The sequence below is a fragment of the Streptomyces sp. NPDC101490 genome (assembly GCF_044767145.1).
In the GTDB taxonomy this organism is placed as follows: Bacteria; Actinomycetota; Actinomycetes; order Streptomycetales; family Streptomycetaceae; genus Streptomyces.
Map to the genome: position 1 here is coordinate 56,888 of NZ_JBIWNI010000007.1, position 41,080 is coordinate 97,967.

The window sequence follows — 41,080 nt, forward strand, 5'->3', positions numbered from 1 at the left end:
CTGGAGAGGACCGGCCCGCTGCGCCGGATCGAGCTCACCACCGGTCTGAAGTCGGGGGCCACCACCCTGGTGTCCTCGGGGACCTCGGTGACGGCCCGTTCGTGGACGGTCAACGAGTACGACGCCGGGCGTCCCACCGACGGCACCGCCAAGGTGAAGGACCAGGTCACCAAGGTGACCACGGGCGCGCAGGTGCGTGAGCACCCCACCGTCCTCGGCGAGGCCCGGGTGACGCAGACGGTGTACGACTGGGCCAAGGGCCTGGCCGCGAAGACGGTCAAGGACCCGGGCGGCCTCGCGATCACCGAGAGCACCGAGTACGACGACCAGGGCCGGGTCACCAAGCAGCTGCCGCCCGGGGCGACCGGCGCCGACGCCGCGACCCGGGTCACCACCTACTGGTCCGCGACCGGCACCGGCGTCTGCCAGGGCCGCCCGGAATGGGCCGACCTGGTCTGCTCCACCGGACCGGCCGGTGCGATCACCGGCGGCGGCACCCAGCCGTCGCACCTGCCCACGACCACCACCGAGTACAACTGGTGGGGCGGCCCGGCGAAGGTCACGGAGACCGCGAACGGCGTCACCCGCACCACGACCACCGGCTACGACGACGCGGGCCGTCCCACCGGGACCGCCGTCACCGGCGGCGTCGGCCAGGCGGTCCCGGCGACGACGACCGAGTACGACCCGGCCACGGGACGCGCGGTCAGGACGGTCTCGCCGACCGGCGGCACGATCACCAAGGCGTTCGACCGGCTGGGCCGCCAGACGTCCTACACGGACGCCGACGGCGGTGTCACCACCACCGAGTTCGACCTGCTCGACCGGCAGGTCAAGGTGGGGGACAACGCGCCCTCCACCGTCACGTACGCCTACGACACGGCCGTCGAGCCGCGCGGTCTGGCCACGGGGACCACGGACTCCGTCGCGGGCGTCTTCCGGACCACGTACGACGCCGACGGCTCCGTCGCCACGGAGAAGCTGCCCGGCGGCTACACCCTCACCGTCTCCGAGGACACCACGGGCGCCACGCTGAACCGCACGTACGCGCGGGACGCCGACGGCACGGTCGTCTACGCGGACACCGTGACCGAGTCCGTCCACGGGCAGGTCACCGCTCACGCGGGCTGGTCCGGCCAGGGCTACCGCTACGACGCGGCCGGACGTCTCGTCACGGTCGAGGACACCGTGGACACGGTCTGCACGCGCCGCTCCTACGCGTTCGACGCGCGCACCAACCGCACGTCCCTCACCACCAGCGCGGCGGGACCGGGTCTGGACTGCGCCCCCACGGGCGGAACCACCACCGGTCACACCTACGACAGCGCCGACCGTCTGGTCGACACCGGCTACGTCTACGACGCCTTCGGCCGCACCACCGCCCTGCCCGGCAGCCGGTTCGGCCACTACGCCAACGACCTGGTGCACCAGCAGACCGCGAACGGCAGCCGCCAGACCTGGCAGCTGGACGCCGCCCACCGGTTCCGCTCCTGGACGACGGAGAGCGGCAGCGGCGACACCTGGACGCGGACCGGCTCGAAGCTGAACCACTACGACGGCGAGGGCGACAACCCGCGCTGGATCGTGGAGGACACCGCGACCGGCGCGCTGACCCGCAACGTCGAGTCCGCGAGCGGCGACCTCGCCGCCACCACCGGCAGGACGGGTGACACCGTCCTGCAGTTCACCACCGTCCACGGTGACGTGGCGCTCCAGCTCCCGCTGGACGCGGGCAGGGCCCCCGTGGCGCTGGACAGCGACGAGTACGGCACCCCGCGCGCCGGTCAGGCGGCCACCCGCTACAACTGGCTCGGTGCCAAGCAGCGTTCCTCCGAGACCCTCACCGGCCTCACCCTGATGGGCGTCCGCCTCTACAACCCGGCCACCGGCCGCTTCCTCTCCCCCGACCCCGTGTACGGCGGCGGCGCCAACGCCTACGGCTACCCCGGGGACCCGGTCAACGAGTACGACCTCGACGGCAGGTGGTGGAGCTGGAAGAAGACCAAGAGCTGGGTCAAGCGGCACCGCGTGGGCATCGCGGCGACGGCGGCGGGAGTCGGCTGCGGCCTGTTCACCGCCGGTCTCGCCTCGGCGGGCTGCGCGATCGTGGCGGGGGCGGCGGCCGGAGCCGGAGCCAAGTGGTACGGGAACCGCAAGGCGTCCTTCGGTTCCATCGCCCGCGCGGGTGTGGCGGGTGCCACCGGCATCGGTCCCTTCGGCGGGGCCATGGGCAGCATCGGACGCTGGGGGGTGAAGAAGGCCGTCACCCGCTGGGCGGTCAAGCGTTACCCGTCGAGCGGCGGTCACCGCGCGGTCCACACCAGCCACCGCAAGAAGACCTCGTGGTGGTCGTCGTGGCGGCGCTGAGGAATGCCGTGGTGACCCCGGGGAACGCGGCGGCGGCCCCGGGAGACGATGAGGAGTCAAAAGGAGTCATATGAACGAATCGCGTAGGAACTCGACGGCGTTCTTCTTCCTGGGCGTGCTCGGTCTCCTGACCGGGATCGTCTTCTGGGCCACGTCGGGAAGGGCCTCGGCGACGGTCACCTTCGCCTGCTCGGCCGTGGTGTTCGCCACGGCGTGGTTCTTCGAACGGACCTCACGGCACGACGACGGGGACCGGAACGGATAGGACGGACAGGACGAACTGAACGGACCGAACGGACCGGGCCGAACCTCCTGACGCGGGAACCCGGTGCGTGGGCCCGGCACTTCATGTGCCGGGCCCACACACCGTTCCTATAGCACAACAATTGGCGCTTACACAGCAGATCCGCCGGACCTCCCCCTCTTCGACGCGGCGACTGCGACAATCCCGCCCATGGACGAGAACACCGGCGGAAACATGAAGATCTCGGAGCACATCGAGGCACTGGAGACGGCCGGCCGGGCCCTGGCGGACGCCGCCGCCGAGGCCGGGCCGGACGCGAACGTACCGACCTGTCCGGAGTGGCGGGTCCGTGACCTGCTCCGGCACGTGGCGATGGTGCACCGCTGGGCCACGGACCTCGTGGTCGAGCGGCGCACCGCGTACCACCCCGGCGCGGGTGAACCGGAACTGGACGGCGACGAACTGCTCACGTACTACCGGGAGGGGCACGCGGCCCTGGTGGCGGCCCTCCGGAGGGCGCCGGAGTCACTGGACTGCTGGACCTTCCTGCCCGCCCCCTCGCCGCTCGCCTTCTGGGCGCGGCGCCAGGCCCACGAGACGGCCGTGCACCGCGCGGACGCCGAGTCGGCCCTCCCGGGCGGGCCGGGTCCGGTGGCCCCGGACCTGGCCGCCGACGGCGTCGACGAACTGCTGCGGGCGTTCCACGGCGGGGACGGCGGCAGCAGGCTGCGGACGCCCGAGCCGAGAATCCTGCGGCTGCGGACGACCGACACGGGTGACGTCTGGACCGTGCACCTGTCGGCGGCCGAGCCGCCGCACACGGACCGGGGGCACCGGGTGACCGGTGCGGGAACGGTCCTTCCCGTGCCGGACACGGAGCTGAGCGGTCCGGCGGACCGGCTGTACCTGACCCTCTGGAACAGGCTGCCGGTCTCCGCCGTCACCCTGACCGGCGACGGGGAACTGGCCCGGCTCTGGCGGGAGGGGTCCGCCATCACCTGGTCCTGACGGGCCGGTGGAGGCGCGGGGCCGGTGGAGGCGCGGGGCCGTCGGCGTCCGGGCGCGGCTCAGGCCGCCCCGGACCCGCTCGGGTGCGTCGGGGGGCGCCGGAAACGGCCGGGTGGGTCCCCGCGCCGGGCCGTTCGGGCGACACCACGGGGTGCCGTGCCCGGCGCCGAGAGCCCGACGGGGTCCTCGGGCCGGGCGAGACGTGGGCCGGGCGAGACCGGGCGCATGGGCCGGGCGCACGGGCCGGTGGGAGTCCGGCCACGTCCCGGCGCCGTGCGCCGGGCCGTGTCTCAGGCGGGAGCCCCTCGGCCGTGCGTCGGCCGGGGTCCCGGGGGGCCGGGATGGTCCGGGTGGCTCGGGACGGCCCGCCCGCCCGTTCAGGCCCCGGGGGCGGCCCAGAGGCCGTCGAGGGTGCCGAGCACGAGACGGCAGACCGCCTCGGGGTCCGCGCTCGCCAGGGGTTCACGGGCCACGACCGTGCGCAGGATGCCGATCCCGAGCAGCCAGGCCATCGCCAGGTCGGCGCGGAGCGCGGCGTCCTCGGCGCCGGACAGCGACGCCAGGGCGCTCTGGTACTTCTCCCCCAGTTCGCGCAGCGCCCCGGCGGTCTCCTCGCCCCGGCCGAGGGAGCGGAGGTAGACCTCCAGGGAGCGGTCCTCGGTACCGTCCGGGTCGCGCGTCAGCATCGAGCGGAGGGCCGTCTCGAACAGTTCCTCGGGGGGCGTGTCCCGTACCTGTTCGAGGCCGCCCCTCGCGACGACCTCCGTCAGCAGCCCCTGCTTGGAGCCGAAGTAGCGGAACAGCAGCGCCTGGTTGACCCCGGCCCGCTCGGCTATGTCCCGTACCGTGGCGCCTTCGTAGCCGTGCTCGGCGAACAGGTCACGGGCCGCGTCGAGGAGCCTGCGGCGGGTGGCCGCCGCGTCCCTGCGCCGCTCGGCGCCCGCCGTCCCGGCCGGGGCGCGCGTCGGCCGTCCGCCCCCCGGGGCACCGCCGCCACCCGTATCGCCGGAAGCCCGGGCACTGGAAGTCAGGTCACCGGAAGCCGTCGGTCCGTCGTCGGCGCGGGCCTCCGCTACGGCGCGGATACGGGCGGATCGATCCATGACGGTCCTCTCAGACGGCCCGTCAGGATAACGGCCATAAACGGTCGTTGACCGCATCGATCTCCGGTCCTAGCGTTGTAAGCACGTGCTTACAACTGGGAGGCCCTCGTGACGACAGCCGACACCGCACCCCTCGCCTACCCCTTCAACACCGCCGACGGGCTGACGCTCGCCGAGGAGTACGAGCGGGTCCGCGAGCGGCCCGGCCTGTTACGCGTCCAGCTCCCCTTCGGTGAACCGGCCTGGCTCGCCACGCGGTACGCGGACGCCCGGCTCGTCCTCGGTGACCAGCGCTTCAGCCGGGCCATGGGGGTCGGCCGGGACGAGCCCCGTCAGTCGGAGGGCAGCAACGACAGCGGCATCCTGAGCATGGATCCGCCGGACCACACCCGGCTGCGGTCCCTGGTGGCCAAGGCGTTCACCGTCCGCCAGGTGGAGAGGCTCCGCCCCCGGGTGCGGGAGCTCGCGGCGGAACTCCTGGACGAGCTGGAGGCGGCGGGGCCCCCGGCCGACCTCGTGGACCTGTACGCGCTGCCGATCCCGGTCGCGGTGATCTGCCAGATGCTCGGCGTCCCCACCGAGGACCGCCCGCGCTTCCGGGTGTGGAGCGACGCGGCGCTCTCCACGAGTTCGCTGACGGCCGCCGAGTTCGACGCGAACCGCGAGGAGCTGCGCGCCTACATGGCCGGGCTGATCGCGGGGCACCGCGAGGACCCGCGGGACGACCTGATGACGGCCCTCATCGAGGCCCGCGACGGCCGGGACCGGCTGTCCGAGCTCGAACTGGTCGACCTCTGCGTCGGCATCCTGGTCGCCGGACACGAGACGACCGCGTCACAGATCCCCAACTTCACCCTCACCCTCCTCGACCATCCCGACCAGCTCGAACTGCTGCGGAGGAAGCCGGAGCTGATCGGCGCGGCCGTCGAGGAGCTGCTGCGGTTCGTCCCCCTGGGCAGCGGCGCGAGCCAGGCCCGGTACGCCACGGAGGACATCGAGGTCGGCGGCACGCTCGTACGGGCCGGGGAGCCCGTCCTCGTCGCGACGGGAGCCGCGAACCGTGACGCGCTGCGCTTCAGCGGCCCCGGGGTGCTGGACATCGCGCGCGAGGGCAACCAGCACCTCGGTTTCGGCCACGGCGTGCACCACTGCCTCGGCGCGCCGCTGGCCCGGCTCGAACTCCAGGAGGCCCTGGTCGCGCTGATCACCCGTTTCCCCCGGCTCCGGCTGGCGGGGGACATCACCTGGAAGTCCGAGATGCTGGTGCGCGGCCCGCGCGTCATGCCGATCGGCTGGTGACGGCGGTGCCCTGGAACGTACGCGTCGATCCCGGCCTCTGCATGGCGTCCGGCATGTGTGCCGCGATCGCGCCCGAGGTGTTCGCCCTGGACGGGGAGCACGCGCGGCCCCTCGCCGGGTCCTTCGCCCCTGACGACCGGGTCCTGGAGGCCGCCGACGTCTGCCCGGCCCAGGCCATCACGGTCCACGACGGCACCTCGGTGATCGCCCCGCGCCCCTGAGACGTGCCATGGACGGCCGCCTCACGGCGACCGGCGGACGGGCGGACGCGCCGGGGCGCGTCCGCCGGAGTCGCTCAGAGGTGGCCGTCCAGCAACTCCCGTACCTCGGCGGTGGTCATGGGTCCCGTCCCCTGGGCCACCGCCTCCCCGTCCTTCAACAGGACGCAGGACGGGGCGCCGGTGATCCCGTACCGCTCGGTCGCGGCCGGGCAGCGCGTGATGTCGGTGCGGACGGCCGTCAGACGGCCCGTGTACTCGTCGGCGATGCCGCCCATGACGAGGTCCGCCACCCGGCACGGCTCGATCGCCTTCGGCCACGTCCCGATGAAGTACGCGAGGACCGGGACTCCACTCGCCCTGAGGATGAAATCGAACTCCGCGTCCTCACGCGGCTGGTGAACCCGCTTCGCCATGGAAGCTCCTGACCTCGTGTTCCGTCGTTCCGCCCCCATCATCCCCCGCGCGGCACCGGCCGCCCCTACGGGGACCTCAACCCACCGGACACGGGTGTCCCGGGGTCCGGCGGAGGCGACGGCACCCGCCGCCCGAGACCACCCGGCCCGGCGGCACCACCCTGTGACCCGGATCACCTCCCGGGCAAAACCTGAGGTCCCCGCCGGGCGTCTAGCAGGTGTGAAGCGAGTGAGGGCGGCAGCGCCGCAGGAACTGGACGAGGAGCAGCTCCTCCGACGGGTGGCCCGGGGCGACCGGGCCGCCTTCGAGGAGCTGTACCGGCGCACGTCGCCGTGGCTGGCGGTGCGGCTGCGCCGCCGCTGCGCCGACCAGCAGATCGTCGCCGAGGTCATGCAGGAGACGTATCTGGCGGTGTGGCGGGCGGCGGGCTCCTTCGCCGGGAGCGGCACCGGGGGAACGGCCGTCGGCTGGCTGTGGACGATCGCGGCCCGCCGCCTCGTCGACGCGTTCCGGCGCAGGGCCCACCACGCGGAGCCGCCGCCGGCCGCCGCGCCGCATCCGGTGGCGCCCGCCGCCGAGGAGGAGGCGCTGCTGTCCACCGTCGGCGGTGACGTGGGCGACGCGCTGCGGCGCCTCGCCCCGGAGCTCCGGGAGGTACTGCAGGCCATGGTGCTGGACGGGCTGTCCGTCAGGGAGACCGCCGTACTGCTGGCACTGCCCGAGGGAACGGTCAAAACCCGCGCCCGCCGGGCCCGGATCGTGATGCGGGAGGCACTGGGATGAACGTGGAACACGCGTCGGCACGGCTCATCGACGGATACGCGCACGGCGGGGCGGACCTCGCCCCGGACGAGGTGTGGGCCCTGGAGTCCCATCTGGAGGGATGCGGGGTCTGCCGCGACCGGCTGTCGGCCGCCGTGACGGCCGGGGTGCCCGCCGTGGCGGCGCTGACCGCCGCCGTCTGGTCCGGCCTCGAACCGCTCCTGGCGACGACCGTCCCCGCTCCGCCGCGCCGGCTCCGCGCGCGCCTCTCGGCCTGGGCGACGCCCGTCATGACGCCCTGGCTGGCCATGGTCCTGGCCGTGACGGCACTGGCCCTGGTCATGGACCTGGCGGGACCCGGCTCCGGCCGGGTCCCCCTGCTCCTGCTGCTCGCCCCCGTCCTGCCCGTGGGCGGCGTCGCGGCCTCCTGGTCGCGTGGCCTGGACCCGGCGTACGAGCTGACGTCCGTCACGCCGAGGGCGGGGCTGCAACTGGTGCTGCGGCGCACGGCCTCCGTACTCGCCGTGGTCATTCCCGCGCTGCTGGCCGGAGGCTGGACGACCGGCGTGTCGGCTGTGCAGTGGCTGCTGCCCTGCCTGGCCTTCACCGCGCTGACCCTGGCCCTCGGCGGGCTCATCGGGATGGCCCGCGCCGCCGTCGCCCTGGTGGCCGTGTGGGTCGCCGTGATGGTGCCGGTGCTCGCCACCGACAGCGCGGGCTTCGTCCTGCGGACGGACACCCTGCCGGTGTGGGGGCTGGTCCTCGCGCTCGGCGTCGGCGTGGTGATCGCCCGCAGGGGCGCGTACACCCTGCCGGGGGCCCACCGCTGAACTCCCGGAGAAACCCGGAGAACCCAGAACCTCCGAGATCCCACGAACCGCTGAGACCACACCAATCCCTGAGATCACACGAATCTTCGGAATCCCCGGAGCTCCCAGAAATCCCTCCGATCCCCATGACCCCGAACAACCCCGAGACCACCCGGGACCCCGGGAGATCCTCCCGAGTCACCCGAGACCCCCGGGACCCCCGGGACCCCCGGGACCCCCGGGACCCCCGGGACCCCCGCAAGAAGAGGATGCGCATGATGCCCGCAGTGAGCAGGGCCGACATCGCCCCCACGGCCTACGCCTGGGAGATCCGGGCAACCGGGCTGAAGGTGAAGGTCGGCAGGAACCGGATGGCCGTCGACGGGCTCGACCTGTCCCTGGGGACCGGCGTCCACGGTCTCCTCGGCCCCAACGGGGCGGGCAAGACCACCCTCATCCGGGCGCTGGCCACCGTGCTGCGCCCCGCCGGAGGCACGCTGGAACTGCTCGGCGAGTCCGCGGGCGGCCTCGGCGAGTACCGGGCGCTGCGCCGCCGGATCGGCTATCTCCCGCAGGAGTTCGGCTACTACAAGCGGTTCACCGTGCGTGAGTTCGTCGAGTACATGGCCTGGCTGAAGGAGGTGCCGGGGCCGGACATCCCGGCGGCGGTGCAGCGCGCCGTGGAGCGGGTCGGCCTGGCCGACCGCGCCGACCAGCGGATGAAGTCCCTGTCGGGCGGGATGGTACGGCGGGCGGGCATCGCCCAGGCCATCGTCAACGACCCGTCGGTCCTGCTGCTGGACGAGCCGACGGTCGGTCTGGACCCGGCGCAGCGGCTGCGCTTCCGCGAACTGCTCCAGGAACTGGGCCGGGACGCCTGTGTGGTCGTCTCCACCCATCTGGTGGAGGACGTGGCCGCCGCCTGCACCGATGTGGTGCTCTTCGCCGAGGGGCGCCTTGTCTTCCAGGGCACCCCGGGCGAGCTGGCCGCCGCGGGCGGTCCGGAACACGTGGGCGACAGCCCTCTGGAGCGCGGCTACTCGGCCCTGCTGGCCGACCCCACGCAGACGAAGGGCGCCTGGTGAACCTCCGTATCCCGCTCATCGAGCTGAAGCGTTCCGTCGCCCCGTGGGCCGGGGCCGTCGTCCTGGTGGCCGCGCTCGCGTTCCTGCACCTGATCCCCGGAGCGTGGGCGCAGGACAGCACGCTCTGGACGGCCCAGTGGACCTCCATGGCCCTGTGGACCCGGTACCTGCTGGTCTTCCTGTGGCCGATCGCGGTCGGGCTCGGGGCGCTCCAGGGGCTGCGCGACCACCGCTCGGCCATGGCCGAACTGCTCACCAGCACCCCCCGGCCCACCCGGCATCGCGCGGTCCTCCTGGCGGGCACGACGGCGTTCGCGCTGGTCTCGGCGTTCGTGCTGCTCGTCCTCGTGGGCGCGGTGCGGATCCTGTCCGGAGGCGCCTCCTTCACCCATCTGGGCTGGCTGCCCATCTCCCTGGTGGCGGCGCTCGCGCTGGCCGCCGGTGCCGCGCTGGGCATGGGGGTCGCACGGACCCTGCCCTCCGTCCTCACACCGCCCGTGCTGGCCTTGAGCGCCTTCCTCTTCGTCAACTTCCTCCGTCAGGTGCAGAGTTCGGACCACGTGCTGCCGACGTCCGCCGCGCCGAACGCTCTCTCGCTGCTGTCGCCCCCGGTGGCGGACGTGCGCGACACCCTGCTGACGCTCTCCTTCCCCGTCCACCTCGGGCAGACCCTTTGGCTGCTCGGCATGGCCGCGACGGGCCTGGCACTGCTGACCGTCACCCGTCCGCGCGCCCGGCTGCTCGCCCTCACCCCCCTGCTGGCGGGCGGGGCCCTCGCCCTGCTCGTGCTGCCTGCCGACCCCCGCGACACCTATGTCGTCGACCGGGCCGCGGCGGCGCAGGTCTGCGACGGGCCGGTGTGCGTGACGGCCGCCCGGCAGGCGCGCCTCGACACTCTGGCGGGCCCCGGCAAGGAGGCGCTGCGGCTGCTGCGCGGCTCCCTGGGCGACCGGGCGCCCGTCGCCCTCCGCGAGACCACCGTGCCCCGGGCGATCAGCGGCACACCGGAGCGTCCGCGCGACTCCGTACTCCTCGACTTCAGCGACCGGATGATCGGCCAGACCGAGAGTGGCCGGCTGACCCGGGCCCTGGTCGGTCAGGGCCTGGTCCCGCTGTGCCACCCCCGCAGCACCATCGAGAGCGGCACCCATGAGGAGGCCGCCGCCCAGGCCGTCGCGACCGCCTGGGTGTTCGGGGAGGAGCCGCGCCCGATCGAGGGGACCATGCTCTCGACGACGGATCAGGAAAACCTGATCCGTCCGGTGTGGAAGCGGTTCGCCGCGCTGCCGCGGGACGAGCAGCGGGAGCGGATCGGTGCCGCGCACGCCGCCGCGGTCTCCTGCTCGGGCGACCCGCTCGCGCTGCTGAACGGCGGTGGAACCTGGTGAGAGCGCTGACGCTGTACGCGCGCTCGCGGCAGGCGCCCGCCTCGCTCGCCGCGGTGCTGATCGGCGCGGTGGCGGTGGCGGCGCTCGCCCAGCTCGGCGGCGGAGCGCTGGACGACCCACGGCTCGCCACGCTCGTCCTCGTCATGGGGATGACGGCGGTCTCGGTCGGACTCGGCGGGCAGGACCTGGCGTTGGACCGGACGGCCGCGATCGGCTGGATGCCCCGGAGGGCGGCGCACCTGCTGCTCTGCGGCGCGTTCGTCGGCGGGGTGCTGCTGGCGGCGCAGTCGCTGAGCGGGCAGCCGGTCTCCTTCTCCTTCGTGGCGCGCAACAGCGCGGGGCTGCTGGGGCTCGTCGCCGTCGGGGCGGCCTGGGGCGGGGTCGCGTACGCGTGGCTCCCGCCGTTCGCCTGGCTGTCGGTCTCCCTCGTCGCCCCGTCCTCGACGGACACGGCGTCGCAGGTCCTGGGCTGGATGCTGCGGGAGCCGGGCGCGCAGGCCGCCACCTGGACGGCCGTCGTCCTGGCCGTCGTCGGCACCACGGTGTACGTGGTCGGGGGCCCGAGGCGTTAGGGCGTGGCTCCGGTACGGGTCCGGGGGCGCACCTGAAGGGCGGCTGCCCCGGGCGTGGGACGCTGTCCTGATGGATACGTTCACGGCCCGGCTGGACGACGCGTGGGAGTGGTGGGCGGCCGCCGTCGAGGAAGCGCAGGAGGGGCGCTGGGTCCGTGATGCCGTGGAACGGCGGGTGATGGCGGACATCATGGCCGCGACCAACGCCCTGCACGGCGGCCGTCCGGCTCCGTTCACCGAGGACGCGTGGCACGTACGCATCGGGCGGATCGCCAACTGGGCCGGGGTGCTCCGGCTCGCCGCGCGGGCGGGAGGCTGGGAACTCCGGCCCGTCGTCGGACGCCGCCCCGAGGATCCCGCGGGCATGGCCGAGCTGCTGTCCGCCGTCTACGCGATCGGCGAGCAGGGCGAGAGATGGATGACCCTGCTCCTCCGGGAGGGCCGGGTGCCTCCGGAGAAGGAGATCGCCCGAGCGGAGGCCTTCCTGACCGGGCCGGGGTCCGTGGAGGATCTCGCGCTCTTCTTCTACGACGACTGAGAGACGTCCGGCCGCAAGCGCGTCTCCTCGTGGCCGCTGTCCGACGCGCCGACGGTCCCGCCGGGGCGGCCGGATCCCGCCCGTCCCGCGCGGCTCCCCGCACAGCGCCTCGCCGCACTGCCGGAGCAGCCGCACACCTCCACGTACCCCGGCTGTCCTCCGTCTCGCGGCCTGCCCCACCGCACGCCCGGCAACCCGTCGGCGCGGTCCGGAAGAGACGCCCCGAGGCGTGCCCGGAGTCCCCGAGGTCACCGTCCGCTTCATCCTCTCGCCGGTCAGGCAGTCGCCGTCCCGTTCGAACAGCTTCCGGCGGAGGCGCAACCCCCGACGGGTTCGGACGTCTACCGGTTACGAAAGGGCGCCCCTGGGATTCCCGGGGCGCCGCAGCATGACCGAGGACGAGGAGACACCATCGTGGGACAGGTCTCACGCGCGCTGGCCGCAGGCCTGGCGGTCGTGGCGCTGGCGGCGGGTGCGCCGGCGTACGCGCAGCCACCCGGAGCGTCCATACCCGGGGCGCCCCCGGGAGCCACCAGGGAGCGGTTGCCGGAGGGATGGCGTCTCGGGGACGGGGAGTTGGTGTGGAGCGCGCCCGGGCCCGTGGGCGCGGGCGGCGCCCTGATCGAGTTCCGCTCGGGGAAGCGGACCCTGGGCGTCCCGCAGGCCTCCCCCGACCAGCGCACCTTCCGGCTCCCCCTCGACGGGGTGGAGATCGGGCCGGTGGGCGAACTCCAGGTGGTCGCCGGTACGCGGCGGCTGGACGCGGCGGGGACCCATCGTGCTCCCGGCGAGCGGCGCCTGTCGGCCGCGACGGAGCCCCCGGCCCCGTACCCGGCGAACCCGGTCGATCCCGGTGCCGCCGGAAAGTACCGCACCACCAGCGGTGAGTACGCCCTGGAGCCGGTGCGCCTGCCGGGCTACGCCGAACCGGTGGAGATGCGCGCCACGGTCGTCGGCCCCACGGACGCGCCGGGCAGGCGACCGCTCGTGCTCTTCCTGCACGGGCGCAGCGCCACCTGCTACCAGCCCGGCAACGACGTCCCCACCCTGCACTGGCCGTGCAAGCCGGGGTACAAGGAGATACCGAGCCACCGGGGCCATCTGCACGACCAGCGGCTCCTGGCGTCCCAGGGCTATGTGACGGTCTCCCTCTCCGCGAACGGCATCAGCTCGCAGGACAACCGCGCGGCCGACTTCGGTGCGCAGGCCCGCTCCTCCCTGATACGGCAGCACCTCGCCCGCTGGGCGGAATGGGGCGCGGACCCGGCGAAGGCGCCCGGTTCCGTGCGGGCGACGAAGCCCGTCGACCTGTCGAAGGTCCTCCTGGTCGGCCACTCCCGGGGCGGCGAGGGAGTCAACCGGGCCGCCCTGGACAGCGTGTCCCCGCCGCCGCCCGCCGAGGACGGCCAGCGGGGACCGGTGAGCTGGCGGATTCGCGGAACCGTCATGATCGGCCCCACCAACTTCGGCCAGAACCCCACGCCCGACGTGCCGTCCATGACGATCCTGCCGGGCTGCGACGGAGACGTGAACGACCTCCAGGGCCAGATCTACCTCGACGGCACCCGGGGCGTCGGCCGGGGGACGGCGCTGCACAGCGCGGTCTACATGGTCGGCGCCAACCACAACTTCTTCAACAGCCAGTGGACGCCCGGCGAGGCCGAGGGACCGGCCTTCGACGACGCCGCCGACGAGACGGACCCCGTCTGCTCGCCCCGGTCCGCGACGCGGCTGACCGCCGGACAGCAGCGGGCGGCGGGCAGCACCTACATCGCCGCCGCCGCGCGGCTCTTCCTCGCGGGCGACGACCGGGTCCGTCCGCTGCTCGACGGCTCCGGTCTGCGCGCGCCCTCGGCGGACCCCGCCCGGGTGCTGACCCATGCCGTCGGCGGCAACCGGACCCCGGCGATCGGTGCCGACGCCCCGCTGACGGTCACGAACGGACGCGTGTGCGACCAGACCGCGACGAGCGGCGACCGGGCCTGTCTGCCGGTGGACTCGGGCCCCGGCAGGTCACCGCACTTCGCGTCGTGGCGGGGCGCCGAGAGCGAGCCGGGCCGCAACGCCGTCACGGCCCGCTGGACCGGTCCTGGCACCCCGGTCCGGCTGACGCCGGAGCGTGCCTTCTCGCTGGCGGGCTCCGACGCGCTCGCCCTGCGGGTGATCGTGCCGCCGAACACCCGGGGCACCCTGCTCGACGTCGCCGTCACCGACACCTCCGGCAGGCGGGTGACGCTCGGTCGGGTCGCCGTCGACGGCCTTCCCGGCTCCGGCATGACGGCCTCGCACTGGGCGCGTGAGGTCCGGGTCCCGCTGAAGGCGGCCGCCGCCGCGGGCGTCGACCTGGAGCGGACCCGCTCGCTGGAACTCGTCCCGCGCGGCGGCCCCGGCGAGCTGTGGCTGATGGACGCCTGGGGCTGGCGCCCCGGCACCCCGGCGGTGCGCCCCGTCCCGCTCCCGCGCATCGACATCGGGCGGCTGGCGGTCCAGGAGGGCGACTCCGGCACCCGTACCTACCAGGTGCCCGTCCACGTCACGGGCAAGGGCAGCGGCACGGTCAAGCTCGCCGTCCTCGACCCGCAGACGTATGTGTCCACGGTCCGCACGGTGACGGTGGAGGCGGGCCGCTCCACCGTGGACGTGTCCTTCGCGGTGGAGGGTGACTCCCGCTACGACATCGACCGCGACCACCAGGTCGCCGTCAAGGCCGTGCGGGGCGTGGCCGTCGGCAGCGCCTTCGGCGGGGTGCTCGCCGAGAACGACGATCCCATGCCCACGATCACCGTGACCCCGGTCGCCGACGCGGTCACCGAGGGCCAGAAGCTCGTCTGGAGGACGGAGCTCTCCCAGCCCGCCGAGGTCGCCATCGAGACGCGGTGGGACCTGCTGCCGGTGGACACGGGGGCGGAGCTGTCCACGAAGGACGTCGACGCGGAGTGGCTCTCCGGCGTCGGCGACGTCCCCGACCCGGAACGGCCGCTGTCCGCGAACGGCTCCTCCCTGTGGGTCCAGGTCCCCAAGGGGGAGACGAGCACCGAGGTGTCCGTGCCGACCGTCACCGACGCGCTGACGGAGCCGGAGGAGTCCCTGCGGATGCGGGTGAAGGTCTACCAGGAGGAGGGCGAGTGGCCGGACGGCCCGCTCCTCACGGGCCGGGTCACCGACGCGCCCCGGCGCTGACGCCCGCGTCCCCCACGGAAGGTGCCCGAGCGCACCGCCCGGCCGATGGCACCGGCCCCCGCCCCGGGGACCGGTGCCATCGGCACGCCCCGCCCGGAACTTCGTCCCCGAAGGTCCGTCCCGGGGCTCCGGCCCCCGGCGCGGGGGCCGCGTCCCGCGCCGGTCACGCGGGCTCCGACGAGAGGGGTGCCGCGATGTCCTCCAGGGAACGGCGTTCCGCGTCCACCGCGAGGAAGACCGCCACCAGGCCTCCGGCGCACATCAGGGCGGCCCCGATACGGAAGGCGAGCACGGTGTCGCCGACGTCGCCCGAGCCGGTGAGGTCGGCGAAGACCAGCGGCCCGCTGATGCCTCCGGCCGCCGTGCCGAGGGCGTAGAAGAAGGCGATGGCCATCGCCCTGGTCTCCATCGGGAAGATCTCCGACACCGTCAGATAGGCGCTGGAGGCGCCGGTCGAGGCGAAGAAGAGCACCACGCACCAGCAGACGGTGAGGGTGGTGGCGGTGAGGGAGCCCCGGCCGAAGAGCCAGGCCGTCACGAAGAGCAGCAGGCCGGAGAGGAGGTACGTCGAGGAGATCATGATCCGGCGGCCGACGGTGTCGAAGAGCTTGCCGAGCAGCAGCGGTCCGACGAAGTTCCCGGCGGCGATGACGGCGAAGTAGTAGCCGGTGCGGCCGGTGGGGACCCCGTAGAAGGTGGAGAGGATGACGCCGAAGCCGAAGGTGATCGCGTTGTACAGGAAGGCCTGGCCGATGAAGAGCGCCAGTCCGAGCACCGCGCGGCGCGGGTAACGGGCGAACACGGTCCTGGCGATGACGCCGAAGCCGATGCTCCGGCGCTGGTGGACGGTGATCCGTCCGGCGGGTTCCGGGAGGCTCCGGCCCTTCTCCTTCTCGATCTCCTCCTCGACGGAACCGACGAGTCTCTCCGCCTCCTCGCCGCACCCGTGGATGAGCTGCCAGCGCGGACTCTCCGGTACGTGCCGCCGGACGAGGAGGATGACCAGGCCCAGGACGACACCGAGGGCGAAGCTGAGCCGCCAGCCGACGTCGAGGGGAAAGACGTCGGTGTCCAGCATGACGATCGACAGCAGGGCCCCGCCGATGGCGCCGAGCCAGTAACTGCCGTTGATGACGAGATCGACCCGGCCCCGGTGGTACGAGGGGATCAGTTCGTCGATGGCGGAGTTGATGGCCGCGTACTCGCCGCCGATGCCGAAACCGGTGAGGAAGCGGAAGAGGAAGAACCACCAGGACTCGGTCGACAGCGCGGTCATGGCGGTCGCCGCGAGATAGACGGCCAGGGTGATCATGAACAGCTTCTTGCGGCCGTACCGGTCGGTGAGCCACCCGAAGAACAGCGCGCCCGAACAGGCTCCGGCCACGTAGAGCGCGGCGGCGGTGCCGGTGACCTGCGCGGCGGTGATGTCGAGACCGCTGCCCTCCTCCGCGAGCCGCCCGGCCACGTTGCCGACGATGGTGACTTCGAGGCCGTCGAGGATCCAGACGGTGCCGAGGCCGATCACGATCATCCAGTGCCAGCGGGACCACGGCAGCCGGTCGAGACGGGCGGGTACGGCGGTGGTGAACGTGCCCCGGCCGTCACCGGTCCCGGAGCCGCTCCGGTCGGGTTCGGGGGCGGGACCCGGGCGCCGGTCCGGGTCCGGTGACGCCGGTGTCGTCATGCGCGCTCTCCCCGTGGAGGTGGTCCGGAGGGCACCACCTTGCGCCCGGGGCCGCCGCCCCACGACCGGAGGGACTCCGGCGGGGTACGGGTCCACCCGTACAGGCCCCTCCGCCGCTCCCCCGCCGGGGCGGCGCCGGGCAGGGGCCCGGCGGCGATTCAGGAGCCGGCCGTCGGGGCCGGGCCCGCCCCGTCGAGCACGAGGGTCACGAGGTGCGCGGCGAGGTCCTCGTCAAGCGGGGCTCCGCTGATGAGCGCGCGGGTGAACAGGGCGCCGCTGACGGCCTCGATGACGAGTCCGGGATCGGTGCCCGGTGCGAGTTCGCCGCGCTCGACGCCCCGGCGGACCATGACGGCCCCCCGTTCGAGGCGCTCGGTCCAGTACGAGAGGCGGTGGTCGGGGAAGGTGTCGTCGCGTTCGGCGCTCAGCCGGAGCAGGGCCTCGCCCTGCGCCGTCGCGAGCAGCCGTGCCAGCGAGCCGAAGTACGCGACGAGGTCGTCCCGGACGCGCCCGGTGTCCGGCACGGGCGTCGCCGTGTCGAGCTGTTCGGCCAGCGCCTCCAGGATCAGGTTCTCCCTGGTCCCCCACCGCCGGTAGACGGAGGTCTCGTGGACCCCGGCGGCGCGGGCGACGGCGCCGACGGTGGTCCCGGCGAGACCGTGCTCGGTGAGGACGTCGACGGTGGCGGCGAGGACGGCGGAGCGCATGCGGGCCCCGCGGCGGCGCAGGGGCTGGGGGGTCTGGTCGGGCGAGGACATGGCTCATCTTAACGCAATGACACTTGCGTTACGGCGTCGATCAACGTACTTTCATTGCAAGGCGACTTGCGTTAGGGGCTCGCAGCCCCCGGTCGCCGCCGCGATCAGGAGGTCATGTCATGAAGCAGATGCTCGCCGCCCGACTGCACGTCCCCACCCGCACGCTGCGGATCGAGGAGGTGCCGAAGCCCGCGCCCGGCCCCGGCGAGGTCCTGGTGAAGGTGGAGGCCGCCGGTGTCTGCCTGTCAGACGTCCACCTCATCGACGGCACCCTCACCCCGCTGTTCCTGCGCGACGACACGGTGACCCTCGGGCACGAGGTGTCCGGCACCATCGCGGAGACCGGCCCCGGGGTCACCCGCTGGACTCCCGGCCAGCGGGTCGTGCTCTACTCGGGCGAGGTCCGCGACGGCATCGCGTACACCCGGGGCGTCGACTACGACGGCGGCTGGGCCGAGTACGCCCTCTCCGCCGAGGACGCCCTCATCGAACTCCCCGCGTCGATCCCGTTCGACCAGGGCGCGATCATCCCGGACGCCGTCTCCACCCCCTGGGGAGCGATCACCGACACGGGCGCCGTGAAGCCCGCCGAGGCCGTCGGCGTCTGGGGCGTCGGTGGACTCGGGGTCCACGCCGTCCAGCTGCTGCGGGCCGTCGGCGCGTACCCCGTCGTCGCCGTCGACCCCAACCCCACCGCCCGGGAGCGCGCCCTCGCGCAGGGCGCCGACCTGGCGCTGGACTCCGCCGACCCGGAGCTCGCCGAGCGGATCGGCCGGGCGACCGGCGGGGCCGGACTCGCCGCCGCCTTCGACTTCGCCGGAGTGCCGGCCGTCCGCGAGCAGGCCCTCACGGTGCTCGCCCCCAAGGGCCGGCTGGTCCTGGTGGGCCTCACCGACAAGCCGCTGGCCATCGCCGACGGCACCCGCTTCAGCTACCTCCAGCAGCGCGTCCTCGGCCACTACGGCTCCGACATGCCGGTCGCGCTCCCGCAGCTGCTGGCCCTGGTCCAGGGCGGGCGGCTGGACTTCTCCGGGTCCATCAGCGGCGAACTGCCGCTCGCGGAGGCCGCCGAGGCGGTCCGGCGCCTGGAGAACAAGACCGGCGATCCGATCCGTCTGATCCTGCGCCCCTGACCGGGCCCGCGGGGAAGCACGGGCGCCGAGGGCCGGCCGACGGACCTCGGCGCCCGCCCGCCGTCCGGCCGGGCATCGCGCACCGGGGGACGGCCCCGGACGGCACGAACCGCTCCACCGCCCACGGCCGACCGCCTCCCCTCCCCCTCGGCTCCCCGGCCACAGGCGCAGACGGGCCGGGGCTCAGCCCAGCCAGCCCGGCCTCACCAGGCCCGACTCATAGGCGAGGACGACGAGTTGGGCGCGGTCCCGGGCACCGAGTTTCACCATCGTGCGGCTGACGTGGGTCTTCGCGGTGAGCGGGCTGACCACCAGCCTGCGGGCGATCTCCCCGTTCGACAGGCCGATGCCCACCAGGGCCATCACCTCCCGCTCCCGCTCGGTGAGGGCGCTCAGCGCCGCCGTCGCGGCCGGGGCCTTGGAGCGGGCGGCGAACTCCTCGATCAGCCGACGGGTGACCCCCGGCGAGAGGAGGGCGTCCCCGTGGACGACGGCACGGACCGCCCGGATCAGCTCCTCGGGCTCGGTGTCCTTCACCAGGAAGCCGGACGCCCCGGCGCGGATCGCCTCGAAGACGTACTCGTCGAGTTCGAACGTGGTCAGCATGACGACCCGGACCCCCGCCAGGTCCGGGTCGTCCGTGATCCGGCGGGTCGCCTCCAGCCCGTCGAGCCGTGGCATCCGGATGTCCATGAGGACGACGTCGGGCCGCAGGTCCCTCACGCGCTCCACCGCCTCGGCGCCGTCGGCCGCCTCGGCCGTCACCTCGATGTCCGGCTGCGCGTCGAGCAGCGCGCGGAATCCCGCCCGCACCAGCGACTGGTCGTCGGCCAGCAGCACACGGATCACGGGGCCTCCTCGGAGCCGGCCGGGCCTACCGGACCCATCGGGTGGGTGGGGCGGACGGGGAGGACGGCGTGGACGCGGAAGCCGCCGTCCGGACGGGCGCCCGCCTCGATGGTGCCGCCGAGGGCGGCGGCCCGCTCCCGCATCCCGGCGAGCCCGTTGCCGCTGCCGCCCTCCTCGGTCCCGGTGGCGGGACCGTCGTCGTCGACCGTCAGGGCCAGGACGCCGGAGCCGTGGGCGATCCGGACCCGGGCGGTACGGGAACCGGAGTGGCGCACCACGTTGGTGAGCGCCTCCTGCACGATCCGGAACGCCGCGAGGTCGGCGCCGGGTGGCAGGGGCCCAGGGGGCCCGCCGGTCTCGACGGCGACGGTCAGACCCGCGGCGGCGGCCTGCTCGACGAGTTCGGGGAGCCGGTCGAGCCCGGGGGCCGGGGTACGCGGGGCGGCCCCGGGCGCCCGGAGGGTGTCGAGGACCTGGCGTACCTCGCCGAGCGCCTCCCGGCTGGCCGCCTTGATGGTGGTCAGCGCCGAACGGGCCTGTTCGGGGTCGGAGTCCAGGAGTGCCAGACCGACGCCCGCCTGCACGTTGATCACGGAGATCGAGTGGGCGAGCACGTCGTGGAGTTCCCGGGCGATCCGCAGGCGCTCCTCGTCGGCGCGACGCCGCTCGGCGGCGGCCCGCCCGGCCCGCAGCTGCGCCCGTTGCTCGCGCCGCACCCGTACGGCCTCCGACGCGGCGAGCACGGCCACCGCGAAGGCCGCCGCCGGAAGCTCCTGCCCCCAGGGCGCGGGGCCGTCGCCGACCGGGGGCAGCCAGCGGTAGAGCCAGTGCGCGAGGAGCAGATGGCCCGCCCAGAGCAGGCCGAGGGCCCAGGCTGCGGCGGTCCGGTGACCGTGCACGACCGCCGCGAAGCAGGCCACGGCGACCAGGGCGAAGACCGGGCCGTACGGGTATCCGGCCACCAGGTAGCCGAGAGTGACCGCCACCACGCCGAACACCACGGGCACGGGCCACCGGTGACGGAACAGCAGTGGCGCGGCACCGAGCAGCAGCAGGGCGCGTCCGGCGGCGTCGAGGGCCTCCCGGTCCGTCTGCCCGCGCGCCGCGAACCCGCTCCCCGCGACGACGACCACGGCGATCACCACCGTGGACCGCCAGGGCAGCCACCCGGCGGCACGGGCCTTGTCCCAGTGATCCCAGCGATCCCAGCGGTCAGGGTGGCCCCCGTGAACCCGCTGGTCCCAGTGGCCCTGGTCGCTCCGATCGCTCTGGTTGCTCTGGTTGCTCTGGTCGCCTTGGTCGCTCTGGTGGCTCCGGTGGCTCCGGCCCCTCTGGTCGCCTTGGTGGACGCGTCCGTCCCCCTGGTCATGGTGGCTCCGGGGGTCGCGTCGGCCCCGGTCGCCACGACGGTACCGGCGGGCCTGGTGTCGTCCGTGGGCTCGGCGGCCCCACGGGCTCGGGGGTCCGTCCGTCGGCTCCTGGTCCATGCCCGCCACGCTAGCCGCGCCCGCGCCCCGGGGGCGTCAGCCCGGCGGGGTGGTCCCCCCTACTCCCGGCGGAGTAGGGGGGACCTGTCGGGACGGAAGGGCGGTACGGCGGGGAGGGGCGGGCGGGGTGGGGTGGGCGCGGGTGCCAGGGGTGTTCAGCCGCGTGGCAGCAGGCCCACGTCCTGGCCCAGTCGGCGGGCGGCGGTGGCGAAGAAGGTGTCGCGGTCCTCGACGATCCGGTGGAACTGGCCGAAGACCTCGAAGGAGATCAGGCCGAAGAGCTGCGACCAGGCGGCGACGAGAGCCACGGCGAGCGCCGGGGGAAGGTCCGGGGCGATGTCCGCGGCGAGGCGGGCGGCCTCGGGCCGGAGCGCCTCGGGGAGCGGCGGGAGCGCGACGCCCTCGCCCTCCTGGGCGCGGCGGACGATGCCGACGAGGGCGAGGCCGACACGGGCGGCGGGCACGACGGTGTCCTGGGGGGCCGAGTAGCCGGGGACCGGGGAGCCGTAGATCAGGGCGTACTCGTGCGGGTGGGCGAGGGCCCAGCTCCGGACGGCGCGGCAGACGGCGGTCCAGCGGTCCAGGGGGCGCTGGGCGGTGGTCTCGGCGAGGGCCAGTTCGGCGGCGGCGCCGACGGCGTCGTAGGCGTCGACGATGAGGGCCGTGAGGAGGTCGTCGCGGCTCGGGAAGTACCGGTAGAGCGCGGAGGACACCATGCCGAGCTCGCGGGCGACGGCCCGCAGGGACAGTTTCGCGGCGCCTTCGGCGGCGAACTGGGCGCGCGCCTCGTCCTTGATGGCGGCGGTGATCTCGATTCGGGCGCGGGCGCGGGCTCCTCGGACGGTCGTCATGGAGAGCAGTGTACTCACTTTCAGATCACCGATACGAAACGAGAGCACTGCTCTTGAATGTGAGCGGCAAGAGGTGCACACTGATCTCAAGCGAGAGCAGTGCTCACGATTCATGTCTCGTGATGCAGCCGGTCACCCGGCCCCGCCCCATCCGCAGTCACCCCGCCCCGACACCCAGGAGGACGACATGCCCGCCCACTCCCCCCAGCCCACGGGCTCCGGCTCCGATCCCAGCTCCAGCTCCAGCTCCAGCTCCAGGGCAGGTTCCGGCTCGGCCTCCGCCTCCCCCGCCACCACTGCCGCTGCCGCCGCCGCCGCCGCCCACGTCATGAAGCCCGGCTGGTTCACCGTCCATGTCCTCAACCGCGCGGTCGCCTGGGCCACCCGCCGGGGCGTCAGCGTCTGGGGCTCCCGTGTACTGGCGGTCCGTGGCCGCAAGAGCGGGGAGTGGCGCCGCACCCCCGTCAATCTGCTCACGGTGGACGGCGCCCGCTACCTCGTGGCCCCCCGGGGACACGTCCAGTGGACCCACAACATGCGGGCGGCGGGCGGCGGACGGCTGATCCTCGGCAAGCACGTGCAGGACTTCACCGCCGTCGAGGTCACCGACGACGACAAGCCCGTCCTGCTGCGCGCCTATCTCAAGCGCTGGAAGGCCGAGGTCGGCGTCTTCTTCGACGGGGTCGGCCCCGACTCCTCCGACGCGGAACTGCGCGCCGTCGCCCCCAGGCACCCCGTCTTCCGCATCACGCCGACGGGCCCCACCACTCCGGCGGCATGAGCCGTCCGGCGCGGTGGAGCCCGTACGCCCCACTCGTCCCGCTGACGTTCCGTCGTCGTCCCGTCGTCGTTCCGGGACCCCGGCGCCGCCGGTGGGCTCAGACCGCCCCCGGTGCCTCCGGCGCGTCCTGGCCCTTCACGGCCCCGTCGTCCGGGCCCCCGGCCCGTGCGCCCTCGGTCCCGGCCTCGTCCCCCCGTACGGCTTCGTCCTCCGCGCCCCCGGCCTCCTGCGCCGCGCGTTCCCGCTGGCTGACGCCCCGGCCCGCGGGGCCCACGCCCGACGACGTGTCCATCCGCTTGTCGAGCAGCTCGATCGCCCGCCGGGCCATGCCGTTCGAACGGACCATGCCGCCGAGCGTCGCCGAACCCCGGGTGATGTCCGCGAAGGCGTTCCACGCGGGCCGCAGACCCGTGATCGCCGCGTGCAGCAGTCCCGGCCGCCGCTCGAAGACGGCCAGCATCCGGCGGCCGACCGCCATCTCGACACCGAGGCCCGCCTTGATGGCGAAGGCGTAGTTCAGTGCCTGGCGGCGCGCGTCCACCGCGTCGTTCGCCTCGGCGACCCGGACCGCCCACTCACCGGCGAGCCGGCCCGAGCGGAGCGCGTACGAGATGCCCTCGCGCGTCCACGGCTCCAGCAGACCGGCCGCGTCGCCGCAGACCAGGACCCGGCCGCGGGAGAGCGGTGAGTCGTCGGTGCGGCAGCGCGTCAGATGGCCGGAGGAGAGGGCGGGCTCGAAGCCGGACAGGCCGAGCCGGGCGACGAAGTCCTCCATGTACCGCTTGGTCGCGGCGCCCTCGCCGCGCGCCGAGATGACGCCGACGGTGAGCGTGTCCCCCTTGGGGAAGACCCAGCCGTAGCTGCCGGGCATCGGACCCCAGTCGATGAGGACCCGGCCCTTCCAGTCCTCGGCCACCGACGGGGGCACCGGGATCTCCGCCTCCAGACCCAGGTCGACCTGCCCGAGCTTCACCCCCACATGAGCGCCTATCCGGCTGGCGCTGCCGTCGGCCCCGACGACCGCGCGCGCGAGGACGGTCTCGCCGTCGGCGAGGACCACGGCGACCGTGCGCCGGTCCGGCACCGCCGGGCCGTGCTGCTCCACCCGGCTGACGGTCGCGCCGGTGCGCAGCTCGGCACCGGCCTTCTGTGCGTGTTCCACCAACTGGGCGTCGAACTCGGGCCGGTTGATGAGCCCGAAGAGCATCCGGCGCGAGCGGCGGGTGCGGGTGAAACGTCCGTCGAGGGAGAAGGTGACGGCGTGCACCCGGTCCTGGAGGGGCAGTTCGAAGCCGGGCGGCAGGGAGTCGCGGGAGGGGCCGATGATGCCGCCGCCGCAGGTCTTGTAGCGGGGCAGCTCCGACTTCTCCAGGAGCAGGACGCGACGGCCCGCGACCGCCGCGGCGTAGGCGGCGGAGGCTCCGGCCGGTCCCGCGCCGACGACCACGACGTCCCAGACGTCGGCGGGCTCGTCGCCCGCCGGGTCCGACGGGACGTCACCCGGGGCCGTCGCGGGGACCGGGAGGTCGGCCGGGTCCCCGGCGAGCGGCGCGTCCGTGCCCCCGTCCGTGTTGCCGTCCGTGTTGCCGTCCGTGTTGCCGTCCGGGACCGTGCCCGGGTCCGTGTCCCCCGACACCCGCGCACCGAAGCCGTCAGGAGCCGCGCCGCCGGGCGCGGTCTGCTCCGGGCCGGTGTGCTCTGCGGTGTGCTCCGGACCGGCGTTCTCTGTGTGCTCGCTGCTCACGATGTGCTTCTGCTCCTGATCCGACCGGTGGTCTGCTCCTGACGCATCCTACGGCGCGGTAGCCAAGGGCCCGCGCCGTAGGATCGGCGGTGCGTTCGCCGTACCACGACATACGTCGATCGCCGTCCTCTTGTCTTAACGTCGCACCCACCAGGAGCGTGCCCATGACCTCGAATCCGATCGCCGAGACCGTCCGGTCCCTGATGCCCCGGGCCAAGGCCGAGCTCACGGAGCTGGTGGCCTTCGAGTCGGTGGCGGACGAGGCGGTGGCGCCCCGCAGCGAGTGCGAGGGCGCGGCGAACTGGGTCGCGGACGCCCTGCGCGCCGAGGGGTTCCAGGACGTGGCGCTGCTCGACACCCCGGACGGTTCGCAGTCCGTCTACGGGGTTCTGCCCGGCCCGGTGGACGCGCCGACGGTGCTGCTCTACGCGCACTACGACGTGCAGCCGAAGCTGGACGAGTCGGCGTGGCTCAGCCCGCCGTTCGAACTGACCGAGCGGAACGGGCGCTGGTACGGGCGCGGCTCGGCCGACTGCAAGGGCGGTGTGGTCATGCACCTGCTCGCACTGCGCGCCCTGAAGGCGAACGGCGGCGTCCCGGTGACGGTGAAGGTGATCGTCGAGGGCTCCGAGGAGCAGGGCACCGGCGGTCTTGAGCGGTACGCCGAGCAGCACCCCGAACTCCTCGTCTCCGACGCCATCGTGATCGGTGACGCGGGCAACTTCCGGGTGGGCCTGCCGACGGTGACGGCGACCCTGCGCGGGATGACGATGATCCGGGTCGGGGTGGAGACGCTGGAGGGCAACCTGCACTCCGGGCAGTTCGGCGGCGCCGCGCCGGACGCGCTGGCCGCGCTGATCCGGATCCTGGACTCGCTGCGCGGGCCCGACGGCTCCACCGTGATCGACGGGCTGCCCGCCGACAGCGTCTGGGAGGGCCTGCAGTACCCGGAGGAGGACTTCCGCCGGGACGCGAAGGTCCTCCCGGGCGTCGGTCTGCCGGGCTCCGGCACGGTGGCCGACCGGGTCTGGGCCCGTCCGGCCGTCACCGTGGTCGGCATCGACTGCCACCCGGTGGCGGGCGCGACCCCGTCGATCCCGTCCTCCGCCCGCGCCCAGATCAGCCTGCGGGTGCCGCCGGGCCAGGACTCCGTCGAGGCGACGAAGCTGCTCTTCGCGCACATCGAGAAGCACACGCCGTGGGGTGCCCGGGTGACCCTGGAGCAGGTCGGCCAGGGCCAGCCGTTCCAGGCGGACACGTCGAGCCCGGCGTACGCGTCGATGGCGGAGGCGATGAGGATCGCGTACCCCGGTGAGGAGATGCAGGCGGCGGGCATGGGCGGGTCGATCCCGCTGTGCAACACGCTGGCCTCGCTGTACCCGGACACCGAGATCCTGCTGATCGGCCTGAGCGAGCCGGAGGCGCAGATCCACGCGCCGAACGAGTCGGTCTCGCCGGAGGAGCTGGAGCGTCTCTCCGTGGCCGAGGCGCACTTCCTGGTCAACTACGCCCGTTCGAAGCAGGTCTGACGGGCCACGGCCGGTTCAGCGTTCGGCGAAGCTCGCCGAGAGCGTAGAAGCATGGGGCGGACCCGCGCGGCCGCCTAGGTTCGCCCCATGGAACCGACTCGGGTCACTTCGCGGCTGCACCTCCTCGACCACTCCATCGGACAGTCCTACCTGTGGCGGGACGGGGACGAGCTGACGCTCGTCGACGCGGGCTGGGCCGGTACGGCGGACCGCACGGCGGAGGCGATACGGAGGGCGGGCGGCGACCCGGACCGGCTGCGGCGCATCGTGCTCACCCACTGCCACCGGGACCACGTGGGCGCGGCGGAGGAACTGGCGGACCGGTACGGTGCCGAGATCCTCGCGCACCGGCTCGACGCGCCGGTGATCCGGGGCGAGGCCCCCGTACCGGAACCGGATCTGCTGGACTGGGAGGTCCCGTTGTTCCAGCACGGTCTGACCGTGCCGGAGGCGCCGCCGACCCGGGTCGACCGGGAGGTCGAGGACGGGGAGGAGCTGGGCTTCGGCGACGGGGCGGTGGTGGTCCACACGCCGGGGCACACACCCGGTTCGATCGCCGTCCATCTGCCGCGCCACGGTGTGCTGTTCACCGGGGACACGGTGGCGTCGGTGCGGGGGGTGATGTTCGGGGTGTTCCATGTGGACCGGGCGTCGGCCATGGAGTCGTTGCGGACCCTCGCCGGGCTGGAACCCTCGGTCCTGTGCTGCGGTCACGGCGCTCCGGTGACGGAGGACACGGCCGCCCTGCTGAAGGCGGCCGTCGGGTAACCCCCGGCGGGACGGTGGCCGGGTGCGCCCCTGGTGGGGCGCGGTCCCGGGTGGGGCCCGGACCCCGGTGGGGCCCGGACCCCGGCCGAACCGCCGAACCGCCGGACGGCCGCGCGGATGTGGTGCGGGGCGGACGGCCGCGTGGCCGGGGTGGGAACGGCGACCCCTCCGGCCGACCGCGCGGACGCGGCAGGGGTCGCGGACCCTCCGGCCGACCACGCCGACAGGACGGGAGCGACGGCCCCTCGGACCGGCCGCTCAGCCGTCCTGGGACTGCGGGCGGGCGGTGGCCGGTCAGCCGACGGGGACGCCCGCCTCCAGGTTGAGGACCGTGCCGCGTTCGCGGGCGCGCAGGGCCCAGTGGAGCCTGCGGTAGCGGACGGGCGGCAGGAGGTGGGCGGCCTCCTCCTCGGTGACGAAGCGCCAGTCGCGCAGTTCGGCGCCGGGGAGGCGGAGGCGCGCGGTGTCGGCCGGGCCGAGGCGTCCGCCGTCGAAGAGGAGGCGCAGCCCGCCGTGGCCCGGCGGCTCGGGCCGTTCCCAGTCGACGAGCAGCAGCCGGGGCACGGTGTCGAGTTCGATGCCTATCTCCTCGGCGACCTCGCGCACGCCCGCGCGTGCCGGTGCCTCGCCGGACTCGACGACGCCGCCGGGGAACTCCCAGCCGGGCTTGTACGTCGGGTCGACGAGCAGGAAGCGGTCCTGGTCGTCGAAGAGGAGGACCCCGGCGGCGAGGGTCTCCCGGGTGGGCTCGGGGGTCTGGACGATCCCGCAGGGGGCGGCGAGGCCGCTGCGGACGGCGTCGGCGACGGACCGGGCGGCCTCGGGCGGGGTCAGCTCCGAGGTGTCGACGGTGTAGGCGTCGGCGGCGAGCCAGCCGAGGGCGGCGCGGTGGGACGCGAGACGGCCGTGGCACCAGGCGCGGACGCGGGCGTCGGTGTCGGGGTCGCCGTAGTCGGCCCGCCCGTCGATCCGCGCCCGCAGGATCGTTTCCTCCGGGAAGAGGTGGATATGCCTCACATCGATGCGGCGGGAGGCGAGCCCGCCGAAGATCTCGTCCCGGTACTCCTGGCGCAGCAGGGTCATCGGCACGACCAGGACACCACCGGTCTCGGCCAGCAGGGCGGCGGCCGTGTCCACCACCAGGCGCCGCCAGATCGGCAGGTCCTGGTAGTCCTCGACCTCCGCGAGCCGTTTCGCCGACAGGAGGGCCCGCAGGCTCCCGCCGGTGGTCTCGGGGTCGTACAGCGTGCTGTTCGGGATCAGCTCGACCAGCTCGCGTGCGGTGGTGGTCTTTCCCGCGCCGAACGCACCGTTGATCCAGACGATCATTCATACTCCAAGACAGGAAGGCCGCTGAACAGGGACGGAGCAGCATTGCGCGGGTCATCTGGAAGCGGCATGGGAAAAAGAGGCGTCCACAACCCCGCACCCACTACTTCTTTCTCCCATACGCGCTGAAGGTACTCCCCGATCCTCTCCTCCATCGCCACCGCCACCTCGCCGTACACACCCTCCACACCCGGAAGCCCGTGCCCCGTCCGGGCCTCCACCGCCACGCGCGGAATGTCACCCGGCTCATCCGGCTTCGCCTCGCGCCAGCACCGCAACCGGAGGCCGGGCATCGACACCGTGGACGAGCTGCCGCGGCCGCGTCACCGGCCGGGTCCCGCATGAGCCGAGTGGGCGTGCGCCCACCTGGCCGGACAGGTTCCGCGGATACCCGTACCCGTGCATCCGCGTGTCCGGGTAGCCACGTACCCGGACACGCGGTATCGGGATATCGGAAGTACCCGTCGTCGAAGGAGTTCTCGTGCGTTCATGGAATCGGCGTGCCCGCGGATGTGCCCTGGGCGCCGCGGCCGGACTCGTCCTCGTCGCGATCGCCGCACCCCCGGCCACGGGCGGGGGCGGAGGTGCGGGCGGGGGCGGAGGTGCGCGGGCGTGGACCAGCGCCTGGGGCGTCGGCGTCCACCACCCCGTGCCGCCCCTGCCGGGGTTCCCGCCCCACTGGGCCTGGGACGGGTTCACCGACCAGAGCGTCCGTCAGGTGGTCCGGGCCGGGGCCGCGGGCACACAGCTCAGGCTCCGGTTCTCCCACCGGTACGGGCACCAGCCGCTCCACCTCGCCCGCGCGACCGTCGCCAGGGCCGGGGAAGGGGCGTCGGTACGGCCGGGGAGCGTACGGGAACTGCGGTTCGGGGGCAGGGCCGACGCCGTCGTCCCCGTGGGGTCCGAAGGGGTCTCGGACCCGGTGGGGTTCCCCGTCAGCCCCCTGGAGAAGCTCACCGTCACCCTCTACTTCGCCACCGGCACGGGGCCCGTCACCTTCCACGGGGTGGGCCTCAGCACCGCGTACCGTGCCGCCGGCGACCGTGCGCACGACACCTCCGGGGAGGCCTTCGACGGCGGGACCAGCCAGTCCCGCTACCTGATCTCGGGCATCGAGGTACGGGGGGTGCGCAACGAGGGCAGCGTCGTCGCCTTCGGGGACTCCCTCACCGACGGCTGGCAGTCCACGCCGGACACCGACCGCCGCTACCCCGACCGGCTGGTCGAACGGCTGCTCACCGACGGCCGCCGTCTCGGCGTCGTCAACTCCGGGATCAGCGGGAACATGCTCCTCACGGACTCGCTCTGCTTCGGCGACAAGGGCGTCGCCCGCTTCCGCCACGACGTCCTGGACCGCCCGGGCGTCCGTACGGCCGTCGTCATGATCGGCATCAACGACATCGGCGGCGGACTGCCCGACCACGGGTGCGGAAGCCGTCCCGTCGTCACCGCCGGGCAGCTCATCGAGGGCCACCGGGCGCTGATCCGGGCGGCGCACCGGCGCGGGGTCACGGCGGTCGGGGCCACCCTCACCCCGTTCAAGTCGTACCCCTGGTACTACACCCCGGAGAAGGAGGAGGTCCGCGACGCGGTCAACCACTGGATCCGGACGAGCGGGGCCTACGACGCGGTGGCCGACCTGGACCGGGTGCTCGCCGACCCGCGCCCCGGCCACGAGGACGAACTGGCGCCCGCCTACGACTCCGGGGACGGGCTCCACCCCAACGACGCGGGCATGGAAGCCATGGCCCGGGCCGTCGCCGACCTCATCCCCTGACCCCCACCGCCCGCCTACCGCCTACCGCCTACCGCCTACCGCCTACCGGTCATCGTGGCTGGTGATCGTCCGGTGTATCCAGTCCGCGTAGGCGGGCACGCTGCTGTAGAGGCCCGGCCCGCTCACACAGTCGGGGGAGGGGGCGCCGGGGCCCGAGGTGGTCCCGATGAGCTCCCACCGCCCGCCCTTGCCCCGCTGGATCTGCGGCCCGCCGGAATCCCCGTTGCACGCCATGGCGTCCGGCACCCGGCTCACCGTGCACAGCCGGGTCCTGCCCGCCCAGCCGGGCGCGCACTCGGAGTCGGCCCCCCGGCGGGCTTCGAGCTGCTGGAGCCGCTCGGGGAACACCCACCGGGTCAGGTCGACGGTGCCGAAGCCCAGGAGCCGGGTGGGGGTACCGGGTCGGCCGGGCCGCTCGGCGATACGGACGGGCTTCTCCGCGACCGGGCGGTCCAGGCGGATCAGCGCGACGTCGTCCCGGTTCGGCCGACCCTGCGCGTAGCCCGGGTGGGTCACGATCCGCCCGACGGCACGGACCGTGCCCCCGGACGTCCGCTGTTCGCTGCCGATCCGGACGGTACCGTCCGGCTCCACCAGGCCGGGATCGACGCAGTGGGCCGCCGTCAGCACCCACTGCGGATGGACCAGGGAGGCCCCGCAGAGCCCCTTGACCGAGGGGTCGGCGACCGCCGTCACCGGGAACGACGCCATGAACGAGTACCGCTCGGTGGAATCCTTCCCGTTGACGATCGCCTGGGCGGTACCGGTCGTCGCGGTGGCGCACACCACGGCGGCCAGGGCGACGGCACAGGCACGTGCCCTGGTACGGGCCGTGACACGTCGTCGTACGGAATTCAGGCTGAACACGGAAGGTTCCCTTCGATCGGAAGAATCCGGACACGTCCAGCCTGCGTGTTCAAGATCCACCGATCCATCCGGCCAGCTGGCCCCCACGGGGTGGGGACAACCCCTGCCCCTCGGAGGGGACCGGGAAGTGGAGGAGGGGGAAGCGGAGAGGCCGACGCCGCCAGCGGTCAGCGCGCCTCCGCGTCCGGGCGGGGGCGGGCGTGGGGAAGCCGGGCCAGGGTCACCGTCCGCAGCAGCCACTCCACGGGGCCGTACCGGTAGCGCGCCATGAGCCAGGTGCTGAGGGCGAGCTGGGCGGCGTACAGGACGAACACGCCCAGCACGACGACGGCCGGGCCGAGACGGTCGTACAGGGCGAGACCGTAACCGGTGAAGACCAGGGCCATCACCAGGGACTGGCCCAGGTAGTTCGTCAGCGCCATCCGGCCGGCGGGGGCGAGGAACGCGCTCGCCCGCCCGCCGCGGGCACCGCGCAGGAACAGGAGCGTCCCGCAGACGTACGCGGCGGTGAGGGCCGGCGCCGTGACCGTTCCCACCGCCTGCCCGAACACCGCCCACCGGGGCCCGGGCAGACCGACGGCGGTCAGCGCCATGAAGACGCCGCCGGGCAGGCCCACGACGGCGCCGAGCAGGCAGCCGCGGCGGAGGCGGCGGACGCTGTGGACGCGCGCTCCGGGGTCTTCCGTGCCGCTGCCGGTGCCGGCAGCGGTGAGCAGGCGCCGTTTGCCGCAGTCGACCCCGATCAGGAAGGCCGCCAGGACGAAGCCTCCCATCAGCAGCGTGCTGAACAGGGCGTCGGGCAACTCGTTGAGGTTGGCCCGCACCACGGAGACGGCGTCACCCTGGTACGCGGCGACCAGCGCGGGGAAATCGGCGGTCAGTTCGGCATCCAGTTCGGCGGCCGCCGCGTCCGGCATGAGCAGGAAGAGCGCCCCCAGCAGGAGGAGGAGGGCACCCGCGCAGCCGTGCACGATCAGGGCGGCGCGCCGGGCCGCCCGCGGCGAGCAGGTCCGCGCCGCCATCAGGATCAGGCCGAGGAGGGCGTACGTCATGAGGATGTCCCCGACGTACAGCAGCACCGCGTGCAGGGCCCCGAGCGCGAACAGGCCGAGCGTACGGCGCAGGTGCCGGGGCACGGCCCTGGCGCCGTCGCGCTCGGCCGACTCCAGCTGGAGGGTGAAGCTGTAGCCGAAGAGGAAGGAGAACAGGAGGTAGAACTTGCCGGCCACGAAGGTGTGGACGAGCCCCTCGACGGTCCGGTCGAAGACGGACGCGTCCGGGTCGGCGACGGTACCGAGGCCGTACGGACCGGCCATCATCATCGCGTTGACCAACAGAATGCCCAGGAGCGCGACACCGCGCAGGGCGTCGAGTTCGGTGATGCGCGGTGGCCGGGTCTGTCGTGGGTGCGCAGCCGTGATGGCCACCGGTCCCCCCAAGTGGTCGTGGATGTCGTGCCCGCCGTCGCGACGGCAGAACACCCTACCCTCCGCTCCCCCGCGCGAGGGCGACCGGATCCGGCCCACCACCCGGCCCCACCCGGTCCGGCCCGTCGTCAGGACGGGCCGACCGTCACCCTGCCCGCGCGGACCACTTCCACCGGGGCCCGGTGGTCACGTTCGTTCCGGTCGGCGCAGCCCTCCGTGAAACCACCGGCGCGCGGTCGAAGGTCTCGCCCCCGCCCAGGTACGCGGCGATCGATCGCGATCCGGTCGCCGGAGCGGGCATGGGCGCGGGCCAGGGTCTCACCGCAGAACCCGCCGGACAGGCTCATCCCGCCGCCCGGCGCGGGGGCGGCACCATCTCCTGTGGCACGGCGATGCCCTTCTCGTCGTGCGACCGGCGGGGCGATGCCCTTCTGGTCGTGCGACCGGCGCACGGAGAAGGCCCGTTGACTCCCGTCCAGCCCCCTGACCCGCCCCGCCCCCGCACGGCGGGCGTGCCGCCCGGGCCGGGTCACGGTCCCGCGAACCGCGCGCCGGGTGCCGCGCGCCGGGTGCCGGGTGCCGTTACGCGCCGTCCCGGTGGAACGCGGCCTCACCCGTCACCCGGACACCGACCTCGTCCCCGGGCCGGACCTCCACCGGCCCCGGCGTGCGCACCGTCACCGTGCCGGCCCCGCCGACCTCGACCAGGACCAGGGCGTCGTGCCCGTGGAAGCGGACCTCGCTCACCCGGCCCCGCGCGGCGGCGGCGTCACCGTGGGGGACGAGCCGGAGCTGCTCGGGCCGCAGCACCACCGTGCCCTCACCCTCCGGGGCGTCACCCACGGACACCGCGCCCAGCGCGGTCGTGACCGTGCCCGCCCGCGCCGATCCCGGCAGGAGCACCGCCTCACCGACGAAGGACGCCACCCAGGGGTCGGCCGGGCGGGCGTACAGCTCCTGGGGGGTGCCGCACTGGGCGACCCGGCCGTCCCGGACGACGGCGACCCGGTCCGCGACGGACAGGGCCTCCTCCTGGTCGTGGGTGACGAGGACGGCAGTCGCCCCCGCCGCCCGCAGGGCGCCGCGCACATCGGAGCGCAGCCCCGCCCTCAGCGCGCTGTCCAGGGCGCTGAACGGCTCGTCGAGCAGGACCAGCGCCGGGCGCGGGGCCAGCGCGCGGGCCAGGGCCACCCGCTGTTGCTGGCCGCCGGACAGCTCGTGGGGCATCCGGTCCCCGTACTCACCGAGGCCGACGAGGGCGAGCAGCTCGGCCGTACGGGCCCGCCGCTCGGCCCGGCCTTCGCCCACCAGGCCGAACGCGACGTTACGGGCCACGCTCAGGTGGGGGAAGAGCGCCCCCTCCTGGGCGACGATGCCCACACCGCGCCGCTCCGGCGGGACGTGGACACCCGGCCCGCTGATCGTCCGGCCGCCGAGGACGACCTCACCCGCGTCGGGGGCGACGAACCCCGCGATGACACGCAGCAGCGTGGTCTTGCCACAGCCGGACGGCCCGAGGACCGCCGCCATCTCGCCCTCGCCGACGGTCAGGTCCAGGCCGTCCAGGACCCGGCCGCCCCGCCCGTACGAGCTGGTCACTCCGGTGATGCGCAGTCCGGTCCCGACAGTCATGAGCGCCTTCCGAGCAGGTAGGAGGGGACGGCCGCGATCAGCACGATGACCGCCGCGTAGGGCGCGGCGCCGGAGAACGCTCCCGCGCCCGTCTCGGTCCACAGCCGGGTGGCCAGGGTGTCCGTCCCGGTCGGACGGAGCAGCAGGGTCGCCGGGAGCTCCTTCATGATCACGACGAAGGTGAGTGCCGCGCCCGCCCCGATACCGGGCGCCGCGAGCGGCACGGTGATCTCCCGCAGCACCTGGAGCGGCGACCGCCCCAGCGTGCGGGCCACGTCCTCCAGCACGGGCGGCGCCTGCAGGACGGCCGCCCGCGCCGAGGCCACCGCCACCGGCAGGAACAGGACGACGTACGCGACGATCAGGAGCGGCATCTCCTGGTAGAGCGGGTAGGCGTAACGCACCGAGAAGAACACCAGTGCCAGGCCCACCGTGATCCCCGGCACCGCGTGCCCGGCGTACACGGACTGTTCGAGCAGCCGCGCCAACCGCCCCCGGTGGCGGGCCGACAGCACACCGACCGGCAGCGCCAGCAGGGTGGTGACGGCGGCCCCGACCGCGGCCACCGTGACCGTGGCGACCGTCGCCGACCACAGCTTCTGCCCGTCGAAGCCGGAGCTGCCGATGGTCAGCCAGTAGCCGAGGGTCGCCAGCGGGAACGCCACGGCCGCCGCCGCGACGGCCGCGCACCAGGCCAGCGCCGGTCCGGTCCACCCGCCGAGCCGGAGCCTGACGGGCGGGCGGGCACTGCCCCGGCCCGTGCGCGCGTGACCGGCGCGCCCCCGCGTACGGTTCTCGGCCGTCACCAGGAGCACGGTCATGGCGACCAGGACACAGCCGAGCACCGCGGCCGGGGTGCGGTCGAAACTGGCCTGGTAGGAGGAGTGGATGGCCCGGGTGAACGTGTCGTAGCGGGTGATCGACACCGAGCCGAAGTCGGAGAGCACGTACAGCGCGACGAGGATCGCCCCGCCGCCCGCGGCGGGCTTCACCTGCGGGAGGGTGACCCGTACGAAGGTGCGCAGCGAGCCGCTGCCCAGCGAACGGGCCGCCTCCTCCTGTGCCGGGTCGATCCCGCGCAGGGTCGCCGCGACGGGCAGGAAGACGTAGGGGAAACACGCGAAGGTGAGCGTGATCGCCGCACCCGGCAGCCCCGCCAGCGAGGGCACGGCCGAGATCCAGGTGAAGGCCGCGACATAGCTGGGCACGGCCAGCGGCAGCGTCGCGAGCACGGCCCAGACCCGTCGGCCCGGCAGGTCGGTACGGACCGTCAGCCAGGCCAGTGAGATGCCGAGCACCAGCGACGCGCTCACCACGATCGCGGTCAGCCCCATGCTGCGGCCGAGGAGTTCGAGGGTGCGCTGCTCGGTGACGATGTCCCAGGCGAAGTCCCCGCCGCGCTCCAGGGAACGCGCGCCGAGATAGCCGAGCGGCAGCAGCGCGATCAGCGCCGCCGCCGTGGCCGGGAGCAGGAGGACGAGCGGGGGCCTACGCCGACCGGCTGCCGCGTGGGACGCGGCAGCCGGGGCGGGCACGGACCGTGAGGTGTTCGTGCTCATCGAAGCGGTGTGAGGATGTCTCGCGGTCCGGTCAGACCATCCCGGCTTCCTTGAGCATCTCCAGGGTCTTCTGGAGGGAGTCCAGCTTGCCGAGGTCGATCTTCGGCGCGTTGAGGGAGGCCAGCGGCGGGAGGTCCTTCACGGAGGAGGTGACCCCGGCGGCCAGCGGGTACTCCTTCGTCTTGTCGGCGAAGTACGTCTGGGCCTCGGTGGAGAGCAGGTACGCGACGGCCTTCTCGGCGGCCTCGCTCTGGCCGCCGTTCTTCAGGACGCCGACGCCCGCCGCGTTGACGAGGGCGCCCGGGTCGCCGCCCGGCAGGAAGTGGATCTTGGCGGTGAGCTTGTCGGCGCCGACCTCGGCGGCCTTCTCGTACCAGTAGTAGTGGTTGATGAGGCCGAGGGAGACCTCGCCGGTGTTCACCGCGTTCAGGACCTCGCCGTTCTTGGCGTACGGCTTGGCACCGTTGGCCTTGAGGTCCTTGAGCCACTTCAGGGTCGCGTCCTCGCCCTCCAGGACGCGCATACCGGTGACGAACGCCTGGAAGGAGGCGTTGGTGGGCGCGTAGCCCACCTTGTCCTTCCACTCGGGCTTCGTCAGGTCCTTGACGCTGTCCGGAGCCTTGGGGGCCTTCTCCGGGTTGTACGCGATGACGCGGGACCGGCCGGAGACGCCGACCCAGTCGCCCTCGCCGCCGCGGTAGGCGGCGTCGACCTTGTCCAGGGAGTCCTGCGGGAGCTTCGCCAGCACCTTGGCCTGGGAGAGCGCACCGAGCGCACCGGCGTCCTGCGAGAAGAACAGGCCCGCCTTGGTCTTGTCGCCCTCTTCGAGGATCTGCGCCGCCAGCTCCGCGCTGTCGCCGTAGCGGACCTGCACCTTGGTGCCGACCGCCTTCTCCAGCTTCTCGATGATCGGGGCTATCAGCTTCTCGTTCCGGCCGGAGTAGATGACCAGCTCACCGGTGCTCTGCGCGGCGGTGGGCTCGGCCTTCTTCCCGGCCTCCTTCTCCTTGCCCGCGTCGGCGCCACCACAGGCGGCGAGGACAGGGAGAAGGAGCGCGGACATGGCGAGTGCGGTACCGCGGCGGACGAGTGGACGGGGCATGTGGAGCCTCCTGGACAGCCCACGGGCCGGGAACGACCGGACGCGGGAACAAAAGCTGATGTGCACATCAATATGGCGAGCCTTGCCTAACTGTCAATTTTCGGTCAAGTCCTGATCAATAAATGCTCAAGCCGTTACGGGGAGGGGCTGTGTTCCTGGCCGAAAATGATGTAGGGGGCGGGCGGGCGTGGGCGCTCGGCGGACACCACCGCACCCCTGGCCGGGGCGGGCCGGGAGGCCTCCGCACAGGTCGCGGAAGCCGGGACCTGCGCGGATGGCGTACTGCGGGATGCACCGCCGCGGGGTGGAGCGGTTCGGTGGCTCGCTGGGCCATGCCCCAGAGGCCGCGGGCTCACATCCTGTCTCCGCTGCAAGAAGGGGGTGTTTCCGGCCGCTGACCCGGGCGCCACCGCCCCGGTAAGGGGGATCGCTCCCGTCACGGTGTCCGCTCCCGCGCCGACGCCGACCGCCGACCGTCGGTCATCGGCCGTCAGTCATCGGTCATCGGTCATCGGTCATCGGTCATCGGGACGGTGCTCACCTCCGGATCGAGGGCGCTCCCGCCCTGCCGCCCGCGCCCGGGCCGCAGGGCTCCCGGGCCGTTCACCGCCGGACCAGCGGCGTTCCCGCCCCCGGGCCGCCGCTCGCCCTCCCACCGGCGACCGTCCCCGGCCCACCGGCTCCCGCTCCGGCCGCCGCCGCCGCGCCCAGGAGGCCCGCGTCGGTGCCGGTGACGGCGGGGACGACCGTCAGGTCCCGGACGAAGGACAGGGTGGCGTAGTCGGCGAGACTGCGACGGAGAGGGGCGAAGAGGACCTCGCCCGCGCGCGCGACCCCGCCCCCGACGACCGCGATGTCGATCTCGACGAGGGTGGCCGTGGCGGCGATGCCCGCCGCCAGGGCCCGGGCCGCCCGCGCGAAGGAGGCGACCGCGACCGGGTCCCCGGCCCGTGCGGCGGCGGCCACCGCCACCGCGGAGACATCGCCGTCCCGGCCCGGCCGCCAGCCGTTCTCCAGGGCCCGGCGGGCCAGGTGGGGCCCACTGGCGATCCGCTCGACACAGCCGCGTCCGCCGCAGGCGCAGGGCTCGCCGTCCAGATCCACCACGATGTGCCCGATGTGACCGGCGTTGCCCGTGGGGCCGGGGTGCAGCCGTCCGCCGAGGACGAGGCCGCCGCCGACACCCGTGGAGACGACCAGGCAGAGCGCGTTGTCGTGGCCCCGGGCCGCGCCGAGCCAGTGCTCGGCGGCGGCCATGGCCACGCCGTCCCCGACCAGGGTGACGGGCCGCCCGTCCGTCGCCCGCCGCACCCGGTCCACCAGCGGATAGTCCCGCCAGCCGGGCACGTTGACCGGGCTGACCGTCCCCCGGAGCGCGTCCACGGGCCCCGCACTGCCGATGCCGACGGCTCCCGCGGAGTCCCACAGCGGGGAACCGGAGAGCTCCGTCAGCACCTCCTCGACCGCGCGCATCACCGTTCCGCCGTCCTCACGCGCGGGCGTGGGCCGCCGCGCCCGGACCCGGATGCGGCCTCCGGCGTCGACCAGAGCACCGGCGATCTTGGTGCCGCCGATGTCGAGTGCGACGACGAGGCCGTCGGTGGAGCCCGTGGCGGAATCGGTCTGCATGGGCGCGGGGTCTCCAGTCGACGACGGACGGAAGCGGGACGCTCTTCTGTACAGTCTCCCCCGCTGTGACAACGTTGTCCAGGTTCTATGCTTCGGTCGGAGACGGACAACTCGGAGAAACGACAAGGGGAGATGACACGGGAGACGGCCTGGCGTCCCACCCGGGAGGCCCGTACGTCCCCGGCCCCACGACGGAGGAATCGCGCACGTGGCCGACACCGCCCGCCGCCCCGACCACCGCTACGGCACCCGGCCCACGATGAAGGACGTCGCCGCGCGCGCGGGCGTCGGCCTGAAGACGGTGTCCCGGGTCGTGAACGGCGAACCGGGGGTCACCCAGGACACCGAGCGGCGGGTCCAGGAGGCCATCGAGATCCTCGGTTTCCGCCGCAACGACAGCGCGCGCGTCCTGCGCAAGGGGCGCACCGCGACCGTCGGCCTGGTCCTGGAGGATCTCGCCGACCCCTTCTACGGGCCGCTCAGCCGGGCGGTGGAGGAGGTCGCGCGGGCGCACGGGGCCCTGCTGATCAACGGGTCCAGCGCCGAGGACCCGGACCGGGAGCAGGAGTTGGCGCTCGCCCTGTGCGCGCGCCGGGTCGACGGCCTGATCGTGATCCCCGCCGGTGACGACCACCGCTATCTGGAACCGGAGATCAGGGCGGGCGTCGCCACCGTCTTCGTGGACCGGCCCGCGGGCCGCATCGACGCCGACGCCGTGCTCTCCGACAGTTTCGGCGGGGCCAGGGACGGCGTGGCGCATCTGATCGCCCACGGCCACCGCCGGATCGGCTTCATCGGGGACCGTCCCCGCATCCACACGGCGGCCGAGCGGCTGCGCGGCTACCGCGCGGCCATGGAGGACGCGGACCTCCCCGTCAGGGACACCTGGGTCGCGCCGGGGTCCACCGACCCGGGACGGGTGCGTACGGCGGTGCGGAAGATGCTGGCGGGGCCGGAGGCCGTGACGGCGGTGTTCACGGGGAACAACCGGGTCACGGTCACGGTCGTCCGGGCCCTCGCCGAGCACCCCCGGCCGGTCGCCCTGGTGGGGTTCGACGACATCGAACTCGCCGATCTGCTCGGCATCACGGTCATCGCGCAGGACGCCGCCGCACTCGGCCGGACGGCGGCGGAGCGCCTGTTCCGGCGGCTGGAGGGGGCGGGCGGGGCCCCGGAGCGGGTGGTCCTCGGCACGAGGCTCCTGGCCCGGGGCTCGGGAGAGGTCCCGCCGCCGGACGCCTGAGGCCGGGCGGGGTTCCAGGTGGTCGAGCGGCCACTCCCCCGGTGGCGGAGGAGCGCGCCCGGTACGGGTCCCCCGGGACCGGACTTCCCGGGGCGCGGGCACGTACGCGGGGCATGAGTGCGGGTACGGCCGCGCGGCCCCCCGAACGGGCCTGACCGAGTCGAACCAAGTCGAACCGAGTTGAACGGACCGGGACGAGCCCTCCCGTGCGCGGCGCCGGACGCGCGACCCCCTCCGCTTGGTGTGGCCGCGTGGCGCCGGAGCCGCGCGAAGGCCGCCGCGAGGCCGGACCCACCAGGTCCCGGCACCCCGTCTCCGTACGTCTCTGCGCCTCTCTCCCTGTCGGGCATGTGCGCGGACCGCGCGTGAAATCGGTCAGAGTACGGGGCAGTTGGCCGGATCCCGGCCATGAGTGGATCAGGTCGGGACGGCTTCTCGGCTACTCGGCGGAGGCGGTGAGATCGCCCCGGCGGGGTGCGGCGAAGCGGTCGAGCGCGGCGCGGTCCATGCCGGTGAGGGCGTCGACCTCGGCGGTGTCGAGGGCGCCGCAGTCGATGCCGCGCAGCAGGTAGGAGCTGAGGGCCTTGGCGGTGGCGGGCTCGTCCATGACGTCGCCGCCCGCGTGGTTGGCGTAGGCGGAGAGCCGCTTGGCGGCGGCCTCGAAGCCCTCGCGGTAGAAGGCGAAGACGGCGGCGTAGCGGGTGGGGATGTGCCCGGGGTGCATGTCCCAGCCCTGATAGTAGGCGCGGGCGAGGGCGCGGCGGGTGAGGCCGTAGTGGAGCCGCCAGGCCTCGTGGACGTGCTCGGTGCTGCCGACGGGCAGGACGTTGGTGGAGCCGTCGGAGACGCGGACGCCGGTGCCCGCGGCGGCGACCTGCATGACCGCCTTGGCGTGGTCGGCGGCCGGGTGGTCGCTGGCCTGGTGGGCGGCGGAGACGCCGAGGCAGGCGCTGTAGTCGAAGGTGCCGTAGTGGAGTCCGGTGGCGCGGCCCTCGGCGGCGCCGATCATCCGGGCGACGGCGGCGGTGCCGTCGGCGGCGAGGATGGACTGGCTGGTCTCGATCTGGATCTCGAAGCCGAGGCGGCCGGCGTCGAGGCCGTGGGCCTTCTCGAAGGCCTCCAGGAGCCGGACGAAGGCGGAGACCTGCTCGGGGTAGGTCACCTTGGGGAGGGTGAGGACGAGGCCGTCGGGGAGGCCGCCGTGCTCCAGGAGGCCGGTGAGGAAGACGTCGGTGGTGCGGATGCCCCGGTCGCGCACGGCGGACTCCATGCACTTCGTCCGGATGCCCATGTAGGGGGCGGCGGTGCCGTCGCGGTACGCCTCGGAGATCAGGCGGGCGGCGCGGGCGGCGTCCTGGTCCTCGTCGGTGCCGGAGTAGCCGTCCTCGAAGTCGACGCGGAGGTCCTCGACGGGCTCGCGCCGGAGCTTGGCGACCACGCGCTCGTGGACGTCCCGGGCGAGGGCGTCGGGGAGGCCGAGGACCCGGGCGAAGGACTCGGCGTCGGGTGCGTGCTCGTCGAGGGCGGCCAGGGCCCGGTCGCCCCAGGAGCGGACGGTGCCGGCGTCGAAGACGTCCCCCGGTACGTACACGGTGTGGACGGGCTGGCGGGTGCCGGGGTCCCCGGGGTAGCGGCGGTCCAGCTCGGCGTCCACGGCGGCGAGGGAGGCGCTGATGCCCTCGCTGACCGTGCCCGCGAGGCTCGTCGACACCTTCTCCTGCTGACCCATCCCACACCCTCCTGTTTTCCGCTGCACGGAATCAACAATCCGTATGGCGAAGTTAGTAGTCCGCCAGGACTCCCGTCAATGGGTGTCCGAAACGGCCGGGGGGGGGGGGGGGGGGGCCGGCCCCCCCCCCCCCCCCCCCCCCCACCACACCCGGCGGCCCCCCCCCCCCCCCCCCACCCCCCCCCCCCGCGCCCCCCCCCCCCCACCCCCGC

At 74.0% G+C, this 41,080-nt stretch carries 35 protein-coding genes (1 of these 35 only partly in view); 18 read left to right on the forward strand and 17 right to left on the reverse strand.

Annotated features, from left to right (window positions below):
* The 3 genes from ACIRQY_RS16540 to ACIRQY_RS16550 form a co-directional block, all read left to right on the forward strand.
* On the forward strand, positions 1-2,367 hold the end of the coding sequence (locus ACIRQY_RS16540) for a DNRLRE domain-containing protein (RefSeq protein WP_403926034.1). 3,867 nt of this gene lie to the left of the window's left edge; 2,367 of the gene's 6,234 nt are visible here — the last part of the coding sequence; its start codon lies off the left edge, out of view; its stop codon occupies positions 2,365-2,367.
* Between the two features lie 70 nt (positions 2,368-2,437).
* A complete protein-coding gene (locus tag ACIRQY_RS16545; RefSeq protein ID WP_403926037.1) occupies positions 2,438-2,632 on the forward strand; it encodes a hypothetical protein in 195 nt (64 codons plus the stop codon).
* Between the two features lie 213 nt (positions 2,633-2,845).
* Complete coding sequence (locus ACIRQY_RS16550; protein WP_351784022.1) at positions 2,846-3,619, forward strand: maleylpyruvate isomerase family mycothiol-dependent enzyme; 774 nt, start codon at positions 2,846-2,848, stop codon at positions 3,617-3,619.
* Positions 3,620-3,996: 377 nt separating this feature from the next.
* Here the strand turns inward: ACIRQY_RS16550 and ACIRQY_RS16555 are convergent, their stop codons facing one another.
* Positions 3,997-4,722: a TetR family transcriptional regulator gene (locus ACIRQY_RS16555; RefSeq protein WP_403926040.1), complete on the reverse strand. Its 726-nt coding sequence runs from the start codon at positions 4,720-4,722 to the stop codon at positions 3,997-3,999.
* Positions 4,723-4,830: 108 nt separating this feature from the next.
* Between ACIRQY_RS16555 and ACIRQY_RS16560 the strand changes: the two genes are divergently transcribed.
* Together ACIRQY_RS16560 and ACIRQY_RS16565 are read left to right on the forward strand one after the other, a co-directional pair.
* Positions 4,831-6,021 (forward strand): cytochrome P450, encoded by a 1,191-nt coding sequence (locus ACIRQY_RS16560; protein ID WP_351783946.1) that lies wholly within the window; start codon positions 4,831-4,833, stop codon positions 6,019-6,021.
* 5 nt (positions 6,022-6,026) lie between these two features.
* Positions 6,027-6,242, forward strand: a complete 216-nt coding sequence (locus ACIRQY_RS16565) for a ferredoxin (protein ID WP_403926044.1) — start codon at positions 6,027-6,029, stop codon at positions 6,240-6,242.
* 74 nt (positions 6,243-6,316) lie between these two features.
* Here ACIRQY_RS16565 and ACIRQY_RS16570 read toward each other — a convergent pair whose 3' ends face one another.
* Positions 6,317-6,655: a thioredoxin family protein gene (locus tag ACIRQY_RS16570; RefSeq protein WP_403926047.1), complete on the reverse strand. Its 339-nt coding sequence runs from the start codon at positions 6,653-6,655 to the stop codon at positions 6,317-6,319.
* A gap of 280 nt (positions 6,656-6,935) precedes the next feature.
* Between ACIRQY_RS16570 and ACIRQY_RS16575 the strand changes: the two genes are divergently transcribed.
* The 7 genes from ACIRQY_RS16575 (at position 6,936) to ACIRQY_RS16605 (ending at position 14,990) form a co-directional block, all read left to right on the forward strand.
* Positions 6,936-7,439: an RNA polymerase sigma factor gene (locus ACIRQY_RS16575; protein WP_351784020.1), complete on the forward strand. Its 504-nt coding sequence runs from the start codon at positions 6,936-6,938 to the stop codon at positions 7,437-7,439.
* Positions 7,436-8,248, forward strand: a complete 813-nt coding sequence (locus tag ACIRQY_RS16580; RefSeq protein WP_403926050.1) for a zf-HC2 domain-containing protein — start codon at positions 7,436-7,438, stop codon at positions 8,246-8,248. The genes ACIRQY_RS16575 and ACIRQY_RS16580 overlap by 4 nt, the downstream gene beginning before the upstream one ends.
* Before the next feature lie 254 nt (positions 8,249-8,502).
* Complete coding sequence (locus ACIRQY_RS16585; RefSeq protein ID WP_351783938.1) at positions 8,503-9,312, forward strand: ABC transporter ATP-binding protein; 810 nt, start codon at positions 8,503-8,505, stop codon at positions 9,310-9,312.
* Positions 9,309-10,700: a hypothetical protein gene (locus ACIRQY_RS16590; protein WP_403926053.1), complete on the forward strand. Its 1,392-nt coding sequence runs from the start codon at positions 9,309-9,311 to the stop codon at positions 10,698-10,700. Before ACIRQY_RS16585 ends, ACIRQY_RS16590 begins: the two co-directional genes overlap by 4 nt.
* A complete protein-coding gene (locus ACIRQY_RS16595) occupies positions 10,697-11,272 on the forward strand; it encodes a hypothetical protein (RefSeq protein ID WP_403926056.1) in 576 nt (191 codons plus the stop codon). The genes ACIRQY_RS16590 and ACIRQY_RS16595 overlap by 4 nt, the downstream gene beginning before the upstream one ends.
* Before the next feature lie 70 nt (positions 11,273-11,342).
* On the forward strand, positions 11,343-11,810 hold the full coding sequence (locus ACIRQY_RS16600; protein WP_351783932.1) for a hypothetical protein: 468 nt from the start codon (positions 11,343-11,345) through the stop codon (positions 11,808-11,810).
* A 414-nt stretch (positions 11,811-12,224) separates the two neighbouring features.
* Entirely contained in the window at positions 12,225-14,990 is a 2,766-nt protein-coding gene (locus ACIRQY_RS16605; RefSeq protein ID WP_403926059.1) for a hypothetical protein, read from the forward strand.
* Positions 14,991-15,153: 163 nt separating this feature from the next.
* Here the strand turns inward: ACIRQY_RS16605 and ACIRQY_RS16610 are convergent, their stop codons facing one another.
* Together ACIRQY_RS16610 and ACIRQY_RS16615 are read right to left on the reverse strand one after the other, a co-directional pair.
* Positions 15,154-16,674 (reverse strand): MFS transporter, encoded by a 1,521-nt coding sequence (locus ACIRQY_RS16610; RefSeq protein ID WP_403926062.1) that lies wholly within the window; start codon positions 16,672-16,674, stop codon positions 15,154-15,156.
* A 158-nt stretch (positions 16,675-16,832) separates the two neighbouring features.
* The gene (locus ACIRQY_RS16615) at positions 16,833-17,432 is read right to left on the reverse strand and encodes a TetR/AcrR family transcriptional regulator (RefSeq protein WP_351783926.1); all 600 of its coding nucleotides are present in this window, start codon (positions 17,430-17,432) and stop codon (positions 16,833-16,835) included.
* A 119-nt stretch (positions 17,433-17,551) separates the two neighbouring features.
* On the opposite strand from ACIRQY_RS16615, the gene ACIRQY_RS16620 reads away from it, so the two are divergent.
* The gene (locus ACIRQY_RS16620) at positions 17,552-18,565 is read left to right on the forward strand and encodes a zinc-binding dehydrogenase (RefSeq protein WP_403926066.1); all 1,014 of its coding nucleotides are present in this window, start codon (positions 17,552-17,554) and stop codon (positions 18,563-18,565) included.
* 183 nt (positions 18,566-18,748) lie between these two features.
* On the opposite strand, the gene ACIRQY_RS16625 is transcribed toward ACIRQY_RS16620, so the two are convergent.
* From ACIRQY_RS16625 to ACIRQY_RS16635, 3 genes are all read right to left on the reverse strand, one after another.
* Complete coding sequence (locus ACIRQY_RS16625; protein WP_403926069.1) at positions 18,749-19,414, reverse strand: response regulator; 666 nt, start codon at positions 19,412-19,414, stop codon at positions 18,749-18,751.
* Positions 19,411-20,577: a sensor histidine kinase gene (locus ACIRQY_RS16630; RefSeq protein WP_403926477.1), complete on the reverse strand. Its 1,167-nt coding sequence runs from the start codon at positions 20,575-20,577 to the stop codon at positions 19,411-19,413. Before ACIRQY_RS16630 ends, ACIRQY_RS16625 begins: the two co-directional genes overlap by 4 nt.
* A 479-nt stretch (positions 20,578-21,056) precedes the next feature.
* Positions 21,057-21,752, reverse strand: coding sequence for a TetR/AcrR family transcriptional regulator (locus tag ACIRQY_RS16635; RefSeq protein ID WP_403926072.1), 696 nt, complete (start codon positions 21,750-21,752; stop codon positions 21,057-21,059).
* A 328-nt stretch (positions 21,753-22,080) separates the two neighbouring features.
* On the opposite strand from ACIRQY_RS16635, the gene ACIRQY_RS16640 reads away from it, so the two are divergent.
* Positions 22,081-22,533 (forward strand): nitroreductase family deazaflavin-dependent oxidoreductase, encoded by a 453-nt coding sequence (locus ACIRQY_RS16640; protein ID WP_403926480.1) that lies wholly within the window; start codon positions 22,081-22,083, stop codon positions 22,531-22,533.
* Between the two features lie 97 nt (positions 22,534-22,630).
* On the opposite strand, the gene ACIRQY_RS16645 is transcribed toward ACIRQY_RS16640, so the two are convergent.
* Entirely contained in the window at positions 22,631-23,980 is a 1,350-nt protein-coding gene (locus ACIRQY_RS16645) for a geranylgeranyl reductase family protein (RefSeq protein WP_403926483.1), read from the reverse strand.
* A 461-nt stretch (positions 23,981-24,441) separates the two neighbouring features.
* On the opposite strand from ACIRQY_RS16645, the gene ACIRQY_RS16650 reads away from it, so the two are divergent.
* Positions 24,442-25,806: a dipeptidase gene (locus ACIRQY_RS16650; RefSeq protein ID WP_351783916.1), complete on the forward strand. Its 1,365-nt coding sequence runs from the start codon at positions 24,442-24,444 to the stop codon at positions 25,804-25,806.
* A gap of 87 nt (positions 25,807-25,893) precedes the next feature.
* Positions 25,894-26,574, forward strand: coding sequence for an MBL fold metallo-hydrolase (locus tag ACIRQY_RS16655; protein ID WP_403926075.1), 681 nt, complete (start codon positions 25,894-25,896; stop codon positions 26,572-26,574).
* A 294-nt stretch (positions 26,575-26,868) separates the two neighbouring features.
* Here the strand turns inward: ACIRQY_RS16655 and ACIRQY_RS16660 are convergent, their stop codons facing one another.
* Positions 26,869-27,903, reverse strand: coding sequence for an NUDIX domain-containing protein (locus ACIRQY_RS16660; protein WP_351783912.1), 1,035 nt, complete (start codon positions 27,901-27,903; stop codon positions 26,869-26,871).
* A 481-nt stretch (positions 27,904-28,384) separates the two neighbouring features.
* On the opposite strand from ACIRQY_RS16660, the gene ACIRQY_RS16665 reads away from it, so the two are divergent.
* Entirely contained in the window at positions 28,385-29,680 is a 1,296-nt protein-coding gene (locus tag ACIRQY_RS16665; RefSeq protein WP_403926078.1) for an SGNH/GDSL hydrolase family protein, read from the forward strand.
* Positions 29,681-29,722: 42 nt separating this feature from the next.
* Here ACIRQY_RS16665 and ACIRQY_RS16670 read toward each other — a convergent pair whose 3' ends face one another.
* From ACIRQY_RS16670 to ACIRQY_RS16700, 7 genes are all read right to left on the reverse strand, one after another.
* Complete coding sequence (locus tag ACIRQY_RS16670; protein ID WP_403926081.1) at positions 29,723-30,547, reverse strand: S1 family peptidase; 825 nt, start codon at positions 30,545-30,547, stop codon at positions 29,723-29,725.
* 167 nt (positions 30,548-30,714) lie between these two features.
* Positions 30,715-31,974, reverse strand: coding sequence for a DUF418 domain-containing protein (locus ACIRQY_RS16675; protein WP_403926084.1), 1,260 nt, complete (start codon positions 31,972-31,974; stop codon positions 30,715-30,717).
* Between the two features lie 128 nt (positions 31,975-32,102).
* Entirely contained in the window at positions 32,103-32,321 is a 219-nt protein-coding gene (locus tag ACIRQY_RS16680) for a DUF2252 family protein (RefSeq protein WP_403926087.1), read from the reverse strand.
* A 235-nt stretch (positions 32,322-32,556) separates the two neighbouring features.
* Entirely contained in the window at positions 32,557-33,606 is a 1,050-nt protein-coding gene (locus ACIRQY_RS16685; protein WP_403926090.1) for an ABC transporter ATP-binding protein, read from the reverse strand.
* Positions 33,603-35,165, reverse strand: a complete 1,563-nt coding sequence (locus tag ACIRQY_RS16690; protein WP_403926093.1) for an ABC transporter permease — start codon at positions 35,163-35,165, stop codon at positions 33,603-33,605. Before ACIRQY_RS16690 ends, ACIRQY_RS16685 begins: the two co-directional genes overlap by 4 nt.
* 31 nt (positions 35,166-35,196) lie before the next feature.
* A complete protein-coding gene (locus ACIRQY_RS16695; RefSeq protein ID WP_403926096.1) occupies positions 35,197-36,228 on the reverse strand; it encodes an iron ABC transporter substrate-binding protein in 1,032 nt (343 codons plus the stop codon).
* Between the two features lie 642 nt (positions 36,229-36,870).
* A complete protein-coding gene (locus tag ACIRQY_RS16700) occupies positions 36,871-37,896 on the reverse strand; it encodes an ROK family protein (RefSeq protein WP_403926098.1) in 1,026 nt (341 codons plus the stop codon).
* 208 nt (positions 37,897-38,104) lie between these two features.
* On the opposite strand from ACIRQY_RS16700, the gene ACIRQY_RS16705 reads away from it, so the two are divergent.
* Positions 38,105-39,139, forward strand: a complete 1,035-nt coding sequence (locus tag ACIRQY_RS16705; protein ID WP_403926101.1) for a LacI family DNA-binding transcriptional regulator — start codon at positions 38,105-38,107, stop codon at positions 39,137-39,139.
* A 439-nt stretch (positions 39,140-39,578) separates the two neighbouring features.
* Here ACIRQY_RS16705 and ACIRQY_RS16710 read toward each other — a convergent pair whose 3' ends face one another.
* Positions 39,579-40,868 carry a DUF6986 family protein gene (locus ACIRQY_RS16710; RefSeq protein WP_351783894.1) on the reverse strand — a complete coding sequence of 430 codons (1,290 nt, stop codon included), beginning with the start codon at positions 40,866-40,868 and terminating at the stop codon, positions 39,579-39,581.
* Positions 40,869-41,080 lie beyond the last annotated feature (212 nt).

What these genes read in the sequence shown, in the direction of transcription:
- ACIRQY_RS16545 (WP_403926037.1), top strand. Translation starts at nt 2,438, where the DNA reads ATGAACGAATCGCGTAGGAACTCGACGGCGTTCTTCTTCCTGGGCGTG.
- ACIRQY_RS16550 (WP_351784022.1), top strand. Translation starts at nt 2,846, where the DNA reads ATGAAGATCTCGGAGCACATCGAGGCACTGGAGACGGCCGGCCGGGCC.
- ACIRQY_RS16555 (WP_403926040.1), bottom strand. Translation starts at nt 4,722, where the DNA reads ATGGATCGATCCGCCCGTATCCGCGCCGTAGCGGAGGCCCGCGCCGAC.
- ACIRQY_RS16570 (WP_403926047.1), bottom strand. Translation starts at nt 6,655, where the DNA reads ATGGCGAAGCGGGTTCACCAGCCGCGTGAGGACGCGGAGTTCGATTTC.
- ACIRQY_RS16580 (WP_403926050.1), top strand. Translation starts at nt 7,436, where the DNA reads ATGAACGTGGAACACGCGTCGGCACGGCTCATCGACGGATACGCGCAC.
- ACIRQY_RS16585 (WP_351783938.1), top strand. Translation starts at nt 8,503, where the DNA reads ATGATGCCCGCAGTGAGCAGGGCCGACATCGCCCCCACGGCCTACGCC.
- ACIRQY_RS16600 (WP_351783932.1), top strand. Translation starts at nt 11,343, where the DNA reads ATGGATACGTTCACGGCCCGGCTGGACGACGCGTGGGAGTGGTGGGCG.
- ACIRQY_RS16610 (WP_403926062.1), bottom strand. Translation starts at nt 16,674, where the DNA reads ATGACGACACCGGCGTCACCGGACCCGGACCGGCGCCCGGGTCCCGCC.
- ACIRQY_RS16615 (WP_351783926.1), bottom strand. Translation starts at nt 17,432, where the DNA reads ATGTCCTCGCCCGACCAGACCCCCCAGCCCCTGCGCCGCCGCGGGGCC.
- ACIRQY_RS16620 (WP_403926066.1), top strand. Translation starts at nt 17,552, where the DNA reads ATGAAGCAGATGCTCGCCGCCCGACTGCACGTCCCCACCCGCACGCTG.
- ACIRQY_RS16635 (WP_403926072.1), bottom strand. Translation starts at nt 21,752, where the DNA reads ATGACGACCGTCCGAGGAGCCCGCGCCCGCGCCCGAATCGAGATCACC.
- ACIRQY_RS16640 (WP_403926480.1), top strand. Translation starts at nt 22,081, where the DNA reads ATGAAGCCCGGCTGGTTCACCGTCCATGTCCTCAACCGCGCGGTCGCC.
- ACIRQY_RS16650 (WP_351783916.1), top strand. Translation starts at nt 24,442, where the DNA reads ATGACCTCGAATCCGATCGCCGAGACCGTCCGGTCCCTGATGCCCCGG.
- ACIRQY_RS16655 (WP_403926075.1), top strand. Translation starts at nt 25,894, where the DNA reads ATGGAACCGACTCGGGTCACTTCGCGGCTGCACCTCCTCGACCACTCC.
- ACIRQY_RS16660 (WP_351783912.1), bottom strand. Translation starts at nt 27,903, where the DNA reads ATGATCGTCTGGATCAACGGTGCGTTCGGCGCGGGAAAGACCACCACC.
- ACIRQY_RS16680 (WP_403926087.1), bottom strand. Translation starts at nt 32,321, where the DNA reads ATGAGCCTGTCCGGCGGGTTCTGCGGTGAGACCCTGGCCCGCGCCCAT.
- ACIRQY_RS16685 (WP_403926090.1), bottom strand. Translation starts at nt 33,606, where the DNA reads ATGACTGTCGGGACCGGACTGCGCATCACCGGAGTGACCAGCTCGTAC.
- ACIRQY_RS16690 (WP_403926093.1), bottom strand. Translation starts at nt 35,165, where the DNA reads ATGAGCACGAACACCTCACGGTCCGTGCCCGCCCCGGCTGCCGCGTCC.
- ACIRQY_RS16695 (WP_403926096.1), bottom strand. Translation starts at nt 36,228, where the DNA reads ATGTCCGCGCTCCTTCTCCCTGTCCTCGCCGCCTGTGGTGGCGCCGAC.
- ACIRQY_RS16700 (WP_403926098.1), bottom strand. Translation starts at nt 37,896, where the DNA reads ATGCAGACCGATTCCGCCACGGGCTCCACCGACGGCCTCGTCGTCGCA.
- ACIRQY_RS16710 (WP_351783894.1), bottom strand. Translation starts at nt 40,868, where the DNA reads ATGGGTCAGCAGGAGAAGGTGTCGACGAGCCTCGCGGGCACGGTCAGC.